This window comes from Thauera aromatica, assembly GCF_023093595.1.
Lineage (GTDB): Bacteria > Pseudomonadota > Gammaproteobacteria > Burkholderiales > Rhodocyclaceae > Thauera > Thauera aromatica_A.
In genome coordinates, this window is the sequence record NZ_JALLIK010000110.1 from 1 (window position 1) to 56,878 (window position 56,878).

48 protein-coding genes and 1 riboswitch (1 of these 49 cut by a window edge) are annotated in these 56,878 nt (G+C 67.4%); of the genes, 30 read left to right on the forward strand and 18 right to left on the reverse strand.

What is annotated here, in order from left to right; all coding sequences use genetic code 11:
- Nucleotides 1-147: 147 nt before the first annotated feature.
- From MXC99_RS15570 to MXC99_RS15585, 4 genes are all read right to left on the reverse strand, one after another.
- Nucleotides 148-444 carry a HigA family addiction module antitoxin gene (locus MXC99_RS15570; RefSeq protein ID WP_247726329.1) on the reverse strand — a complete coding sequence of 99 codons (297 nt, stop codon included), beginning with the start codon at nucleotides 442-444 and terminating at the stop codon, nucleotides 148-150.
- Between the two features lie 12 nt (nucleotides 445-456).
- Nucleotides 457-735: a type II toxin-antitoxin system RelE/ParE family toxin gene (locus MXC99_RS15575; protein WP_247726330.1), complete on the reverse strand. Its 279-nt coding sequence runs from the start codon at nucleotides 733-735 to the stop codon at nucleotides 457-459.
- A gap of 250 nt (nucleotides 736-985) precedes the next feature.
- Complete coding sequence (locus MXC99_RS15580) at nucleotides 986-1,216, reverse strand: DUF6447 family protein (protein ID WP_247726331.1); 231 nt, start codon at nucleotides 1,214-1,216, stop codon at nucleotides 986-988.
- Between the two features lie 105 nt (nucleotides 1,217-1,321).
- Nucleotides 1,322-5,554, reverse strand: a complete 4,233-nt coding sequence (locus tag MXC99_RS15585) for a DUF4214 domain-containing protein (RefSeq protein ID WP_247726332.1) — start codon at nucleotides 5,552-5,554, stop codon at nucleotides 1,322-1,324.
- 582 nt (nucleotides 5,555-6,136) lie between these two features.
- Here MXC99_RS15585 and MXC99_RS15590 point away from each other — a divergent pair.
- Genes MXC99_RS15590 through MXC99_RS15620 form a run of 7 tightly spaced genes read left to right on the forward strand, consistent with a single transcriptional unit; the run spans nucleotide 6,137 to nucleotide 16,341 of the window.
- Nucleotides 6,137-6,931 (forward strand): ABC transporter permease, encoded by a 795-nt coding sequence (locus MXC99_RS15590; RefSeq protein WP_247726333.1) that lies wholly within the window; start codon nucleotides 6,137-6,139, stop codon nucleotides 6,929-6,931.
- Nucleotides 6,928-8,178, forward strand: coding sequence for an ABC transporter ATP-binding protein (locus MXC99_RS15595; protein ID WP_247726334.1), 1,251 nt, complete (start codon nucleotides 6,928-6,930; stop codon nucleotides 8,176-8,178). Before MXC99_RS15590 ends, MXC99_RS15595 begins: the two co-directional genes overlap by 4 nt.
- Nucleotides 8,178-9,491, forward strand: a complete 1,314-nt coding sequence (locus MXC99_RS15600; protein ID WP_247726335.1) for a class I SAM-dependent methyltransferase — start codon at nucleotides 8,178-8,180, stop codon at nucleotides 9,489-9,491. The genes MXC99_RS15595 and MXC99_RS15600 overlap by 1 nt, the downstream gene beginning before the upstream one ends.
- Nucleotides 9,488-10,570: a glycosyltransferase family 4 protein gene (locus MXC99_RS15605; RefSeq protein WP_247726336.1), complete on the forward strand. Its 1,083-nt coding sequence runs from the start codon at nucleotides 9,488-9,490 to the stop codon at nucleotides 10,568-10,570. Before MXC99_RS15600 ends, MXC99_RS15605 begins: the two co-directional genes overlap by 4 nt.
- Nucleotides 10,567-13,929 carry a glycosyltransferase family 4 protein gene (locus MXC99_RS15610; protein ID WP_247726337.1) on the forward strand — a complete coding sequence of 1,121 codons (3,363 nt, stop codon included), beginning with the start codon at nucleotides 10,567-10,569 and terminating at the stop codon, nucleotides 13,927-13,929. The genes MXC99_RS15605 and MXC99_RS15610 overlap by 4 nt, the downstream gene beginning before the upstream one ends.
- 3 nt (nucleotides 13,930-13,932) lie before the next feature.
- On the forward strand, nucleotides 13,933-15,339 hold the full coding sequence (locus MXC99_RS15615; RefSeq protein WP_247726338.1) for an MBOAT family O-acyltransferase: 1,407 nt from the start codon (nucleotides 13,933-13,935) through the stop codon (nucleotides 15,337-15,339).
- 9 nt (nucleotides 15,340-15,348) lie between these two features.
- Nucleotides 15,349-16,341, forward strand: a complete 993-nt coding sequence (locus tag MXC99_RS15620) for a hypothetical protein (protein ID WP_247726339.1) — start codon at nucleotides 15,349-15,351, stop codon at nucleotides 16,339-16,341.
- A 60-nt stretch (nucleotides 16,342-16,401) separates the two neighbouring features.
- On the opposite strand, the gene MXC99_RS15625 is transcribed toward MXC99_RS15620, so the two are convergent.
- From MXC99_RS15625 to MXC99_RS15645, 5 genes are all read right to left on the reverse strand, one after another.
- Nucleotides 16,402-17,772: a TolC family outer membrane protein gene (locus MXC99_RS15625; RefSeq protein ID WP_247726340.1), complete on the reverse strand. Its 1,371-nt coding sequence runs from the start codon at nucleotides 17,770-17,772 to the stop codon at nucleotides 16,402-16,404.
- A 2-nt stretch (nucleotides 17,773-17,774) separates the two neighbouring features.
- Nucleotides 17,775-19,118, reverse strand: a complete 1,344-nt coding sequence (locus MXC99_RS15630) for an HlyD family type I secretion periplasmic adaptor subunit (protein ID WP_247726341.1) — start codon at nucleotides 19,116-19,118, stop codon at nucleotides 17,775-17,777.
- Nucleotides 19,119-19,189: 71 nt separating this feature from the next.
- Nucleotides 19,190-20,935, reverse strand: a complete 1,746-nt coding sequence (locus tag MXC99_RS15635) for a type I secretion system permease/ATPase (protein WP_247726342.1) — start codon at nucleotides 20,933-20,935, stop codon at nucleotides 19,190-19,192.
- Between the two features lie 34 nt (nucleotides 20,936-20,969).
- Nucleotides 20,970-22,733, reverse strand: a complete 1,764-nt coding sequence (locus tag MXC99_RS15640) for a type I secretion system permease/ATPase (RefSeq protein WP_247726343.1) — start codon at nucleotides 22,731-22,733, stop codon at nucleotides 20,970-20,972.
- Nucleotides 22,730-23,332: a hypothetical protein gene (locus MXC99_RS15645; protein ID WP_247726344.1), complete on the reverse strand. Its 603-nt coding sequence runs from the start codon at nucleotides 23,330-23,332 to the stop codon at nucleotides 22,730-22,732. Before MXC99_RS15645 ends, MXC99_RS15640 begins: the two co-directional genes overlap by 4 nt.
- A gap of 202 nt (nucleotides 23,333-23,534) precedes the next feature.
- On the opposite strand from MXC99_RS15645, the gene gmd reads away from it, so the two are divergent.
- From gmd to waaA, 5 genes are all read left to right on the forward strand, one after another.
- The gene (gene gmd / locus MXC99_RS15650; RefSeq protein ID WP_247726345.1) at nucleotides 23,535-24,572 is read left to right on the forward strand and encodes a GDP-mannose 4,6-dehydratase; all 1,038 of its coding nucleotides are present in this window, start codon (nucleotides 23,535-23,537) and stop codon (nucleotides 24,570-24,572) included.
- Between the two features lie 9 nt (nucleotides 24,573-24,581).
- Nucleotides 24,582-25,466 carry a GDP-mannose 4,6-dehydratase gene (locus MXC99_RS15655; RefSeq protein ID WP_247726346.1) on the forward strand — a complete coding sequence of 295 codons (885 nt, stop codon included), beginning with the start codon at nucleotides 24,582-24,584 and terminating at the stop codon, nucleotides 25,464-25,466.
- A 1-nt stretch (nucleotide 25,467) separates the two neighbouring features.
- Nucleotides 25,468-26,628 (forward strand): glycosyltransferase family 4 protein, encoded by a 1,161-nt coding sequence (locus MXC99_RS15660; protein ID WP_247726347.1) that lies wholly within the window; start codon nucleotides 25,468-25,470, stop codon nucleotides 26,626-26,628.
- Nucleotides 26,629-26,631: 3 nt separating this feature from the next.
- The gene (locus tag MXC99_RS15665; protein WP_247726348.1) at nucleotides 26,632-27,777 is read left to right on the forward strand and encodes a glycosyltransferase; all 1,146 of its coding nucleotides are present in this window, start codon (nucleotides 26,632-26,634) and stop codon (nucleotides 27,775-27,777) included.
- A 62-nt stretch (nucleotides 27,778-27,839) separates the two neighbouring features.
- On the forward strand, nucleotides 27,840-29,141 hold the full coding sequence (waaA, locus tag MXC99_RS15670; RefSeq protein ID WP_247726349.1) for a lipid IV(A) 3-deoxy-D-manno-octulosonic acid transferase: 1,302 nt from the start codon (nucleotides 27,840-27,842) through the stop codon (nucleotides 29,139-29,141).
- A 34-nt stretch (nucleotides 29,142-29,175) separates the two neighbouring features.
- On the opposite strand, the gene MXC99_RS15675 is transcribed toward waaA, so the two are convergent.
- Genes MXC99_RS15675 through MXC99_RS15685 form a run of 3 tightly spaced genes read right to left on the reverse strand, consistent with a single transcriptional unit; the run spans nucleotide 29,176 to nucleotide 31,522 of the window.
- Nucleotides 29,176-30,501, reverse strand: a complete 1,326-nt coding sequence (locus MXC99_RS15675) for a TolC family outer membrane protein (protein WP_247726350.1) — start codon at nucleotides 30,499-30,501, stop codon at nucleotides 29,176-29,178.
- A 28-nt stretch (nucleotides 30,502-30,529) separates the two neighbouring features.
- On the reverse strand, nucleotides 30,530-30,853 hold the full coding sequence (locus MXC99_RS15680) for a rhodanese-like domain-containing protein (RefSeq protein WP_247726351.1): 324 nt from the start codon (nucleotides 30,851-30,853) through the stop codon (nucleotides 30,530-30,532).
- 15 nt (nucleotides 30,854-30,868) lie between these two features.
- Complete coding sequence (locus MXC99_RS15685) at nucleotides 30,869-31,522, reverse strand: protein-L-isoaspartate O-methyltransferase family protein (protein WP_247726352.1); 654 nt, start codon at nucleotides 31,520-31,522, stop codon at nucleotides 30,869-30,871.
- Nucleotides 31,523-31,671: 149 nt separating this feature from the next.
- Nucleotides 31,672-31,767, forward strand: a riboswitch (TPP riboswitch).
- On the opposite strand from MXC99_RS15685, the gene thiD reads away from it, so the two are divergent.
- The 3 genes from thiD to MXC99_RS15700 all read left to right on the forward strand — a co-directional run bounded on the left by thiD (nucleotide 31,760) and on the right by MXC99_RS15700 (nucleotide 37,929).
- Complete coding sequence (gene thiD, locus MXC99_RS15690; RefSeq protein ID WP_247726353.1) at nucleotides 31,760-32,650, forward strand: bifunctional hydroxymethylpyrimidine kinase/phosphomethylpyrimidine kinase; 891 nt, start codon at nucleotides 31,760-31,762, stop codon at nucleotides 32,648-32,650. (Overlaps the previous riboswitch by 8 nt.)
- Nucleotides 32,647-34,566, forward strand: a complete 1,920-nt coding sequence (gene thiC / locus MXC99_RS15695) for a phosphomethylpyrimidine synthase ThiC (RefSeq protein ID WP_247726354.1) — start codon at nucleotides 32,647-32,649, stop codon at nucleotides 34,564-34,566. The genes thiD and thiC overlap by 4 nt, the downstream gene beginning before the upstream one ends.
- Nucleotides 34,567-34,647: 81 nt before the next feature.
- Nucleotides 34,648-37,929, forward strand: coding sequence for a DEAD/DEAH box helicase (locus tag MXC99_RS15700; RefSeq protein ID WP_247726355.1), 3,282 nt, complete (start codon nucleotides 34,648-34,650; stop codon nucleotides 37,927-37,929).
- A gap of 81 nt (nucleotides 37,930-38,010) precedes the next feature.
- Here the strand turns inward: MXC99_RS15700 and MXC99_RS15705 are convergent, their stop codons facing one another.
- The 3 genes from MXC99_RS15705 to MXC99_RS15715 form a co-directional block, all read right to left on the reverse strand.
- Nucleotides 38,011-38,676 (reverse strand): OmpA family protein, encoded by a 666-nt coding sequence (locus MXC99_RS15705; protein ID WP_247726356.1) that lies wholly within the window; start codon nucleotides 38,674-38,676, stop codon nucleotides 38,011-38,013.
- Nucleotides 38,677-38,812: 136 nt separating this feature from the next.
- Entirely contained in the window at nucleotides 38,813-39,196 is a 384-nt protein-coding gene (gene crcB / locus MXC99_RS15710; RefSeq protein WP_247726357.1) for a fluoride efflux transporter CrcB, read from the reverse strand.
- Entirely contained in the window at nucleotides 39,193-40,329 is a 1,137-nt protein-coding gene (locus MXC99_RS15715) for a mechanosensitive ion channel family protein (RefSeq protein WP_247726358.1), read from the reverse strand. The genes crcB and MXC99_RS15715 overlap by 4 nt, the downstream gene beginning before the upstream one ends.
- A gap of 178 nt (nucleotides 40,330-40,507) precedes the next feature.
- Here MXC99_RS15715 and MXC99_RS15720 point away from each other — a divergent pair, with 178 nt between their 5' ends.
- The 15 genes from MXC99_RS15720 to mnhG all read left to right on the forward strand — a co-directional run bounded on the left by MXC99_RS15720 (nucleotide 40,508) and on the right by mnhG (nucleotide 54,955).
- A complete protein-coding gene (locus MXC99_RS15720; RefSeq protein ID WP_247726359.1) occupies nucleotides 40,508-42,250 on the forward strand; it encodes a glutamine--tRNA ligase/YqeY domain fusion protein in 1,743 nt (580 codons plus the stop codon).
- Between the two features lie 24 nt (nucleotides 42,251-42,274).
- Nucleotides 42,275-42,607, forward strand: a complete 333-nt coding sequence (locus MXC99_RS15725; RefSeq protein WP_247726360.1) for a nucleotidyltransferase domain-containing protein — start codon at nucleotides 42,275-42,277, stop codon at nucleotides 42,605-42,607.
- Entirely contained in the window at nucleotides 42,591-43,010 is a 420-nt protein-coding gene (locus tag MXC99_RS15730) for a HEPN domain-containing protein (protein WP_247726361.1), read from the forward strand. Before MXC99_RS15725 ends, MXC99_RS15730 begins: the two co-directional genes overlap by 17 nt.
- Nucleotides 43,007-43,906: a restriction endonuclease gene (locus MXC99_RS15735; RefSeq protein WP_247726362.1), complete on the forward strand. Its 900-nt coding sequence runs from the start codon at nucleotides 43,007-43,009 to the stop codon at nucleotides 43,904-43,906. Before MXC99_RS15730 ends, MXC99_RS15735 begins: the two co-directional genes overlap by 4 nt.
- Before the next feature lie 13 nt (nucleotides 43,907-43,919).
- The gene (locus MXC99_RS15740; RefSeq protein WP_247726363.1) at nucleotides 43,920-45,071 is read left to right on the forward strand and encodes an efflux RND transporter periplasmic adaptor subunit; all 1,152 of its coding nucleotides are present in this window, start codon (nucleotides 43,920-43,922) and stop codon (nucleotides 45,069-45,071) included.
- Nucleotides 45,072-45,104: 33 nt separating this feature from the next.
- Nucleotides 45,105-45,797, forward strand: coding sequence for an ABC transporter ATP-binding protein (locus MXC99_RS15745; protein ID WP_247726364.1), 693 nt, complete (start codon nucleotides 45,105-45,107; stop codon nucleotides 45,795-45,797).
- A 31-nt stretch (nucleotides 45,798-45,828) separates the two neighbouring features.
- On the forward strand, nucleotides 45,829-47,037 hold the full coding sequence (locus MXC99_RS15750; RefSeq protein ID WP_247726365.1) for an ABC transporter permease: 1,209 nt from the start codon (nucleotides 45,829-45,831) through the stop codon (nucleotides 47,035-47,037).
- Between the two features lie 5 nt (nucleotides 47,038-47,042).
- Nucleotides 47,043-48,242, forward strand: coding sequence for an ABC transporter permease (locus tag MXC99_RS15755; protein WP_247726366.1), 1,200 nt, complete (start codon nucleotides 47,043-47,045; stop codon nucleotides 48,240-48,242).
- Between the two features lie 155 nt (nucleotides 48,243-48,397).
- Entirely contained in the window at nucleotides 48,398-48,613 is a 216-nt protein-coding gene (locus MXC99_RS15760) for a hypothetical protein (RefSeq protein ID WP_247726367.1), read from the forward strand.
- Nucleotides 48,614-48,752: 139 nt separating this feature from the next.
- Complete coding sequence (mbhE, locus tag MXC99_RS15765) at nucleotides 48,753-51,527, forward strand: hydrogen gas-evolving membrane-bound hydrogenase subunit E (RefSeq protein ID WP_247726368.1); 2,775 nt, start codon at nucleotides 48,753-48,755, stop codon at nucleotides 51,525-51,527.
- 150 nt (nucleotides 51,528-51,677) lie between these two features.
- On the forward strand, nucleotides 51,678-52,154 hold the full coding sequence (locus MXC99_RS15770) for a sodium:proton antiporter (protein ID WP_247726369.1): 477 nt from the start codon (nucleotides 51,678-51,680) through the stop codon (nucleotides 52,152-52,154).
- Nucleotides 52,151-53,644, forward strand: coding sequence for a proton-conducting transporter membrane subunit (locus MXC99_RS15775; protein ID WP_247726370.1), 1,494 nt, complete (start codon nucleotides 52,151-52,153; stop codon nucleotides 53,642-53,644). Before MXC99_RS15770 ends, MXC99_RS15775 begins: the two co-directional genes overlap by 4 nt.
- Before the next feature lie 2 nt (nucleotides 53,645-53,646).
- Nucleotides 53,647-54,174 (forward strand): Na+/H+ antiporter subunit E, encoded by a 528-nt coding sequence (locus MXC99_RS15780; RefSeq protein ID WP_247726371.1) that lies wholly within the window; start codon nucleotides 53,647-53,649, stop codon nucleotides 54,172-54,174.
- Nucleotides 54,171-54,590 (forward strand): monovalent cation/H+ antiporter complex subunit F, encoded by a 420-nt coding sequence (locus MXC99_RS15785; RefSeq protein ID WP_247726372.1) that lies wholly within the window; start codon nucleotides 54,171-54,173, stop codon nucleotides 54,588-54,590. The genes MXC99_RS15780 and MXC99_RS15785 overlap by 4 nt, the downstream gene beginning before the upstream one ends.
- Nucleotides 54,587-54,955, forward strand: coding sequence for a monovalent cation/H(+) antiporter subunit G (mnhG, locus tag MXC99_RS15790; protein WP_247726373.1), 369 nt, complete (start codon nucleotides 54,587-54,589; stop codon nucleotides 54,953-54,955). The genes MXC99_RS15785 and mnhG overlap by 4 nt, the downstream gene beginning before the upstream one ends.
- Before the next feature lie 88 nt (nucleotides 54,956-55,043).
- Here mnhG and MXC99_RS15795 read toward each other — a convergent pair whose 3' ends face one another.
- From MXC99_RS15795 to MXC99_RS15805, 3 genes are all read right to left on the reverse strand, one after another.
- A complete protein-coding gene (locus MXC99_RS15795) occupies nucleotides 55,044-56,231 on the reverse strand; it encodes a pseudouridine synthase (RefSeq protein WP_247726374.1) in 1,188 nt (395 codons plus the stop codon).
- A gap of 217 nt (nucleotides 56,232-56,448) precedes the next feature.
- On the reverse strand, nucleotides 56,449-56,850 hold the full coding sequence (locus MXC99_RS15800) for a Na+/H+ antiporter subunit G (protein WP_247726375.1): 402 nt from the start codon (nucleotides 56,848-56,850) through the stop codon (nucleotides 56,449-56,451).
- A 7-nt stretch (nucleotides 56,851-56,857) separates the two neighbouring features.
- On the reverse strand, nucleotides 56,858-56,878 hold the end of the coding sequence (locus MXC99_RS15805) for a K+/H+ antiporter subunit F (RefSeq protein ID WP_247726376.1). 249 nt of this gene lie beyond the right edge of the window; the window shows 21 of its 270 coding nt (coding positions 250-270); the start codon falls outside the window, past its right edge; it ends in the stop codon at nucleotides 56,858-56,860.

The following is a 56,878-nucleotide window of genomic DNA, read 5'->3' on the forward strand; positions in this document are numbered from 1 at the left end:
GGATATCTGTCGCCGACCACGTTCCTGCAGAACTGGATCGCACGACAGGATCAGCAAGAAATGGCAGCATGAAGACGACCGGTTGGAAGACGGAAAACGTAGGGCACCTCATTGGAGCCCGGGTGATTATTTCGCGCAATTTGACAGTCAAGCCGTCGCCGCGTGGCGAACAGCGACCTTCGTTTGCCCCCGCAGCCCGGCCTGCCACAGATCATATGCAATCTGCCCCTTCAGCCAGCTTTCCGCGCTCGGACCGTCGAGCCACGCCTCCAAGCGCAACGCGAGATCGACGCTGATGCCCGCCTTGCCGTTCACCACCCGCGAAAGCGTTACGCGGTTGATGCCGAGTTCCTGTGCCGCCTGGGTCACCGTCAATCCCAGTGTCGGCAGAACATCCTCGCGCAAGGTTTCGCCGGGGTGCGGCGGATTGTGCATTCTGGCCATATGAGCTCCTTCTCAGTGGTAATCCCGGTAATCGACCAAGATGGCATCTTCGCCTTCGAACACAAAAGTCATCCGCCAGTTGCCATTGACCGTCACCGACCAATGCCCGGCCAGATCGCCGGAAAGCGGGTGCAAGCGCCAGCCGGGCATATTCATCTCGCGCGGACTCGCGGCATCGTTCAATTGCCGCAGTTGCCGTGCCAGGCGGGGGGCATGATCCGGCCGGATGCCCGATTTGTTCCCTGTTTCGAAGAACGACTCAAGGCCCTTGTGCTTGAAGTGCTTGATCATTTGTTTACTGTAGCGTCACGCGCTACATTCAGCAACTGCAGAAAACCCCACGCCCATGAAAGTCGGCGCTGGCGAGACTGCGCCGTAGACCGAAAAACCCCCGCAGCCTTTTGAGCAACGGGGGTTCGGGTTGCTGCGCCCTCGGTAGATTAAGGGTCAGGGGATGGGCCAGTAAACCGTGGTCTGTCCCCGATTATTCTCAGCAAGGCACAGCGCGGTGCGCTGCGCACCTGCCCAACAGGCCGAGGCCTTACTTCTGCTTGCCCTTTTGCGGGGCGCCCGACTGAAGCTCTGCGGCTAAAGCCTGGGCATAGGCGGCACGCGCCGTCTGGGCGATGGCCAACTGGGTCTGCAGGCGGGCAATCTCCTGGTCGGTCACCCGCAGATTGACGATCTGGGAGCGCGCGGCGGCACTCAGGTCATCCAATGCAAACTGCTTGCCGTCGATGGTAATGGAGGACTTCTTCGCTTCCTTGGTCATTGAACAATCCTTAACGATATTGAAAAAAACCCCGCCCCCTTGCAGGGGCGGGGTCGTAGCTTATAACCTCGAGGGAGCTGGGCTCCCACGAGACCTCAGCCGCCTTTAGGCGATCTCGATCAGGCCCGCAGTACCGCCCGTCACAGCCTCGACACCGTTGTACACACCGACCAGTTCGACCACCGTATCGGCAGCGCCGTCCTGGAACACGAAGGTGTTGTCATTGACACCGTCGCCGTCGGCATCGTAGTTGAACGCCACGGTGGCGCTGAAGCCGTTGAAGTTGGTTGCCAGGTAGCTCAGCACGTTCGCGAGCGAGAGCTGACCCGCCCCCGTTCCCACGAGCACCGGAGCGGCATACGCATCTACGTCGTCGAAGGTCACGAGGTTGCCGGCTGCGACGCTGTGCGAGCGCACGTTTCCAACGTTGGCACCATCGACAGCACCAGCGCCGACCGCTGCGAAAGCAGAGGCGAGGTCCAGCACGTCGTCACCCGCCGTCGTGGAGCCGGCCACTACACCGGCCGCACCCGCAGCACCGGCTGCTTCGAAGCCCACGATCACGTCCCAACCAGCGGCAGTAGAGTCGCCGTCGGCGATGACGATGGTGTCGACCATAGTATCCACCGCTGCCACGTCCTGCAGCACGAACTTGTCTGCACCCATGCCACCCGCGAAGGTATCGTTATCGATGGTACCCACAGCAGCGTCGTTACCCGCACCGCCGTTGAAGATGAGGCCATCGCCAGCGGCCGACCCCGTCCACATGGCCACGTCGTTGCCGTTGCCAGCATTGACGGTCTTCACGCCGGTGGAAGCACCGGCAAGCCCCGTGCTTTGCAGCGTCGAGCCCGCGCCAGCAATGATGCTGAGGTTGGCGTTTGCATCGCCCGTAATAGTCGCAGCAAGGGCTACGTTCTCTACCACTGCCAGTCGACCATCCAGCACTGCCGACGCGTCGAGCAGCGTTGCACCGGTCCAGCTCAGGGTCAGGTCGGAACCTTCGCCCACAGCCAACATCTGGTCAATGTCACCAGCGCCAGCACCGTTACCGGCAACGTCAATGAACAGCGTGGTCACACCGCCACTCATGGACACCGTGTTGGTCGCCAAGGTGGCATTGATGCCGGTACCGAGGTTGTCGGTCACGGTGTCGATACCCGTGCCCACGTCGAACGTATCGTTACCGTCCTTCGCGGTCACGGTGTCGTTGCCCGCGCCCGTGCTGATGACGTTGTCACCCCGGTCGCCAGCCACCACGTCCCAACCAGAGCCGGTGTTGATGTTGTCCTTCTGAGCCGAGCCAGTGATGGTGTTGTCACCATTGCCAGCATTGATGGTGATGTTCGTACCGGCCGAACCCAGCGCCGAGAACACGTTGTCGCCGTCAGCCAGGGTCACGGTGGCGTTGTTGCCCAGCGAGATCACGGTGGCCGTCAGGTCACCGCCGACAGCGGAGGCGTCGAAGGTGGTCAGCGAGTTGTTGAGCGCTGCGCCCGACACGGTGTTCAGGTTGACATCGTCGGCCGCCGAAACGGTCAGCGAGGTCATGGTCTTCGACCAGATGTTGTTGATCGTGGTCACGGCGTTTGCAGCACCGGCGGTGACATCTTCGTCGGTGACGACGATGTTCATCGAGGTGATGCCGTGGGCGGTCAGCTGACCCAGGTTGTAAGCCGTTGCACCGTAGATGACGTCATCCAGGTTGGCATTGATGTTGACCGTCAGCGCGGTGGCCGCGTTGTTGGCCAGGGTCACGCCGTTGAAGTTGCCAACGGTGCTTTCGTCGCTGATAACAGCCTTATAGGCCGCATCGCCTGCAGCGCTGGTACCGATACCGTTCCACGCCGCATCAGCACCACGCGCTGCCGCTTCGGCGAGGACGCGGTTCGCAGCGGTGTTGTCGTCGTCGGTATCCAGGTCGGCGCTGAAGTTCAGCTCGGTCAGGTTGGTGTCGTTCAGGGTGATGATGTCGGCAGTCGTCACGCCGGCAACGTTGAACGGCTCCGCGGTCAGAGGCGAAGCGTCAGCACCACCGTCGGCGGCGTTGGCCGCCAGGATCACCAGGTTCTCGACGTCGGCATTGGCCATACCCAGCGTGACGTTTTCGTTGGCGATGATGTGCAGGTCTTCGATACCGGTCAGCGTCAGGTTCGCGTTCTGGCTGAATGCGGCGCGGACGGTGTCATTGCCGCCAGCGTCGGTGATGCTGTCGGTGGTGTCGAAGTCGTTGATATTGACGAAGGTCAGGATGTCGTCGCCTGCACCCAGACGGATGTCCTGGGTGATGGTGGTGATCGGGGCAACGGTATCACCCACGGACAAACGCAGGTTGCTCAGTTGCGCCGAGGCTTCGATCACGCTGGCGTTGAGCGCGGAGACCACGGTGTAGTCATCGCCCGCACGACCGCCGGACAGGGTCACGGTGCCGGTGTGCTCTTGCGCAGCGGTCAGAACAACGTTGTTGTCTTCGGTGTCGGCGTCGACGATGGTTACGTTTTCGATCGCACCCACGCCATTGGCTTGGCCGTCGAAGTTCAGCGTGTAGTTGAACTGGGTTTCGGTGTTGCGCTCGTTTTCGACGCGGATGGCGACGGTGTCGTTGGTGCCCGAAGCATCAGCCAGACGAACGCGGACCGTCGCATTGTTCGCGATCACTGCACCTTCGGTCACCGAGTGCTGCAGCACCAGGCCATCAGCAGCCAATGCCGCACCGACGTCGTTCAGGAGGAACGTGCCGCCAGCGCCGTTGCTGTTCTCATCACGCATAACAACCGAAGTCAGCTCTGCGTCATCAAACGCATCGAAGTCCACTGTCTGAGCACCAGCCTGCTGACGCAGCTCCAGAGTCTGGATGTTGGTGATCGAGGCGTTACCCACGATGTTGCTGGTGGTCTTCAGGGTGTTCACGCCTTCGCCGCCATTGATGACGTCGCGGTTGGTTGCCGAGGTCGCAGCCACTGCAGCGCTGGTCCAGAAGGTGTCGTCGCCCAGGCCACCAGTCACGGTGCCATGCACGGTCTGACCGGAGTTGGCCGGATCGGCAAAGCCACCCAGGGAGTTGGTGATGTCGAGCGTCAGGTCACCTTCGAAGGCAGAGGCATCCAGCGTCAGCAGGCCAACGGCACCCAGGTTGGCAATGCCGGGGGCGCCCAGCGCATCAAACTCGGGCGTCGTCACGATAGCGGTCGGGGTCAGCGTAGCAATCTTGAGCGCACCGCTACCGGTGATGACCAGCGACTCCATCTCGTTGACCGAGAAGTTAGCGAGATCAACGCCGTTCAGCGCATTCAGGTTGACCGCTTCGAAACCCTCGATACCAGCGCCGGCACCACGGGCGTTTTGAGTAACCGAGTTGGCGAGAACGTCATTCAGCTCAAGCGACAACGTTTCATCGCCGGTCAGCACACCCTGCTTGAAGCGGAACAGTGCGATCACGTTGTCCGACGCGGTGTTGGCCACGCGGAAGTCGGCTGCGGGGGTGCCAATGTTGTCGACCGTCACTGTGGTCGCGTCACTGGTCACGCGCTGAACATTCACAGCTTCGGTGGCGTCGGCGTTACGCAGATCAAGCGTGGTGGTGTTACCGGTCCAGTCGATGTTAACGTTCTGGATGTTGTTCAGGTAAGGCGTCGTGGTTACGGTCGTACCTTCATTCGCGTTGATGTTGCCCATCGTCACGTTCAGGGTGTTGTCCGTACGACCCGCAGTACCGGTCAGCACGTCTTCATCTTGCAGCGACAAAATGCGGTCATCACCGTTCGGCGTGAACACCATCGGGGCGTTGAACACGTTGGCAGTGGCAACGTCGGTACCATTGGTGAGCGTGAAGGTCTCACCCGTCGCCAGATTCCCCGCATCAATGGCGTCGATCGCATCCTCGACCGAATCACGGGTGCCATCCACATCATCAACCACAGCGGTCGCCGCTTCAGCCGTGTAATCGTCACCGGCCGCCGCGGTATAGTACTCGGCCACTTCGGTCTTGTTGTCCAGAACAAGCTGGTCGGCAGCCGAAGCGCCGTTGATCAGCGCCAGCACGAGTTGGTCGATGTTCACGCCGGCACCGTCGCCATTGACCCAGTATTCCAGGCCGTCGGCTTCCGGGGCGCGGTTGAACAGATTCTGGTACAGATCGGCAACCGCCTGGGCGCGCGTCATGCTGCCCTGCCCGGCGGCGTATTCCGGCTGTTCGTTCACGATGTTGGCACGCAGCTGTTCGATCGTCAGAACGCCACCATCGATTTCGGCCGTCCAGTAGTCCAGGCCGGCCTGGTCAGCGGCGCGGCCCAGCAGGCCGATGTAGATCTGCTGAATTTGTTCAGAAACGGTTGCCATATAAAACTCTCCAGTGATAAGTCGAATCGACACTCAGACCGTTCCGTACAGGCTGAGGGCCCGTCAGCCCCCGGTCTGTTGCCATACCCCACTGTGGGGCATGGCCCCCAAACATGGGTCTTTTGACGCAGCGGCGACCTTCGCCGACGACAGTCATAGAGACTATCATACACAATCGTGCTGCTTTACAACAACAAAGCTCCCCGAACACCCTGCAGGCACATGCCATCGGGGCAGGCTCGTCGGTCGGCGGCCCGCATATGGGATACCGAGGCCGCCCACACCGAGCCGCCTGCCCCACCCGCACGGCTTACACCCGACACACGGCGCGCCGCGAACATCCCACGCCAGAGCCTTGTATGCCGAGGAATTTTTGACAATCGTCGCAACCTCAAGCTTGACAGACACGCCCCAAACGCATGTTGGCGGCCCCCGATCTCCTGCGTCAATCGGGCACACATCACCGGCCAGCCCGCCGTTGCAGGCATGCAACACCTGCCCGCTGTTTCATGCGGACATCACGGGTTTGACGCTTGCCAGGCCGCCCCATACACTCGCGCACTCTTTCGGGCTGGCACATATATGAAAGGCTTTTTAATCAACGCTTGGCGCTACCGGCAGTTCATCCTGTCGTCCATCCGGAATGACTTGCACGCCCGTTTTGCACGCAACGCGCTGGGGGGCGTCTGGATGGTGCTGCATCCGCTGGCGCAGGTGGCGGTGTTTGCGCTGGTGCTGTCCGGGGTGTTTGCCGCACGCCTGGGCGGGCTGGAAGGCCCGTTCGCCTACGCGATCTACCTGACGGCCGGAACCATGGCCTGGACCTTGTTTGCCGAGCTGGTGACACGCGGGCAGATGCTGTTCATCGATAACGGCAACCTGCTGAAGAAGATCGCCTTTCCCAAGATTTGCCTGCCGCTGATCCTGACCGGCTCCGCACTGGTTAACAATAGTGCGCTGGCGCTGGTGGCCCTGGCATTTTACGCTCTGGTGGGGCATTGGCCGGGCTGGCTGGTGTTGTGGCTGGTGCCACTGTATGCGGTGGTGGTGGCCTTCGGGCTGGGGCTGGGGCTGCTGCTGGGGGTGCTGAACGTGTTCATCCGCGACATTGGGCAAATGACGCCGATCGTCCTGCAGTTCTGGTTCTGGTTCACCCCGATTATTTATATGGCATCGATCCTGCCGGCCGGGGCGCAGCCCTGGATGCGATTCAACCCGATGTTCCATGTGGTGGATGGCTTTCAGGCGGTGCTGGTGTTCAAGACTGCGCCGGCGATGGGCGGGCTGGTGCTGGTGGCGGGGTTGGCACTGGGGCTGATGGCACTGGCCCTGTGGTGCCTGCGCGCAGCGGGGCAAGAAATGGCGGACGTATTATGAACGCCCTGCTGGTGGTGAATGGACTGAGCAAGGCGTACCGGCAATATTCGTCCGAATGGCGGCGGGTACTGGGCTGGCTTGGGCTGCGGCGCAAGCCGGCGACCGAGCATTGGGTGATCAACGATGTGAATTTTGTCCTGGCGCCGGGCGAAGTGGTGGGCATCATCGGCCACAACGGCGCGGGCAAAAGCACGCTGCTGAAGATGATTACCGGGACACTGCAGCCCTCAGCGGGCGAAGTGCACCGGCGCGGACGCGTCGGCGCCATTCTGGAGCTGGGGCTGGGCTTTCACCCGGAACTGACGGGGCGCGCCAATGCGCGTCATGCACTGGGGCTGATGGGGTTTAGCGGAGACGAGATCGCGCAGGCCTTGCCGCAGGTAGAGGCGTTTGCCGAGGTCGGCGAATACTTCGAGCAGCCTGTGCGGGTGTACTCCAGCGGCATGCAGATGCGACTGGCCTTTGCGGTGGTGACGGCCTTTCGCCCCGACCTGCTGATCGTGGACGAAGCGCTGTCGGTGGGCGACGCGTACTTTCAACAGAAATGCTTCGAGCGCATCCGCGCGTTTCGCAAGGCGGGCAGTGGCTTGCTATTCGTTTCGCACGACTTGAATGCCGTCAAGCTACTGTGCGACCGCGTGCTGGTGATGGACCACGGGCATTGTGTGTTCCAGGGCGAGGCCGAGCCGGCGGCGGTATTCTACAACCAGTTGATCGCCCGCCTGAGCGAAGAAGCCGCCCTGGCCATGACGCCGGAGACCGGCTTTGGCACCGGCGAGGCGCGCATCGTGCGCGGCTGGCTGGAAGGCAAGCAGGGCAACCCCGGCCCCTTTGCGGCGGGCGAACGGGTGGACGCCTGCCTGGAACTGCAGTGCGACACGCCTGTGCCCATGCAAACCACCGTGGGCATCCTGGTGCGCGACCGCTTTGGTCAGGACATTTATGGTGTAAATACCGAATACCTGGGCAGTACGCTGACCCTGCAGCCCGGACAGCGGCAAACCGTGCGCTTTGCGCTGGAGCTGAACCTGGGGCCCGGAAAATACACCCTGACCGCAGCCCTGCACAGCCAGGAGCACCACCTGGAAGCCTGCTACCACTGGGCCGACGCGCTCCTGAGCTTTGAAGTGGCGGGTTTCCGGGGGGCACGGTTTGTGGGGCTGGCCGGGCTGGGGGCACACTTTTCCATCGACGCGACGACTGAGCCGGCTGCGTCGGTCACCTATGCAGAGCGGACCGAAAGCTGATGTTTCTCGAGCAGAACCCCCATATCGACTATGCAGCGCTGAAGGCGGCGGTCGAAGCCGAACTGCAGCGCCCACCCGGGCGTGTGCCGCCACCGGCGCCGCTGCGCACGCCACTGGCAAACACCTCGCCCGCACCAGGACTGCCCCAGTCCACCGTGGCCAGCAGCATTGGCGCCCGCCTGCAGCGCTGGCCGCGGGTGTATGGCCTTGCACGCAAGGGGTGGCACGGCTTGCGGGCGGCGATGGTGGCGATACGCAAGCGACCGGTGCTGCATTACTGCGTACGCTGGGCACGCTGGCAGGTGAGCCTGCCCAAGCTGGCCGACCTGCTTGCTGCACAGGCGGCGCAGGCGGACCAGCAACGCGCCGTTTTGCTGCGGCTGGAACACACGCTGACCCAGCGGCAGAACGTGCTACAGGCCGAAATCGAACGAATGGAACACCGCCTGGGCACGCACCTGAGTGCAAATACTGCAGAGCACGCCCGCATCGAGGGACAAGCGGTGTTGTTGCGCGAGTCATTGGACAACCTGCAACAAGTCTGGCAACGCTTCAAGTCAGAAGCAGCGCAGGTGCGTACCGCGGGCACGCAGGCAAAGACAAGCACTTCGGTGAGTTCTGCTGCCGGGGCCCCGCTCTCGACGGTGATGGATAAGTTCTACCAGGACTTCGAAGACGCCTGGCGCGGCCCGCAGGCGGTAATCCGTGAACGGGTGGCACATTACTTGCCGCGGGTAACCGCTGCAGGCGCCGGCACCCCCGACGCCCCGCTGACAGACCTGGGCTGTGGCCGGGGTGAATGGCTGGCGGTGCTGACCGAGGCCGGGCTGACCGCCTTTGGCGTGGACAGCAATGCCACGGCCATTGCCCGTACTCAGGCTCAGGGGCTGACCGCCTTCGAAGCCGACGTGGGCGAATGGATGAGCGCCCGTGCCTCCGAATCCCTGGGAGCCGTCAGCGCGCTGCATGTGGTGGAACACCTGCCTTTCGAAGTGCTGGTCCGCACCCTGGATGAAGCGCTGCGGGTGCTGCGCCCGGGCGGCCTGCTGATTCTGGAAACGCCGGACCCGGCCAACATCATGGTGGCGACGAGCAGCTTCTGGCTGGACCCCAGCCATTTGCGGCCGATTCCGGCCGATTTGCTGGCCTTTACCGTGCGCTCGCGCGGCTTTGAGGCGGTCGAGATCGAGCGCCTGCACCCGGTCGATGAAACCCTGTGGTTTACGGCCGGACACGAGGTGGGTGACCGCCTGAACAGCCTGCTGTACGGCCCGCAGGACTACGCCATCATCGCCCGGAAGCCGCAGGCATGAGGCCGCTGAACGTGCGTGCGGTGCATCAGCTGACCCCGGCCATCAGCAAGGACGACGGGGTGTCGAATGGGATATTCTTTACGCGTACCTTGCTGCGCGAAATGGGCTATGAATCGGAGATCTATTCATTCACCACGCCACCGTCGCTGAGTGGCGAGGTGCACTTCCCGACCAGTTGTCCGGATGACGAGGACCAGGTGCTGCTGGTGCACCACGCACTGGGGCACGAGTTCGGCGACTGGATCGAGGCGCGCAAGGCGCGGCGGGTGATGGTGTATCACAACATTACGCCCGCGCATTTCTTTCCGCTCGAACACCCGGTGCATGGGTTGTCCCTGAAAGGCCGCAATATGCTGGCGCGGTGGCAGGCGCAGGGCACCTTTGCCACCTGCATTGGCGATTCGGACTACAACAGCGCCGAGCTGATCGAGTTGGGCTATCCGCTGGTGCGAACCATCCCCTTGCTGGTGGATGTGGACGACTGCCTGGCCAAACCCTGGAACGAAAAGATCGTCGCGGACCACGCCGACCGGTTCACGATTCTGTTCGTGGGGCGACTGACGCCCAACAAGTGCCAGCACGATTTGCTGCGGATGATGCAAGTATTGCTGCCACACCTGGACCATCCGGCCGAGTTGCTGCTGGTGGGCGGTAGCGCCAGCGACAGCTATGAAGCCCGCTTGCGCGACGACATTGCCCACCTGGGGCTGCAAGGTTACGCGCACCTGATGGGCAAGGTCGATGAGGCAACTTTGTATGGTCTTTATCGCGCGGCGGATGTCTTCGTATGCCTGAGCGAGCACGAGGGGTTTGGCATGCCACTGATCGAAGCGATGCTGTTCGATACACCGGTGATCGCAGCCGATTTCGCCAGCGTGGCCGACACGATGGGCTGCGGCGGCCTGGTGGTGCGGGACAAATCCCCCGAGCCACTGGCCGCCACCCTCGCCTGCCTGGCGCGCGACCCCAGCCTGCGCGACGCGATGCTGGCCGGGCAGCGCGAACGTATGAGCCGCTTCGCCCGCGACCGCCTGAAGCAGGACCTGGCCGGCTGCCTGCGTGAGATCGGTGTGTCATGAGCCCGCCCCGCCCCCTTGCCGTGCATCAGTTCAGCCCCGCTGTGCTCGCAGCCGACGGGGCATCGAACGGCATGTTCTTGACCCAGCGCATGCTGCGCGAGCTGGGCTTCGTGTCCGAGATCTACGCTTCCATGATCGACCCCGCGCTGGCGGACGACGTGCGGCCGGCCGAGGACTATGAGGACGCGGCCGACACGCTGCTGCTGGTGCACCACACGCTCGGGCACGACTACGGAGACTGGGTAAGCAGCCGCCGTGCGCGGAAGGTGCTGGTGTATCACAACATCACGCCAGCGCATTTCTTTGCGCCGGATCACCCGGTGCACGGCTTGTCCTTGCGTGGCCGGGCGATGCTGGCCGGCTGGCACGCCCAACGGACCTTCGATGCCTGCATCGGCATGTCGGACTACAACACCGACGAACTGAAGGCGCTGGGTTACGACACGGTGCGCACCCTGCCGCTGCTGGTGGATGTGGAGCAGTGCCTGGACGCCCCGTGGGACGCAACGCTGGCGGCACGCCATGAGGACCGCTTCACGGTGCTGTTCGTCGGGCGGATTGCGCCCAACAAATGCCAGCACGATTTGCTGGAAATGATGGCCGCCCTGCTGCCGCGCATGACGCAGCCGGTGGAACTGATCCTGGTGGGCGGCACCTCCGATGCCGAATACGAGGCGCAGTTGCGGGCCGACATCCGCCACCGGGGGCTGACGGGCTATGTGCACCTGACCGGCAAGGTGGACGCCGCCGAATTGTTTGCCTGGTATCGCGCCGCCAACGTGTTTGTATGCCTGAGCGAGCATGAAGGCTTTGGCATGCCTTTGCTGGAGGCGATGCTGTTCGATGTGCCGGTGATCGCCTGGGACAGCAGCAACGTGGCGGCCACGCTGGGCACGGGTGGGCTGGTGTGTCGCGAAAAATCGCCCGCGGCGCTGGCGGCGCTGGTCGCGCTGCTATCGCGCGAGCCTGGCCTGCGGCGGCACATGATCGAAGGCCAGCGTGAAAACCTGCGTCAGTACGACTACGCTCGCCTCAAGACCGGACTGGCGCGCTTCCTGGCCGAGTTGGGCATTGTGGCCCCATATTCCCCCGCCGCTGCCGACGATTTTGTGATGCGGCGGCAGATGGACTGGCGAATCGAGGGGCCCTTCGACCGCCACTACAGCCTGGCCCTGGTCAATCGCGAATTTGCCCGCGGCTTGATGGCAGCGGGCGATTCGGTGAGCCTGCACAGCACCGAAGGGGGGGGCGACTTTGCGCCGGATGTGGGTTTTCTGGCGGCCAATCCGGACCTGGCCGAGGCGTGGGCGCGCGGGCAAGCCAGCGGTTTTGCCGACGTTGCCACCCGTAACTGCTACCCGCCGCGCGTGACCGCCCTGCGCGGGCGCGACCGTTGGCTGCTGAGCTACGGTTGGGAGGAAAGCGGTTTTCCGGCCGCCTGGGTGGATGCGTTCAACGACCACCTAACGGGCATTACGGTGATGTCGTCGTTCGTGCAGCGTGTGTTGCAGGACAACGGGGTGTGCGTGCCCATCGAGGTAGTGGGTCTGGGGGCCGACCATGTGCTGCGCGCCGAATCCACGCCGACCGCCCTGCCGCTGACGCGGCGCGCAGGCTGCTTCACCTTCGTCCATATTTCGTCGGGTTTTCCGCGCAAGGGGCTGGATGTGTTGATGCGCGCCTGGGCCGCACGCTTCACATCTCGAGACCCGGTGCGCCTGGTGGTGAAGACTTTCGCCAACCCCCACAACACCTTCGTAACCGACCTGGCCACCTGGCGCCAGGCGCACCCGGATGCCGCCGAAGTGGAACACATCGACGGCGACCTCAGCCCCGGCGCACTGCGGGCCTTGTACGAACTGGCGGATGCCTTCGTTGGCGTGGCACGGGGCGAGGGTTTCGGCCTGCCGCTGGCCGAAGCGATGTTGTTCGGCGTGCCGGTGGTGGCCAGTGCGCATGGTGGGCAGCGCGATTTCTGTACGCCCGAAACGGCGTGGCTGGTGGATTACCGCTATGCGCGGGCGCAGTCGCACTTCGGGCTGTTCAATTCGGTATGGGCCGAACCGGACGAGGCCGACCTGGGGGCGCAGTTGCGTGCGGTGTTCGAAGCCCCGGCTGCGGTGCGCGATGGACGTTGTGCCGCAGCGCGCGCCTTGGTCGAGTCGCGCTTTACCTGGGCGGCGGCCGTGCACAACCTGCGCATGGCGCGCCAGACCTTGGCGCCCACGACGGTACGGCGCACGCCGGGCCGGGTTGCGCTGGTGTCGAGTTGGAACGCGCGCTGCGGCATTGCGGACTATGCGCACGCGCAAGTGCAGGCGTTTTCGCCCGCCGTGCTGCGCGTTTTTGCCAATGAAGACGAACATGCGTGGGACGACACCGCGGTGGCCGTCGAGCGCTGCTGGATCAGCGGCGCGCGCGACACGCTGGATCGGCTGCGCGACGCCTTGCTGGCGTGGGCACCGGACGCGGTGTTGCTGCAGTTCAACTTCGCCTTTTTCGATCTTCCTGCGCTTGACATGCTGCTGCAGACCCTGACCGAGCGTGGCATTGCCTGCCACGTCGTGCTTCATGCGACGCGTGACGTAATGTGGGGCGACATCGAAAAGTCGCTCCGCCATGCCCGAACAGGTTTGTCGCGCTGCACACGGTTGATGGTGCATTCGATCGACGATCTGAACCGCCTGAAAGACATGGGACTGGATCACAACGCCATGCTGATACCGCACGGCATTCCGGCCTACACCGTGGATGTGGATCGGCGCAGCGCACTACGTGCGGCCACCGGCTTCAACCCTGAGGACGTGGTGCTGGGGTGCGGCGGCTTTCTGCTGCCGAACAAGGGCTATCTTGAGCTGGTGGAGGCCTTCGATCAGCTCCGTCCGAGCCAGCCAAACCTGCGGCTGCTGCTGCAGACACCCGAATACCCGGGCGAAGCATCTCGCAGCTACCGCGAGTTACTGATGAAGCGGATCACCGCATCGCCCTGGCGGGGTGACATCGTGCTGGAGACGAGCTTCCTGACTGAAACGGAGACGCTGGACCGGCTCGCGATGGCGGACCGACTGGTATACCCGACCGGCGCCACCGGAGAGTCGTCGAGCGCATCGGTGCGCTGGGGGCTAGCCGTAGCGGCCCCCGTGGCGGTGACAACCTCGCCGATTTTTGCCGATGTACGCGAGGTGACCTATACCCTGCCCGGCCACCAGACAGGCGAGATCGTCGAGGGCTTGAAGCACTGGTTGTCACACCCGGACCCCTACGGAAACGAACGGGAGCGCTGGGCGGCCGACCATCGCTGGCCTGCGGTGTCGAAGCGGCTGTGGAACATCGTGTGCGCAAGCTGCCAGCCTGGCTGAGCCGTGATTTTCAGCAGCTATCCGTTTTTGTTGGTGTTCCTGCCGGTGATGCTGCTGGTGTTTGCGGTGTGCCGCAGACTGGGCCGCCCGGAGTGGGCCATTGCCGGTCTGCTATTGGGCTCGGTAGTGTTTTACCTGGCGTGGAGTTGGCGGGACGGTGCGGTATTGCTGGGCTCGATCCTGTTCAATTACGCCGTCGGCCAGCGCCAGGCGCCCACGCCGAGCAAGCGCTGGCTGAGCGTCGCGGTGACTGGAAACCTGGCGGTGCTGCTGTATTTCAAGTACGCCGCGTTCCTGCTGGCCTTTTTGCCCGATACACAGGCTTTGCAGTTCGTGCTGCCGCTGGGCATTTCGTTTTTCACCTTCCAGCAGATTGCCTGGCAGGTCGATCTGTACCAGCGGCGCATTACCGCCGATAGCGGTATCGCACGCTATGCCTTGTTCGTGTCGTTTTTCCCCCAGTTGATCGCCGGGCCGATCGTGCACGCGCGCACGATCATCCCCAAGCTCACGCGGGCATGGCTGGCGCGCCCCCTACCCTGGACGCTGGGGATGAGCCTGCTGTGCGTGGGGCTGGCGAAAAAGGTGTTGCTGGCGGATTCACTGGCGCCGGGCGTCGATGCGCTTTTCAGCGCGGCCGCCGGCGGGCAGGCACTGGATGCGCTGCAGGTGGCGACGGCAGCATTCGGTTATGGGCTGCAGCTGTATTTCGATTTTTCCGGGTACGCGGACATGGCCATCGGACTGGGCCTGCTGTTCGGCCTGCGTTTTCCGACCAATTTCCGCACACCTTATCGCAGTGTGTCCGTGGTGGAGTTCTGGCGACGCTGGCACATCACGCTGTCGCATTTCCTGCGCGATTATTTGTACGCGCCGCTGGGTGGAAACCAGGTTGGGCCGGTGCGCAGATCGTTCAACTTGGCAGTGACGATGCTGCTGGGTGGATTGTGGCATGGCGCGGGCTGGCAGTTCGTCGTGTGGGGCGGCCTTCACGGATTGATGCTTGCGGTGGCCCATGCCTGGCGACGCGGGGGCGGGCTGCGCATCCCGTCGTGGCTGGCCTGGAGCCTGACGCTGTGCGCGGTGATGCTGGCCTGGGTGCCGTTTCGTGCGGCCTCGCTGGAGGTTGCGCTGGCCATGTATGGCGGTCTGCTGACACTCCCGAGCGCCTTCACCCTTCCCACATTCGAACTGCTGCTGACGGAGTTGGTGCAGCAGCAGGTCATCGGCGGACTGATCTGGGTAATTCCCCCGCTGCTTGTCCTCGCCACACTGGGGCGAAACAGTCTTCAGTGCTGCCTGAGCCTTGGCGATCGCGCCCGCGGGGCGGTATGTGTTGCGCTGATGCTGATGGTATTGAAAGCGCTGGCGGAACGCCCGGATCGGGCATTTTTGTATTTCAATTTCTGAACCAGGGCGATGAAACAGGCCCGCTCACTGCACTTCATCCTCAGCGCCATCATCACGCTGCTAACACTCGCCGCGCTCTGGCTGGTTGTGGTGGCGAGCCTTGCAGGCCGCCCTCACGCGTATAACCAATGGGTGGAGCAGGCTTATGCGTACAAAATTGCCGCAGCCAATACGATTGAGGGCCCGAGGGTGGTGATCGTGGCGGGGTCGAGCGCCATGTTCGGGATCGACTCGGGTTTGCTCAGCCGCGCGCTAGGCCGGCCGACGGTCAATCTGGGTGTCAATGCCGGGGTGCTGGCGCCATTCATCATCGATCGAGCACGACAGATCCTACGCCCGGGCGACTGGGTGATTCTGCCGCTGGAATACCCGCTGTATCACGACGAAGGGGTGATCAACCGGCAGTTCATCGACTTTTACGCCACTCATCCTCTACCGATCAGCGAAATCGGTTGGTGGCGCTGGTTGCAACTGATTTGGCAGTTACCGCTTGAGCGCGTGCTGGAGGGATATCGAGGCTTACCGCCAGGCTTTCATGTTGCGGGGCTGTATGGCCCACAAAACCTGGATGCCAGGGGGGATCAGATCAATAGCGAAACGGCACACCGCACCGATGCAATGAAAGCCGCCGTAGAGCAATCGACACCAGAGCAGTATGGTGCGCGTGCCCTGCGGGGCGGCGCAAGCTGGGCACGGTGGCGGGCATTGGCGCGGCACATTGAAACGATGGGCGGGTGTGCGATTTTCGTGCCGCCTGCCATGCTTTATCGCCCAAGTTATCGGAACAATGCAATCGAACGTGATTACTACGAGACGCTGCCCGAAGTGGCGCGCTCAAATGGATTGAGCTACGCGGGAGAACCGTTCGATTTTATGTACGAAGAAGAAGCCTTCTTCGATACGAATTTTCATCTGACGGCGGAAAGGCGCGTGGAGCACACCAACAGACTTGCGACAACGGTTTCGGACGCAATCGGCCAATCTTGCATGCGGAATGACTGAGATCAGTCATAAGCTGCTGACTGTGAACGATTTTTCATGCTTCGGCCCTCCCGGGCACCCTCACCCCCGCCCCAGCCACCCATTCACCTCCTCGATGCTCCGCGCCCGGTCCATTCCCACCAGTGCGCGCAGCCGCACCCGCGACACCAGATACAGGTAGCGCGCTTCGGCCAGGTCGCGCAGCGTGGTCTGCAGCTGCTGTTCGGCGTTGAGCACATCCACCATCGTCCGACTGCCGGCCTCGAACGAGCGTTTGCTGGAGGCGACCAGCTGTTGCGCCGAGCGCACCGCCTGCTCCAGCGCCCTGACCCTGAGCACCCCCTCGGTGACGCCGCGGTGTTCGCGATGCACGCGCACGGCGAGGTCGCGGCGGGTGGCTTCGAGGTTTTCTTCAGCGCGCACCTGCTCGGCGATGGCCTGGCGGGTGGTGGAACTGACGTAGCCGCCGGCGAACAGCGGGATGTTCACCTGTACGCCGATCATGTGGTTGGTGTAGCTCGAACTCGGCGAAGTGACGTTTTCGCTGCCGCTCTTGGAGATCTGCGCCACCGCGTCGACGGTCGGGTAGTGGCCGCCGCGGGCCTTGGCGATCTCGGCTCGGGCGGCTTCGACCCGGGCCTCGAGAGCGCGCACTTCGGGGCTGCTTTCTTCGGCGAGGCGGACCCATTCGCTCACATCGGCGGGCTCGGGCGGCAGCAGCGGCAGGCGCTGGGCGTCGACCGGGAGCAGGGTGTCGACCGGCCGGTCGATCAGGATTTCGAGCTGGCGGCGGGTGAAGTCCACGTGCTGGCGCGCGCTCAGCTCGTCGGCGGTGTTCATGTCGAGCCGCGCCTGGGCTTCGTCGATGTCGGTGCGGGTGCCGTAGCCGGCCTCGAGCGACTTGCGCGCGGCATCGAGCTGGGTGGTGGTGACGGTCTTCTGCTTGAGCACCAGTTCGAGCGCATCCTGCGCCAGCAGGGCTTCCATGTAGGCGCCGGTGACGCGTGCGCCGAGGTCCTGCAGCTCGCGTTCCAGTGTCGCTTCGGCGTCATCGACGACGAAGCCGGCCTGGCGCAGGCCGGCGAACAAGGGCATGCGGAACAGCGGCTGGCGTAGCTGGAGGGTCTGGTTGTAGCTGAAATACTCCTCGCCGAACTCGACGTCGCGCCCCAGCGCGTTTTCCTGGGTGCGGTCGATGTCGTTCTTGTTGCGGCCGAGGTTGATCGCGATGTTCGGCATCAGCTGGGCCTGCGCCTGCGGCAGGCGCTCGACCGCCGAATCGCGCGCGGCGCGCGCAGCGCGGACGCGGGCATCTTCGGCGAGTGCGGCCTGGTAGGCCTGCATCAGGTCCAGGCTCCAGGCCGGAGCGTTGAGCACGCCGAGCAGGCCGGCCACCGCCAGGCGGCGCATCCACTGGCGAGGCTGCCGGCGGCGGGAGGCGTCGTCGCGCATGCTCACTCCTCCTTCATCGACGCCGCGAGGCGTTTGGTCAGCGGGTTGAGCAGGTAGGTCAGCATCGAGCGTTCGCCGGTCTTGATGATCACTTCGGCGGGCATTCCAGGCTGCATGCGGCGCTTGCCGAGCACTTCCATCCCTTCGGGGGTGACCTTGACGCGGGCGAGGTAGTAGGCGATCTGGCCGTTGCCAACCTGCTCGGTGAGCAGATCGCTCGACAGCGAGACGATCTCGCCCTCGACGACCAGTTGCGGCGAATGCGCGAAGGCGTTGAAGCGAATGTCTGTCTTCAGCCCGGTGCGCACCTTGTCGATGAGGTGGGGTTCGATCTTCGCTTCGAGCAGCAGCGGTTCGTCCTCGGGCACGATGTCCATCAGCTTCTGCCCGGCCTGGATCACGCCGCCCACCGTCTGTACGGCGAGGCCGATGGCCTGGCCCGAGGCCGGTGCGCGGATTTCGGTGCGTTCGAGGTCGGCGTGCACGGCGATGAGCTTTTCGGCATCGGACTGGACTTCGCGCAGCACGTTGCCGAGTTCGGTTTCGACTTCCTTGCGGTATTCCTGCTGGCGGGCGATGGCCTGCTGGCGCAGCTCGGCGATCGCGCGCCGGGCGCGCAGGGTGTTGCCGGTCAGTTCGGCGATGGTGGCCTCGGCTTCGGCCACCTGGCGTTCGAGTTCGAGCTGGCGGTTGCGCGGGGCATAGCCTTCGGCGACCAGGCCGCGAGTGTGCTCGAGTTCCTCCTGCAACAGGGCGAGCTGGCTGCGACGCGGGCCGAGCATGCCGTCGTAGGTCTGGAGCAGCGCTTCCTGGCCGTGGATGCTTTCCTCGATGCCTTGCAGCGCGGCGTGCAGGGCGGCGCGGCGCGACTGGAACAGCTGGCGCTGGGTTTCCATCTGCACCCGGATCAACGGGTCGGAGGCGGCTTCGAGCAGATCGGGGTGGAAGGCGACCGCCTCGGCATCGGCCTGCTCGGCGGTCAGGCGGCCCTGCATCGCACGCAGGCCGAGGTAGCGCTGGCGCACGGATTCGTAGTTGGCGCGGGCGGTGGCGGCGTCGAGTTCGATCAGCGCCTGGCCTTCGTGCACGAGCTCGCCTTCGCGCACCAGCACCGCTTTGATGATGCCGCCGGAGAGGTGCTGCACGGCCTTGCGCTTGGTGTCGACCATGACCGTGCCCTGGGCGGGCACGCCTTCGTCGAGCGGGGCAAAGGCGGCCCACAGCAGAAAGCCGCCGAAACCCAGGCCCAGCGCCCACAGGCCGACGCGCGCGGCACGGCCGGTGTCGGCGGGCGGAGCGCCGTTCTTGGGGGCAACCGGGGAGAGGTTGAAGTCGGAAGTAGCCATGTCGGTATCCAGCAGAAATCGGTTCGAAAGTCGGTCGGTGCCTCGGGGCGCGGGCGGGAATCAGGCGGAAGTCAGGCGGGGACGGCGGCCGGCGGGGCGGCGGGGGGCGTGGTGACCGAAGGCGCGGCCGGACGTGCTGCCTGCAGCTGGGCGAGCACCGCGTCGCGCGCGCCCTGCACCTGCACCCGGCCATCGCGCAGCACCACCAGTTGGTCGGCCACCGCCACCGCCCCCGGGCGGTGGGTGATCAGGAACACCGTGCGACCCTTGGCTTTGAGTTCGCGCACGGCCTGCATCAGCGCGGCCTCGCCGACGTCGTCGAGGTTGGCGTTGGGTTCATCGAGCACGATCAGCGCCGGGTCGCCGTAGATCGCGCGCGCCAGGCCGACGCGTTGGCGCTGGCCGCCCGACAGCAGGCCGCCGGCCTCACCCATCGGCGTGTCGTAGCCCTTCGGGAAGCGCAGGATCATGTCGTGGAGGCCGGCACTGCGCGCGGCGGCGATGACCTTGTCCGAGTCGATCTCGGCAAAGCGGGCGATGTTCTCGGCGATGGTGCCGTCGAACAGTTCGATGTCCTGCGGCAGATAGCCCAGGTAGGGGCCGAGTTCGGCACGGCTCCAGCCGGCGAGCGGCTGGCCGGCGAGCAGCACCTCGCCGGCGACGTCGGGCCAGATGCCCATCAGGACCCGCGCCAGGGTGGATTTGCCCGAGCCCGAGGGGCCCAGTACCACGGTGACGGTGCCCGGCGTGGCCTCGAGGCTGAGCCCCTTGAGGATGGGCTCGGCCCGGCCCGGCGCGCTGGCGAGCACGTCGCGCAGCACCACGGCGCCGGTCGGCGGCACACGGCTCAAGGCCGGGTCGCGCTCGGGATGAGCCTGCAGCAGTTGTTCCAGGCGGAGGAAGGCGCTGCGGGCACCGATGAAGCTGCGCCAGGTGTTCACCATCTGGTCGATCGGCGCCAGGGCACGGGTCATCAGCACGTTGGCGGCGATCATGCCGCCGGCGGTGAGCTGGCCGTCGATCACCAGCAAGGCTCCCGCCCCCAGCGCGAAGGATTGCTGGCAGTAGCGCACCCATTTGCTGATCGCGGTGATGCGATGGCTGAGCGCCTGCGTGGCGCCTTGGCGCTCCATGTAGGCGGCATGGCGTTGCGCCCAGCGCTGGCGCAGGCCAGCCAGCATGCCCATCGATTCGACCACTTCGGCGTTGCGCAGCTTGCTTTGCAGGTACAGATTGACCTCGAGCGCGGCCTTGGAGGCTTCTTCCGCCGGGGCAATCGTGCGCCGGTGGCCGAACCAGGCGAGCGCCGCCTGCACCAGCGCGAAGCCGATCGAGACCCAGCCGAGGAAGGGGTGGAGGAAGAACAGCACGCCGATGTAGATCGGCGCCCAGGGCGCATCGAAGAAGGCGAAGATGCCGTTGCCGGTGAGGAACTGGCGCACTTCGGTCAGGTCGTTGAAGGCGCGCTGCGCCGGGGCGCCGGACTGGCTGAGGTTGGCCTCGAAGCTGGCGTTGAACACGCGCGTGCTGAGCACCGCGTCGAGCCGCACTCCGGCGCGCACCAGCAGCCGCGAGCGCGACCATTCGGCGAAGGCCATCACCGCGAAGAAGAACAGCGTGATCAGCGACACCACCAGCAGGGTCAGCTCGCTGCGGCTGACCAGCACCCGGTCGTAGACCTGCAGCATGTAGAGGGTGGGCGCCAGCATCAGCACGTTGGCCACCATGCTGAACAGGCCCACGATGAGGAATTCGCGCCTGAACGCGTACAAGGTGGCGGCAAGCTCGCTGCGCGCGAAGAAACCGGTGGATGCCATGGTTGTTCCGATCAGATCATGGGTGAGGCGGCGTTCAGCGCGCCGCGGCCACGGCCGGCGCGGCGCCGGTCGCGGGCGGGCGGGCGCCCTGTGCCTGTTGTGCGGCTTGCTGGGAGGCCTGGTTGAGCGCGGCCAGCACCTGGTCGCGCGGGCCGAAAGCCTGTTGCGCGCCATCGCGCAACACCAGCATCTTGTCGGCCACCGCCAGCACGCTGGTGCGGTGGGTCATCACCACGAAGGTGGTGCCGCGCGCCTTCAACCGGGCGATGGCCTGCGCCAGCGCGGCGTCGCCGGCGTCGTCGAGGCTGGAGTTGGGTTCGTCGAGCACCACGAACACCGGCTCGCCGTACAGCGCGCGCGCCAAGGCGACGCGCTGGCGCTGGCCGCCGGACAGGATGGCGCCGTCGCGTCCCACCGGGCTGTCGTAACCCTGCGGCAGCGACAGGATGAATTCGTGCAGGCCGACTGCGCGTGCCGCCGCATGCACCTTGTCGAGATCGACCTCGCCGAAGCGGGCGATGTTCTCGGCCAGGGTGCCGTCGAGCAGTTCCACGCCCTGCGGCAGATAACCGAGATGAGGACCGAGCTCGAGCTTGTCCCAAGCGAAGACGTCGGCACCGTCGAGGCGCACCTTGCCGCTGTTGGTGGGCCACAGCCCTACCAACAGCCGCGCCAGCGTGGTCTTGCCGGAAGCCGACGGTCCGACCACCGCGAGCACTTCACCCGGCTGCAGACCGAAAGCGACGCCGCGCAGGATGGGGGCGTTGCTGCCGGGCGCGGCGGCGATGAGATTGTCGACGCTGACGATGCCGCGCGGCGCCGGCAGCGCCATCGCCGGCGGGCGTGGCTGGATCTGCGCCAGCAGCTTGTCCAGCCGGCGCCAGGCGTCGCGCACGTTCACCACCGCGCGCCACTGGCTCACCATCTGCACCAGCGGCGCCAGCATGCGCCCGCCCAGCACCGAAGCGACGATCATCATCCCCGGGCCGCCGGCGAGCGCGTCTTCCAGAATCAGCCAGCCGCCCAGACCGAGCAGCAGCGAGCCGATCGTGGTCTGGACGAACTTGCTCCCGGCCTGGAAGGCGCCCGCCTTGTCCGAGGCCTCGGCCTGCAGGCCGAGGAATTCATGCTGCTTTTCCATCCAGCGCCGGTGGATGTGATGCAGCATGCCCATCGCCTCGATCACCTCGGCGTTGCGCAGCGAGCCGTCGGCATATTGCTGGGCGCCGATGGCCGCGCGGTTGGCCTCGATCAGCGGCGGATTGGTGCTGCGTTCGTTGAGCCAGGCAAGGACGACCTGCACCACCGCGCCGGCGACCGCCGTCCACCCCAGCACGGGGCTGGCGAGGAACAGGATCACCATGAACACCAGCGAAATCGGCGACTCCATCACCGCGCCCAGCACCGGATGGGGCAGAAAGTCGCGCACCGTGCGAAAGTCGTTCATCGGCTGCACGGTGGGCGCCCCCGAGCGGCGCAGGTTGGATTCGTACAGCGCCTGAAAGATGCGCGGCGCCATCCGCTGGTCGAGCAGCTGTCCGGCCTCGCGCATCGTCTCGGAGCGCGCCCAATCCAGCACTTCCATGACGATGAAGGCGAGCACCACCAGCAGGGTCAGCATCGCCAGGGTGATATGGCTGCGGCTATCCACCACGCGGCCGTACACTTCGAACATGTAGGCGGTCGGCGCCAGCACCAGCAAGGCGCCGATGAGGGCGAAGCGGAACGCGCGCCAGTAATGGGGCTTGAAGGCCAGCACGGCCTCGCGCAGTTCGGACGGGGTCTTGTCGGGATTCATGCGGTGGCTTCAACCATGAGGTATTCGGGAATTTCGTCGGCGGTTTCGGTGGGCGCGGCAGCAGTGTCGGGGTCGGCCTCGGCAAACCAGAACGCCAGTTCGAAACCGCCGTCGGCCCGCCGCGACAGCACGATTTCGCGCAGCTTCTGCTCGTGGAAGGCCTGCTCATCCTCGGGACGCAGCGCAAGCTGGAAGCGCATCCGCCCGTCGAGCGTATACATCGACACTTGCCCGGCCTTGAGGCTCAGGGTGTGGCGGTCGAAATACACCGGGCAGTTGTCGGCGAAACGCAGCAGGGGCAAGGGGCGCTCGCCCAGGCGGGCGACGTTGAACGGGCTCTTCGGGTGCTGATACACCAGCCGGCTGGTGCGGCACACCGAGTAGATCGCGTTGCACACCATCTGCGAGCCGATCTCCGGGAACTGCTCGCGCAGGCTCTTGTAAGTCATGTGGTGCAGCGCCACCCGGTTCCAGCAGCGGGTGGTGCGCACCACCGGCGCCAGCGCGTTGCACAGCCGCGCGAACACAGCCTGCAGGGCGAGCAGGCGGGCTTTCTGGTCGGGCGAGGTGTCGAGCCGGAGGCGGAGCTGGGTAGGCATGTGGGGCGCGATTGTACAGCAAGTCCTATATGAAATTTTAAAAGAGATTTACACCTTGCTCAAACCCGCACCGTGCAAGCGCTCCACCCGGGATGAGTGGATGCCGCATTGCACCATGGGCATCGACTTCGCCCGCCGTGATGCGATAATCCGGCGCTAATTTCCTGCAATCGAACGGGGATGACCCGAAACGAGGTTTTGTGTGAGCACGTCTGCAATCGTCACCGGCATCACCGGACAGGATGGTGCCTATCTGGCCGAACTACTGCTGGACAAGGGGTACACGGTGTTCGGCACCTACCGTCGCACCAGCTCGGTCAATTTCTGGCGCCTCGAAGAGTTGGGCATTGCCAGCCATCCGAACCTGAAGCTGGTGGAATACGACCTGACCGACCTCTCTGCCAGCATCCGCCTGCTACAGACGACGGGCGCGACCGAGGTGTATAACCTGGCGGCACAGAGCTTCGTGGGCGTCTCGTTCGACCAGCCCATCACCACGGGCGAAATCACCGGCCTGGGGGTAGTCAACCTGCTCGAAGCGATCCGCATCGTCAATCCGCAGGTGCGCTTCTATCAGGCGTCGACATCCGAAATGTTCGGCAAGGTGCAGCGCATTCCGCAGACCGAAGACACGCCCTTCTATCCGCGCAGCCCCTACGGCGTCGCCAAGCTGTACGCGCACTGGATGACGATCAACTATCGGGAAAGCTACGGCATCTTTGCCACGAGCGGCATCCTGTTCAACCACGAGTCGCCGCTGCGCGGCCGCGAGTTTCTGACCCGCAAGGTGACCGACAGCCTGGCCAGGATCAGGCTGGGCAAGCTGGATGTGGTCGAACTGGGCAACCTCGATGCCAGACGAGACTGGGGCTATGCCAGAGAATATGTCGAGGGGATGTGGCGGATGGTGCAGGCCGACAACCCTGACACCTACGTGCTGGCCACCAAGCGCACCGAGACGGTGCGCGATTTCGTCACCCTGGCGGGCAAGGCCGTCGGCTACGACCTGCAATGGGAAGGCCGCGAAGACAAGGAAGTCGGCATCGACCGCCTGTCGGGCCGGACGCTGGTGCGGGTGAATCCCAAGTTCTACCGCCCGGCCGAAGTCGACCTGCTGATCGGCGACCCGGAAAAGGCGAAGCGCGAGCTAGGCTGGGCGCCGCAGACCACGCTGGAGCAGCTCTGCCAGATGATGGTGGAGGCGGACATCCGCCGTAATGAACACGGCTTCTCGTTCTGACGCGCGACGATGAAGCGCGCGCTGATCACCGGGATCAAGGGTTTCACCGGCCGCTACCTCGCCGCCGAGCTTGAACGGTGCGGCTGGGAGGTGTGGGGCATCGGTTTCCATGCAGAGACAGGTGATACCCGGTATCGGTGTGTGGACCTCGCAGACGCGGCGGGGCTCGAAGCGGCGGTTGCGGAAATCCAACCCGATGCAGTGGTACACCTTGCCGCCATTGCCTTTGTCGGCCACGGCGAGCCGGAAGCCTTCTACCAGGTCAATCTGATCGGCACACGCACGCTGCTGGCCGCGCTGGCCGCATGCGACAAGACCCCCGAATGCGTGCTGCTGGCCAGCAGCGCCAACGTGTACGGCAACACGACCGGAGGCGTCCTCAACGAGTCGACTCCGCCCAACCCGGCCAACGACTATGCAGTGAGCAAGCTGGCGATGGAATACATGGCCCGGCTGTGGATGGACAAGCTGCCGATCGTGATTGCGCGGCCGTTCAACTACACCGGCGCGGGGCAGGCGGAGTCCTTCTTGCTGCCGAAGATCGTGGCGCATTTCCGCCGCCAGACAAAGGTGATCGAACTGGGCAACCTGGATATCTGGCGCGATTTTTCAGACGTGCGCGCTGTAGCTATGGCTTATCGCCGCCTGCTGGAAACACGGCCGGCGGGTGAGACAGTGAATGTGTGCTCGGGCCAGACGCATTCCCTACGCGAGGTGATCGCAATGGCAGAAGATATCAGCGGGCGCAGTATTCAGGTGCAGGTGAACCCCGCTTTTGTCCGTGCCAGCGAAGTGAAGACCCTGTGCGGCGATGCATCGAAGTTGCGTGCCCTCGTCGGCGAGTGGCATACGCCTCCACTCGAAGAGACGCTGCGGTGGATGCTGGAGAAATGACTTGAAGGTCATCCTGTCGATCGATGCCGTGCGCTTCCCACTGACGGGGATCGGTCGCTACACCTACGAACTGGCACGTCAGCTGCCGGATGAAGTGCCCGGGCTCGATCTGCAGTTCATGGCAGGGCACCGTTTCGTGCCGCGGTTACCCACCGAGAAGGCGTTCTCGAATCCAGCGCAGGGCCGATCGCTTGCCGTTCGCGTGCGGCAACGCTTGCAGAACAGCCCTGCCATCGTTTCGGCGCATCGCGTATGGCTGTCGCGGCGACAATCGCATAGCCTAAAAGAGCACAACGAGGCGATCTTCCACGGCCCGCAGTTTTATCTGCCGCGGTTTGACGGCAAAAGCGTGGTGACGATTCACGATTTGTCGGTATTTACCTGGGCACACTGCCACCCCGGCGGGCGGGCGCGGATGATGCGGCAAGAGATCGTCAAGTCGGTGAGTCGGGCATCGATGGTGCTGACGGATTCTGAGTTCACACGACAGGAACTGGTCGCATTCTTTTCGCTGCCGCCCGAACGCGTGCGCGCCATCCCGCTGGCCAGTGCAGCGTGCTTCAGACCCCGCCTCCCCACCGAACTCGATGCGGTACTGCCCCGATTGGGCTTGCGTCCAGGGAATTATTGCCTCTACTCCGGCACAATCGAACCGCGCAAGAATCTCGGGGCATTGCTCGATGCCTACCAACGCCTACCCACCTCACTACGGCACCGCCTTCCTTTGGTTCTATGTGGCTATCAGGGCTGGCAGAGCGCCGATCTGCATGCGCGTATACAGAAGGCGGCCGGCGAAGGCTGGGTCCGCTATCTCGGTTATGTCTCCGGCGCGGAACTGCCCCATGTGTTCGCGGGCGCCCGCCTTTTCGCTTTTCCTTCCGTGTACGAAGGGTTTGGGCTGCCTGTCCTCGAAGCCATGGCATCGGGCGTACCGGTCGTGTGCTCGAACAGTTCTTCCCTACCCGAAGTCGCCGGCGATGCGGCACTGATGTGCGCTCCACATAACGTCGATACGCTCACCGATCTGCTACGCCAGGGCCTGGAGGACGAAGGGTGGCGCAGCGAGGCGCAGCGTAAAGGATTGGCCCAGGCGGCACGTTTCAGTTGGGCGCAGTGCGCCCGGAAAACGGGCGCGGCCTATCGCGCTGTTCGGAGCGACTGAAAGATGGCACCAGCCACGCTGCGTGTCCTGCACGTCTATCGCACCTATTTCCCCGACCCACCCGGCGGGCTACAGGAAGCCATCCGCCAGATCTGTCTCGCGACCCAAGCATTCGGCATCGAGAACACGATTTTCACCCTGTCTCCGGCGCCTGCGCCGGCAACCCTGCAATGCCCGGAGGCGCGGGTGGTACGAAGCCGCTCATGGGCGGCGCCCGCCTCCTGCGATCTTGGCGGCATGGACGCCTTTACACAGTTCAAAAAGCTGGCCCGGACGGCCGACGTCATCCATTACCTGTTCCCGTGGCCGTTTGCGGACATACTGCACCAGTGCGTGCGCCCGCGCACGCCTGCGGTACTGACCTACATTTCGGACATCGTGCGCCAGAAATGGCTGGGGGCGGCCTATGCCCCCTTGATGCGGCGCACACTGAAAGGCATGCAGGCGATCGTCGCCAACGCACCGGCCTACGCGCAGACCAGTCCGATCCTGTCCGACCCATCCATCAGCCATAAGCTGCGAGTGATTCCGCTGGGCATCAATGAGCACTCCTACCCCGAAAAGGGGGACGGGCGCATCCTGCAGCGCCTCGATCTGCAGCACGGAGTGCCCTTCGTCCTGTTCATCGGCGTGCTGCGCTATTACAAGGGGCTGCACAACCTGATCCGCGCCGCGCGCTTGCTGGGCACCCGCATCGTGATTGCCGGAACGGGGCCAGAGGGAGAAACACTGCGCCGACTTGCCGCCGACATCGAAGCACGCAACGTGGTATTCGCGGGCCAGGTTAGCGACGAGGAGAAGGTCGCACTGCTCGGGCAGTGCCGGGCTCTGGTACTGCCCTCGCACCTGCGCTCGGAAGCCTTCGGCATGGTGCTGGTGGAAGCCGCCATGTTCGGCAAGCCAATGATCTCGTGCGAGATCGGCACGGGCACCTCGTTTGTCAATGCCGATGGCGAAACGGGCTTCGTGATCGAGCCCGATGACCCGAATGCGCTAGCGATGGCGATCGATCGACTGCTGCGGGACGAGAGGCTGGCGAGCCGGATGGGAATAGCCGCACGGGCGCGTTATGAGCGACTGTTCTCGGGTGAAGCGTTGGGCTGCAAGTATGCAGCGCTGTACCGCGAAGTCGCCGAGCGCGGTGCCTGAGCGTTTCCGCCGGGGTGCCGGCTAGCGCGTATACTGCGCGCTTCGCCCCGCCTCCGTGGTCCATGCTCACCCGCCTGCCCTACACCCTGCTGTGGATCGTCGCCCTGCCCGTCGTGCTGCTGCGCCTGCTGTGGCGGGCGCGGCGCCAGCCGGCCTACCTGAAGCACCTCGGCGAGCGTTTCGGGCGCTACCGGGTGCGGGCGCCGGCGGCGGTGATCTGGGTGCATGCGGTGTCGGTGGGCGAGACGCGGGCGGCCGAACCGCTGGTGCGCGCACTGCTGCAGCGCTGGCCGGACCACAGCGTGGTGCTGACCCACATGACGCCGACCGGGCGCGACACCGCGAAGGCGCTGTTCAAGGGCGAGTCGCGCGTGCTGCGCACCTACCTGCCCTACGACTTGGGCTGCTTCGCGCATGCCTTCCTGCGCCGTTTCCGCCCGGTCTTCGGGGTGGTGATGGAAACCGAGCTGTGGCCGAACCTGCTTGCCGCCTGCCGCCGCCGCGACATTCCGGTGCTGCTCGCCAATGCCCGCCTGTCCGAGCGCTCGGCACGCCGCTATGCGCGCCTGCCCGCGCTCACCGCGCTGACGATGAAGGCGCTCAGTGCGATCGGGGCGCAGACCGCGGCCGATGCCGCGCGCCTGACCCAGCTCGGCGCGCGCCGGGTCACCGTGACCGGCAACATCAAGTTCGACATCACGCCGCCGGACGCCGCGCTGGCGCTGGCCGAGGCCTTCCGCACCCGCATCGGCGCGCGCCCGGTGCTGTTGGCGGCGAGCACCCGCGAAGGCGAAGAGGCCCTGCTGCTGGCGGCCTTCGCCCGCCATGCCGGCACCGACGCCTTGCTCCTGCTGGTGCCGCGCCACCCGCAGCGCTTCGATGAAGTCGCCGCGCTCGTCGCCGCGCGGGGGCTGAAGCTGCAGCGGCGCAGCGCCGAAGCACCGGTCGACGCCGATACCCGGGTGCTGCTGGGGGATTCGATGGGGGAGATGTTCGCCTATTACGCGGTCGCCGACGCTGCCCTGATCGGCGGCAGCTGGCTGCCTTTCGGCGGCCAGAACCTGATCGAGGCCTGCGCGGTCGGCACCCCGGTGGTGCTCGGGCCGCACACCTTCAACTTCAAGGCGGTGGCCGAGGATGCGGTGCGCGCCGGCGCCGCCCTGCGTGCCGCCGATGCCGATGCCGGCCTGCGCGCGGCCGTCGCGCTGCTCGCCGAACCCGTGCGGCGGGCGCAGATCGCCGCCGCCGGGCGCGCCTTCGCCACCACCCACCAGGGCGCCACCGCGCGCACGGTGGCCCTGCTCGAAGGCCTGCACCCGAGCGGACGGGTTTCGCCGCCGGGGCCGGCGCAAAAACCGGCATAGGAGCCGGCGCAGGGTTCAGGGGCCGGAGCGGCGCTCAGGGGGCGAGCAGGGCGTTGATCGCGGCCACGTCGTCCTCGCCCAGGGTGCCCGCAGCAGCCTTCAGGCGCAGCTGGGCGAGCAGGGTGTCGTAGCGGGCGCGGGAGAGCCGCTGCAAGGTGTCGGCGAGCTGGGTCTGGGCGTTGAGGACGTCGATGTTGATCCGCACCCCGACTTCGTAGCCGAGCTTGTTGGCTTCGAGCGCCGAGGCGGAGGAGACGCGCGCGGCCTCGAGCGCCTTCACCTGCGCCATGCCGCTGGTCAGCCCCAGCCACGATTCGCGGGCCGCGAGCGCGGCGCTGCGGCGGGCGTCCTCGAGTTCGGCGTCGGCCTTGACGCGCAGCGCGGCGGCTTCGCGGGAGAGCGAAGACACGCGCCCGCCGGCATACAGCGGGAGGTTGAGCTGGAGCCCGACGGTGGTGGCTTCGGAACGCTCGATCGAAGCCTGCGGGCGGTTGCTCACGCCGTGGGTGGCGAGCAGGTCCAGCGTCGGCAGATGGCCGGCGCGGGCGCGCTCGACTTCGCGCGCGGCGATCTCGCGCGCGAGCTGCTGGGCCTGCACGCCGAGGCTGCCGGTCTCGGCGGCAGCGACCCAGTCGACGATGCGGTCGGGCTGCGGGCGCTGGAGGTGGACGCCTTCGCGCAAACCGGCGAGCGCCTCGGGGTCCTTGCCGATGATCTGCGCCAAGCTGTGGCGGGCAACTTCGAGCTGGTTCTGCGCGGCGATTTCCTGCGCCGAAGCCAGGTCGAAGCGCGACTGCGCCTCATGCACGTCGGTGATGGTGACCGTGCCGACTTCGAAGCTGGTCTTCGCCAGTTCGAGCTGCTCGGCGGCGGCCGTGCGCAACTGGCCGACCGCGGCGAGCGTATCCTGGGCGTTGAGGACCTCGAAGTAGGCCTCGGCCACGCGCAGGACGAGCTCCTGGCGCGCCGTGCCGAAGCGGGTCTCGGCCAGCGCGCTCTGCAGTTCACCCTGCTTGAACTGGACCCAGTTCTGCCAGCGCAGCAGCGGCTGGGTCAGCTGCACCCGGTAGCCGTTGCTGTTGTAGCTGCGCGCGGGCAGCGGCGCGGCCGTCGCGGAGCGGGTTTCGGCGTCGTTCCAGGTCGTGTCCGCGGCAAGCCCAATCTGCGGCAGCAGGCCGGAGCGCCCCTGCACCGATTTTTCCCGCCCGGCGTCGAATTCGGCGCGTGCCGCGGAGAATTTCGCATCGTTGGCGAGCGCATCGCGATAGACCTCGATCAGGTCGGCGGCCGCTGCGCCATTCGGAAACGGGCCTGCGATGCAGGCCGAGGCACAGACCGAAACGGCCAGGATTCGCTTCATCGCACTCTCCACGGTTTTGGGGCCGCCTTCAGTAGCGCGCCATCGTCGGATCGACCTGTGCCGCCCAGCCGGCGACGCCGCCGGCCAGATTGATCACATCGGTGAAGCCCTGGTGGGCGAGGAACAGGCATACCTGCGCGCTGCGCGCGCCGTGATGGCAGACGACCACGGTTTCGCGCGTGCGCTCGAGCTCCCCGAACCGCGCCGGCACGCTGCCCATCGGCATCGGCACCGAGTCCGCGATGCGGCAGATCTCGAACTCCCACGGCTCGCGCACGTCCAGCAGCAAGGGCTTGGGCTGCCGGGGGTCGCTCAGGCGCTGGGCAAGCTCGGCAGGACTGATCTGGCGCATGGCGGCGGGGCTGTCTCAGAAACGGAAAGGGTCCTGGCGCGGCGCGTTCTTGAGCATCGGCACCACGGTCTCGAAGATGTCTTCGGTGCGGAAACGGCCTTCGGCCTCGCAGGTGATCAGCCGCGCCTTCATCACCGGCGCTTCGCCGACGAAGGCGAACAGGCGGCCGCCGACCTTGAGCTGTTCGAGCAGGGCCTGGGGCACGAAGGGCAGGCCGCCCGACACCACGATGACGTCATAGGGGGCGCGTTCGGCCCAGCCATCGACGCCGTCGCCGTGCACCACGACCACGTTGTCGACGCCGTTGCGGGCGAGGTTCTCGCTCGCCAGCTTGACCAGCGCGCACTCGATTTCGACCGCGCGCACCCACTCGGCACGCGCCGCCAGCAGCGCGGCGAAGTAGCCCGAGCCGGCGCCGATTTCCAGCACCAAGTCGGTTTTTTCGACCCGCAGGGCCTGCATGATCTTGCCTTCGATCACCGGCTTCAGCATCACCTGGCCGCAGCCGATCGGGATTTCGACCTCGGCGAAGGCCAGTTCGCGGTGGCTGGCGGGGACGAATTCCTCGCGCCGGACCGTCATCAGGAGGTCGAGCACGTTTTGATCCAGCACCTCCCAGGGGCGGATCTGCTGCTCGACCATGTTGAAGCGCGCTTTCTCGAAGTTCATCAGGGGCTCCTGGCGAAATATTAGCACACGCTAATTTATAGCGTCATCCGGAATGGCAAAACCGCGTCATTCTAGCGCAGATGCTGCACTGCGATCGGCGGAGTTCACGGCGATGCCTTGCGAGCACGGGGTGCATGAAGTATCTTCAGCGGTCTCGTTGGGGGTGCCCGCGCCGCACGGGCTGAGAAACACCCTTGGAACCTGATCCGGCTCGGACCGGCGTAGGGAAACGTCGTGATGAATACTTCCGCAGCCTCCGCTTCCGCCCCCGCCGGGCGCATTCCGAACGTGGTCTCGATCGCCGGCGTCGATCCCGGCGGCGGCGCCGGAGTGTTCGCCGACCTGAAGACCTTCTCCGCGCTCGGCGCCTACGGCTGCGGCGTGATCGCCGCCCTCACCGCGCAGAACACCCGCGCCGTGGCCGGCGTGCACGTGCCGCCGACCGACTTCCTGCGCCTGCAGATCGACACCTTGTTCGCCGACGTGGCGCTGGCCGCGACCAAGATCGGCATGCTCGGCAGCGCCGAAGTCACCGCCACCGTCGCCGACCGCCTCGCCCACTGGCAGGCGGCCAACGTCGTCCTCGACCCGGTGATGGTGGCCAAGAGCGGCGACAGCCTGCTGGCGAAAAGCGCGCTCGCGATGATGCGCGAGGCGCTCTTTCCCCGGGCCTTCATGATCACCCCCAACCTGCCCGAGGCCGGCGTGCTGCTCGAACAGCGCGCACCCGAATCGGTGAAGGAGATGTACCGCGCCGCCGAGCGCCTGCGCGAACTGCTGCCGCTGTCTTCCGAGCGCTGGGTGCTGCTGAAGGGCGGCCACCTGCCCGGCAGCGAGCTGGTCGACCTGCTGTTCGATGGCGACCGCATGGTCGAGCTGCCGGCGCCGCGCATCGACACCCGGAACACCCACGGCACCGGCTGCACGCTGAGCTCGGCGGTCGCCGCGCTGCTGCCGCAGACCGCCGGCGGCCTGCGCCCGGTCGAAGCCGCGGTGCGCCACGCACGCCAGTGGCTGCTGGGCGCGATCGCCCGCGCCGGCGAACTGACGGTCGGCCACGGCCACGGCCCCGTCCATCATTTTCATGCGCTATGGCGCAGACAAGAACCCCCGAAGGAGAGCCCATGAACGCCCACGACAAATTCATCGCCGCCACCGCCCACGTGGACGCCGCCGCGATCGCGCCGCTGCCCAACTCGCGCAAGATCTACGTCGAAGGCAGCCGCCCCGACATCCGCGTGCCGATGCGCGAGATCTCGCAGTCCGACACCCCGGCCTCCTTCGGCGCCGAGCAGAACCCGCCGATCTTCGTCTACGACTGTTCCGGCCCCTATTCCGACCCGCAAGCCAAGATCGACATCCGCTCCGGCCTGCCCGCGCTGCGCCAGCAGTGGATCGAGGAACGCGGCGACACCGCGCTGCTGCCCGACCTGTCCTCCGAATACGGCCGCGCCCGCGCCGCCGACCCGGCCCTGGACGAGCTGCGCTTCCCCGGCCTGCACCGCACCCCGCGCCGCGCGCGCGCAGGCCGCAACGTCAGCCAGATGCACTACGCGCGCCGCGGCATCATCACCCCCGAGATGGAATACGTCGCCATCCGCGAGAACCTCAACCGCGAGCAGTACATCGCCTCGCTGCGCGCCAGCGGCGGCCTCAAGGGCCAGAAGATGGCCGACATGATGCTGCGCCAGCACCCGGGCCAGAACTTCGGCGCCAGCCTGCCGGCGACGATCACCCCCGAGTTCGTGCGCGACGAGATCGCCCGCGGCCGCGCCATCATCCCCAACAACATCAACCACCCCGAGTCCGAGCCGATGATCATCGGCCGCAACTTCCTGGTGAAGATCAACGCCAACATCGGCAACTCCGCGGTCACTTCCAGCATCGCCGAGGAAGTCGACAAGATGACCTGGTCGATCCGCTGGGGCGGCGACACGGTGATGGACCTGTCCACCGGCAAGAACATCCACGAGACGCGCGAGTGGATCATCCGCAACAGCCCGGTGCCGATCGGCACCGTGCCGATCTACCAGGCGCTGGAAAAAGTCGACGGCAAGGCCGAGGAACTGACCTGGGAGATCTTCCGCGACACCCTGATCGAGCAGGCCGAGCAGGGCGTGGACTACTTCACCATCCACGCCGGGGTGCTGCTGCGCTACGTGCCGCTGACCGCCAACCGCATGACCGGGATCGTCTCGCGCGGCGGCTCGATCATGGCCAAGTGGTGCCTCGCCCACCACCAGGAGAGCTTCCTGTACACGCACTTCGAAGACATCTGCGAGATCATGAAGGCCTACGACGTCGCCTTCAGCCTGGGCGACGGCCTGCGTCCGGGCTCGATCTACGATGCCAACGACGAGGCGCAGCTGGGTGAATTGAAGACCCTCGGCGAGCTCACCGACATCGCCTGGAAGCACGACGTGCAGACCATCATCGAAGGTCCGGGCCACGTGCCGCTGCACCTCATCAAGGAGAACATGGACCTCCAGCTCGCGCACTGCAAGGAAGCCCCGTTCTACACCCTCGGGCCGCTGACCACCGACATCGCCCCCGGCTACGACCACATCACCAGCGGCATCGGCGCAGCCACCATCGGCTGGTACGGCACCGCGATGCTGTGCTACGTGACGCCGAAGGAGCACCTCGGCCTGCCCAACAAGCAGGACGTCAAGGAAGGCATCATCACCTACAAGCTCGCCGCGCATGCCGCCGACCTCGCCAAGGGCCACCCGGGCGCGCAGATCCGCGACAACGCGCTGTCCAAGGCGCGCTTCGAGTTCCGCTGGGAAGACCAGTTCAACCTCGGCCTCGACCCGGACAAGGCGAAGGACTTCCACGACGAGACCCTGCCCAAGGACTCGGCCAAGGTGGCGCATTTCTGCTCGATGTGCGGGCCGCACTTCTGTTCGATGAAGATCACCCAGGACGTGCGCGACTTCGCCGCCGCCCAGGGCATCGGCGAAGCCGAGGCGCTGCAAAAGGGCATGGCAGTGAAGGCGGTGGAGTTCGTCGAGAGCGGCGCCGAGGTGTATCGCAACGTCTAAGCCCGCGCCCGGCTCGACGAGCCCGCCCGCTGGCACAGGCCGCATCCGCGGCCTGTGCCTCGTTCACCGTCCCCCGCACTCATGACGACTCCCCTCGACCGCTTCACCCAGGATGACCTGATCGCCGCGCTCGGCTACCCGACCGTCGCCAAAGGCCTCGGCTATCTCAGCCGGGTCAGCACCCTGTCGAGCGACAGCGAAACGGTGTCGGCCCTGGTGAAGGGCCGCCAGCGCACCCCCTACGACGTTTTCGCCGAAATCCGCGAGCAGAGCGGCCGCCGCCTGCTGCACAGCGAATGCACCTGCCCGATGGGCTACGACTGCAAGCACGTCGCGGCGATGATGCTGATGTGGCTGCACCAGCGCCGCAGCCCCGACCGTCCGCGCGAGCAGGTGATGGCATGGGTGGAAGGCTTCCGCCATGCCGCCGCGGCGCTGGCGCCCGGCGCCCGGCCGAAGCGCAAGGCCGGTGCCGGCACGCACGCGCTGCGCTACCTGATCGAACAACACGCCTACGGCAGCGACTACCTGCTCAGCTGCCACAAGGTCCGCCTCGACCAGGGCGGGCACATCCGCCATCGGGAAAGCTGGAGCAACATCGAACGCGCCCTGCAGGCGCCGCCCGCCTTCGTCGATGAGACCGATCTCGAAATCCTGCGCCTGCTGTGGGCCCACCGCCCGCGCGGACGCACCCACCCCGCCAGCCTGCCGCTCGAGGGGCGCAACAGCGAAGCCCTGATGGCGCGGCTGCTCGACAGCGGCCGGCTGCACTTTCCCACCCTCGACACACCGGCGCTGGAGGCCGGCGGCCCCCGTCCCGGGCGGGCGGACTGGCGCCTCACCGAAGACGGCCTGCGCGCGCCCACGGTCTGCGTCGACCCGCCGGCCGAGCTCGTATTGCCGCTGCTGCCGCCGTGGTACGTCGACGCCGCCGCCGCACAGGCCGGGCCGGTCGCCCTCGACGTGCCCGCCGAGCTGGTCCATCGCCTGCTGTGGCTGCCTCCGCTGACCCAGTCCGAAGCCGAACTCGTCGCCGAGACTCTGGCCGAAGTCGCTCCCGCGCTGCCCGTCCCCACCTTGCGCGGCGAGCCGCCGGTCGAACTGGGCGGGGTCCCGGTGCCGCTGCTGCGCCTCGCGACCCGGCCGGTCGATCACGCCCGCTTCCGCAATTACCCGCCCTACGGCACCTACGTCTTCGACTTCGCCACGCTCGCCTTCCGCTACGGCCCGCTGACCGTCGACGCCCACGACGCGCGCACCTTCCATCCGCTGCCCGACGGCCGCAGCGCCCGCCTCGCGCGCGACGAAGCCGCCGAACGCGGCGCCACCCAGAAACTCGCCGCTGCCGGCTTCACCCGCATCCCGCCCGGCGCGGTGCAGGTCACCTGCGGCAGCCTGCCGGCCGACGCCCTCGGCCTGGCGAACGAAGCCGCCTGGCCGGCGTTCATGGCCGACAGCCTCCCCGCCCTGCGTGCCGAGGGCTGGGACATCGAGCTGCCGGTCGATTTCCGCCACCACGCGATCGACATCGACGCCCTGATCCTCGACGTCGACGAAGGCGAGGACGGTTGGCTGGGCCTGTCGCCCGGGATCGAGATCGACGGCCGCCGCCTGCCGCTCGCCCCGCTGCTCGCCGGCCTGTTCGCCGAAGACCCGCGCTGGCTGTCCGGCCGCCTCGACGACATCGACGACCACGAAGCCCTGATTCTGGAAGACCCCGCGCTCGGCCGCCTGCGCATCGGCGCCGGTCGGCTGAAACCGCTGGTGCGGGCGCTGGTCGACCTGTTCGATCGCCCCGACGGCGACTGGCGCCTGTCCCGGCTCGATGCCGTCCGTCTCGCCGAGCTCGATCTGCCCGGCCGCGGCGGCGAGCTCGTCGCCGGCCTCGCCGCCCGCCTGCGCGCGGCCGAGGGCATCGCCGCCGTTGCCGCCCCGGAGGGCTTTCGTGCCGAACTGCGCCCCTATCAGCTCGAAGGGCTGGCCTGGCTGCAGCACCTGGTGCGCCACGACCTCGCCGGCATCCTCGCCGACGACATGGGCCTGGGCAAGACCGCCCAGGCGCTCGCCCACCTGCTCACCGAAAAACACGCCGGCCGCCTCGGGCAGCCGGCGCTGGTGATCCTGCCGACCTCGCTGGTGTTCAACTGGCAGGCCGAAGCCGAACGCTTCGCGCCCGCGCTCAAGGTACTCAACCTGCACGGCGCCGACCGCCACGCCCGCTTCGAGGAGCTCGACGGCGTGGATGTGGCGCTGACCACCTATCCGCTGCTGTGGCGCGATGCCGAAGCCTTGCAGGCGCGCGAATGGAGCCTGCTGATCCTGGACGAGGCGCAGACGGTGAAGAACGCCGCAAGCAAGGGCGCGCAGGTGATCCGTCAGTTGCAGGCCCGCCACCGCCTCGGCCTGACCGGCACGCCGCTGGAAAACCACCTCGGCGAGCTATGGGCGCAGTTCGACTTCCTGCTGCCGGGCTTTCTCGGCAGCCACAAGCAGTTCACCGCGACCTGGCGCACGCCGATCGAAAAACACGGCGATACCGTGCGCCGCGACCTCCTCGCCGCCCGCCTCAAGCCTTTCATCCTGCGCCGACGCAAGGAAGACGTCGCCACCGAGCTGCCGCCGAAAACCGTGATCGTGCGCAGCGTCGACCTGGGAGGCGGCCAGCGCGACCTCTACGAGGCGGTGCGCGCAGCGATGGACGAGAAGGTGCGCGCCGAAATCGCCGGCAAAGGCTTCGCCCGCAGCCAGATCGTGATCCTCGACGCGCTCCTCAAGCTGCGCCAGGTGTGCTGCGACCCGCGCCTGCTGAAGTCGCCCGCCGCCGCGCGGGTGAAGGAACGCGCCAAGCTCGACCTGCTGATGGACATGCTCCCCGAGCTGATCGCCGAGGGCCGGCGCATCCTGCTGTTCTCGCAGTTCACCACCATGCTCGGGCTGATCGCGGCCGAGCTGGACAAGGCGAAGATCGGCTGGGTGGCGCTCACCGGCGACACCCGCGACCGCCGCGTCCCGGTGGAAGACTTCCAGAAGGGGCGCGTGCCGGTGTTCCTGATCAGCCTGAAGGCGGGCGGCGTGGGGCTGAATCTGACCGCTGCCGACACCGTGATCCACTACGACCCGTGGTGGAACCCCGCGGCCGAGAACCAGGCCACCGACCGCGCCCACCGCATCGGCCAGGACAAGCCGGTGTTCGTGTTCAAGCTGATCTGCGCCGGCAGCATCGAGGAGAAGATCCTCGCCCTGCAGGAAAAGAAAGCCGCGCTGGCCGAAGGGGTGCTGTCCGAAGATGCGAACGCGCTGGCGAAATTCGGCGAGGCCGACATCTCCGCCCTGCTCGCGCCGCTGCCCGCCCCCGCGCGCTGATCGCGGCCGGCGAAGCACGCAGACACACAAACGCCCGGCCGGGCGAATCCGGGCCGGGCGTTGTTGCGACGCGCGCGATTTTCAGCGCGCCGGTTCGGCAATGAAGATTTCCACCCGCCGGTTCATCGCCCGGCCGCTGGCGGTCGCGTTGTCGGCGATCGGCTGGCGCGAGCCGCGGCCGTCAATCGCGATGCGCTGCGCCGCCACCCCGCGCATCACCAGATAGTCGCGGGTCGCGGCGGCGCGATTGACCGACAGCGGATCGTTGATCGCATCCGAGCCGGTGCTGTCGGTGTGGCCGATGATCGTCACCGTGGTGACCGGGTGCTGGTTCAGGCTGGTGGCGAGGCGGTCGAGCACCGGGCGCATGTTGGGCTTGATGTCGTAGCGCCCGGTATCGAAGGAAATGTCGCTCGGGATGTCGACCTTGAGCTGGTTGTCGGCGGTCTGGCTGACGCCAACGCCGGTGCCGGCGGTCGCCTGCTCCATCGCCGCCTTCTGCTCCTGCATGCGCTGCGACCACAGGTAGCCGCCCGCCGCGCCGATCGCGGCGCCGACCGCGGCCCCGGTCGCGGTGCTCTTGGACTTGTCGCCGCCGGCGGTGGCGCGACCGATGATCGCCCCGGTCACCGCGCCGATCCCCGCACCGATGCCGGTGTCGCGCTGGGTCTCGCTCATGTTGGCGCAGCCGGACAGGCCACCGATCGCCAGAGTGAGGGCGGAAAGGGAAAGGACGAGCTTGTTCATGTTGTTTGCCTCCGTTGGATTGCGGGTTCGGGAATTATCGCCGGGTGGCGCTTCCACTCTAGCCCACCGGAGTGCAACAGGACATGACAACGGCGGACGGCGGCGACTCGCCGGACGCGGCCGCGCTTGGCTGCACTCAACCGCGCAGGGCGTGGAACAGCGCGTAGCCGGCCCAGGTCATCAGCACCGAACCGGCGACATGGATCAGCAGATGGAGGCCGAACCAGCCGAGGGCGCCGCGCTGCAGGAGGTGAAAAGCCTCCGCGGAGAAGGTCGAAAAAGTCGTCAACCCGCCCAGCAGGCCGGTCGTCAGCAGCAGCCTCAGGGCCGGCGCCATGGTCGGCCATGCCTGCACCGCCCCCAGGGCAAAACCCATCAGCAGCCCGCCCACCAGATTCGCCGCCAGTGTGCCGAGCGGGACGAGGGCAAAGGCCGGGTTGAGCCAGACGCCCAGACCCCAGCGCAGCCACGCGCCGCAGGCCGCACCCAGGCCCACGGCGGCAAATGCTGCGACATTCATCGTTCTGCTCCCGCCATCTGTTCCGCTCCACCTTCACCTCCGACCAGGTGAAGGGTCCGCGTCGGGAACGCGATCTCGGCCCCGTGCGCAGCCACGATACCGGCCACCTTCAACATGACGTCCTGCTTGATCTGGTGGAAGCGCACCCATGCGGTCGTCCGGGTGAAGGTGTAGATCATGATGTCGAGCGAGGAAGGGCCGAACTGGTTGAGATTGACGATCAGGGTCTGGCTCTGATCGATTTCTTCATGGCTGCGCAGCATCGCCCGGATGTCCTCGACGATCGCCGCCACCTTTCCGGCGTCATCGTAGCGCACGCCGACGACTTCGTTGATGCGTCGGTTGGTCATGCGCGAAGGGTTCTCCACGGTGATCTGGGTGAACACCGAGTTGGGCACGTACAGCGGGCGCTTGTCGAAGGTACGGATGCGCGTCAGCCGCCAGCCGATCTCCTCCACCGTGCCCTCGATCTGCTTGTCGGGGGAGCGCACCCAGTCGCCGACGGCAAAAGGGCGATCGAGATACACCATCAGCCCGCCGAAAAAGTTGGCGAGCAGATCCTTTGCTGCGAAGCCGACCGCGATGCCGCCGATGCCGCCGAAGGCGAGCACGCCGGAAATCGAAAAACCCAGGCTTTGCAGCGCGACCAGCACCGCGGTAATGATCACCGACACCCGCAGCAGCTTGCCGATCGCGTCGACCGTAGTGCGGTCGATCGATTCGCCCCGGCGCTGCCGCTGAATCATCACCGCATCCTCGACATTGCCGATGAAGCGCACCAGGAACCACGCCATGCAGGCGATCACGCCCACGGTGCGGAGCGGATCGATCGCCTCGAACAGGGCAGCTTCGGTCTCCGTCTGCACGATACGCGCGGCGAATGCGAGGCCAATGACCCACGCCACCACGGTGAGCGGCTTGCGCGCAGCCGAAACCAGCGCGAAGTCCCACGGGGTCGGAGTGTTGCGGGTACGTGCTTCGAGTTTTGCCAGCATGCGGCGCAAGAAAAAGTTGGCGACGACGACCGCCAGTACGACGAGGAAGAGCTGCAGGATCAGCGTCAACGTGTGGTCGCCGCCGGTCAGGCGGGAAAGCGGCCGTTCGAGCCAGGCAAAAGCTTCGGTCTCGGGCATTGGAACCCTTGTGGAGTCGGACAAGCCTCGATTCTAGCGGCCGACGCCCCGGGGCCGCTCATGGATTGCCCGTACCCTGGGCGTCACCTGCGGCACGCAAGATGCATCGTCGGGATCGGCTACAATCGGATCCATCGAAAACCGGTCGCTACCCGGCCCCCTCCCTTATCCCCAGCCGATGAAACCCGCAAAGAACTCCGCCGCCCCGCTCGTCGACGCCCCCGTCGTCTCCAACTTCATCCGCAACCTCATCGACGAAGACAATCGCACCGGCAAATGGGGCGGCCGCGTCGAGACGCGCTTTCCGCCCGAGCCCAACGGCTACCTGCACTACGGCCACGCCAAGTCGATCTGCCTGAACTTCAGCCTGGCCCAGGCCTACGGCGGCGTCTGCCACCTGCGCTTCGACGACACCAACCCGGAGAAGGAAGAGCAGGAATACGTCGATGCGATCGTCGAGGCGGTGCACTGGCTCGGCTTCGAGTGGGGGGCGCATCTGTACTTCGCCTCCGACTACTTCGACACCATGTACGCCTGCGCGCAGAGCCTGATCGAGGCCGGCAAGGCCTATGTCGATTCGCAGTCGGCCGAAGAGATGCGCGCCAACCGCGGCACCCTCACCGAGCCGGGCAAGGACAGCCCGTACCGCAACCGCAGCGTGGCCGAGAACCTCGACCTGTTCGCGCGCATGCGCGCCGGCGAGTTCGCCGAAGGCACGCACATCCTGCGCGCCAGGATCGACATGGCGAGCGCCAACATCAACCTGCGCGACCCGGCGATCTACCGCATCCGCCACGCCACCCACCACCGCACCGGCGACGCCTGGCACATCTACCCGATGTACACCTTCGCCCACCCGATCGAGGACGCGATCGAGAACATCACCCATTCCATCTGCACGCTCGAGTTCGAGGACCAGCGCCCGTTCTACGACTGGCTGCTCGATGCGCTCGCCAGCGCCGGCCGCTTCCCGCGCCCGCTGCCGCAGCAGATCGAGTTCGCCCGGCTGAACCTCACCTACGTCGTGCTCTCCAAGCGCAAGCTGATCCAGCTGGTGAACGACGGCCACGTCGACGGCTGGGACGACCCGCGCCTGCCGACGCTCGCCGGCGCGCGCCGGCGCGGCTTCACGCCGGCGGGTTTCCGCCGCTTCGCCGAGCGCATCGGCGTCTCCAAGGCGGATTCGTGGATCGACATGAGCGTGCTCGAAGAATGCATGCGCGACGACCTCAACGAGGCCGCCGAGCGCCGCGTCGCCGTGCTCGATCCGTTGAAGCTCGTCCTCACCAACTACACCGAAGGCGCCTCCGAACTGTGCCAGGCGCCCAACCACCCGCTCAAGCCCGAGCTCGGCAAGCGCGACATGCCCTTCGCGCGCGAGCTGTGGATCGAGCGCGAGGATTTCATGGAAGCGCCGGTCAAGGGCTTCCACCGCCTCTACCCGGGCAACCGGGTGCGCCTGCGCTACGGCTTCGTGGTCGAATGCACCGGCTGCGAGAAGGATGCCGCCGGCAACATCACCGCGGTGCTCGCCGAATACCTGCCCGATTCCAAATCCGGCACTCCCGGCGCCGACAACTACAAGGTCAAGGGCAACCTGCACTGGGTCTCGGCCGCGCACGCCTACCAGGCCAAAGTGCGCCTCTACGACCGCCTCTTCGCCCACCCCCACCCCGGCCAGCGCCGCGAGGGCGACGCACCGGACGCCGAGCGCGACTTCATCGACGACCTCAACCCGGACAGCAAGCGCGTGATCACCGCCTACCTCGAACCGGCACTGAAGGATGCGCAGGCCGAGGACCACTTCCAGTTCGAACGCCACGGCTACTTCGTCGCCGACCGCGCCGACTCACGCCCCGGCGCCCCGGTGTTCAACCGCACCGTGACGCTGAAGGATTCGTGGGCGAAGGGCGGGAAGTGACACCACGCTGACAGGAGAGCGAGCATGGCCAGTGCCGACCGTACAACCGACCCGATCGTCGCCTCGCTCGCCTGCCTGCGCGGCCGTCTGCCTCCGGGTAGCCGGGTAATCGTGTTCGGCTCGCAAGCGCGCGGAGACGCCCGCGCAGACAGCGATCTCGACCTCCTGGTGATCGAGCCCGAAGTACGCAACCGCTTCGATGAAATGGCCCGCCTCGGTGCCCTGCTCGGCCGCCAATTGATTCCTGCCGATGTCGTCGTGATGAGCGACGAAGCGTTCGAGCAGGAACGCGCTCAACCGAACACGCTCGCCTGGCGGGCCGTTCACGAGGGCCGGATCCATGAGTTCCCCCGCTGAGTTCGCGCTCGGGCTACTGCGCAGGGCCCGCGACGATGCCTACGTGGTTGTTCAACTCGTGCCCGACCATGCCGCACCGGACTGGGTCATCGGATTCCACGCCCAGCAAGCCGCCGAGAAGGCCCTCAAGGCCGTTCTCGCCAGCGCCAATGTCGTATTCCCAAGAACGCACAACATCGCGATGCTTCTCGCCCTGCTCCGGCAGAATGGAATCCAGCCGCCGAAGCAGAGCACCCTCCTCGAAAGGCTGACTCCCTTCGGTGTTGCAGCCCGATACGACAGCGAACTGGACCAGAGCTTTACCCTCGATCGAGCGCTCACACAGACAGAAATCATCGCAGTACTCGAGTGGAGTGAAGCCGTACTGACGGGCGTAAGCAAACCTGAAGCGGAGTCGCCATGAGTGTTCCCAAGTACCACGAACTGATGCGCCCCCTGCTCGACCTGATCGCCGATGGGCGTGCGCGCAATCTGCGCGAAGCATCGCAAGAGCTTGCGGAACGGCTGGCGCTGACCGACGAGGACCTCGCAGAAATCCTTCCCAGCGGACACTCCAGATATTTGAACAGGGTTGGCTGGGCAAAGAGCGACCTCAACAAGACCGGACTCATCGAAAGCTGTGGCCGTGGACTGTTCCGGATCTCGGAAAAAGGCTGCGCAGCCCTACCTGACCTGCCCTTCCAGCTCGATCGGAAGTATTTCGAGACTCGCGGCATGGGCAGCTGGAAAGCCGTCGCCTCTCCCGATCCCGATGCACCAGGAATCTCCCTCGGGGCCGAACCCGACGAAACCTTGACTCCCGAAGAGCAGATCGACGAAACCCTGGCGGAAATCCAGGAAGCACTGGAGCAGGAAGTCCTCACCCAGCTTCGGTCGATCAACCCAGCGAGCTTCGAGCGCTTCGTCGTGCGTCTTCTCGCCGCAATGGGTTACGGCGTCGGCGAAGTGACCGGGCGCTCCGGCGACGGAGGCATCGACGGCGTGATCTACGAGGATCGTCTCAAGCTCGATCGGATCTATCTGCAGGCAAAACGTTGGGCGGACGCCCCGGTAGGCGGCCCGGACATCAACGGGTTCCTCGGTGCGCTGGCGAAGCACGGTGCAAACCGTGGAGTCTTCGTGACGACCAGTCGATTCACCCAGGATGCGAGGCGCGCGGTCGAGTTGCCGCACTTGCGACTGGTTCTGATCGATGGCGAAGAGCTTGCCCGACTCGCGGTCGAGCATAACGTCGGCGTCTCGCTCAAGCGCAGGATCGAGCTGAAGCGTCTGGACAGCGACTTCTTCGACGATCTTTAAGCTCATCCTCGTGATGAAGACGCTGCCCCGCATTCTCCTTCTCGCCCTGCTTGCCGGACTGATCGCCACCGGCATCTGGTGGTTTACCCGGCCCCAACCGGTCGAAGTGGTGGTGCACGAAGTCGCGCGCGGCACGGTCGAGGCGACGCTGACCAATACCCGGGCGGGCGAGGTGGAAGCCTGCCAGCGGGCGAAGATGGCGACCATCGCCGGTGGGCGGATCGATTACCTGGGGGTCAGGGAAGGCGACCGGGTCGAGGCCGGGCAGGTGCTGATGCGACTGTGGCATGGCGATCTCGACGCCCGTCTGGCGGTGAACCGGGCGCAGCTCGCCACCGCACAGCAGCGCGCACGGGAAGCGTGCACCGTGGCCGACAACGCCGAGCGCGAAGCGGCACGCCAGACGGCGCTGGCCGGGCGCGGCTTCGTCTCCACCAGCGCCGAGGAAAAGGCCCGCACCGAGGCGCACGCGCGCCGCACCGCCTGCGACACCGCGCGCGCCGACACCGACACCGCCGCGGCGCAGCTCGCCGCCACCACCACCGAGCGCCAGCGCCTGGTGCTGGTGGCGCCCTTCGCCGGCACGGTGGCGCAGATTTCCGGCGAGCTGGGCGAGATCTCCACGCCCTCCCCGCCCGGCGTGCCGACGCCGCCGGCGATCGACCTCATCGACGACGCCTGCCTGTACGTAAAGGCGCCGATGGACGAGATCGACGCGCCCAGGATCGAACCCGGCCTGCCGGTGCGGATCACGCTCGAGGCGATCCCCGGCAAGGTCTTCGAAGGCCGCGTGCGGCGCGTCGCGCCCTACATCACCGCGGTCGAAAAGCAGGCGCGCACGGTCGCGGTGGATGTGGACTTCGCCGACCCGGCCGCAGCGCGCGGTCTGCTCGTCGGCTACAGCACCGACGTCGAGATCGTGCTCGCGACCCGCACCGACACCTTGCGCATTCCCACCGCCGCGCTGCGCGAAGGCAGCACCGTGCTGGTCGCGGAGGGCGGCATCCTCACCGAACGCCGCCTCAAGACCGGCATCGCCAACTGGGAATACACCGAGGTGCTCGAGGGCCTCGTCGCCGGCGAACGCATCGTCACTTCGCTGGAGCGCGAAGGCGTGGTCGCGGGAGCCGCGGTGACGGTGCGGCAGGACCCGGCGGCGCCCTGAACCCGGACGCGCCGGCGCGCTGCGGAAAACCTCATGGCCCAGATCGAACTCGACGGCATCGACCGCAGCTTCCAGCTCGGCGACAGCGAAGTGCACGCCCTGCGCGAGGTCTCGTTGCGCATCGACGCCGGCGAATACGCCGCGGTGATGGGGCCGTCGGGCTCGGGCAAGTCCACCCTGCTCAACCTGCTCGGCCTGCTCGACCGCCCCAACCGCGGCCATTACCGCCTCGAAGGTCGCGACGTCACCACCTTGTCGGCCGACGAGCAGGCGGCGGTGCGGCGCGCGCGCATCGGTTTCGTGTTCCAGAGCTTTCACCTCGTGCCGCGCCTGACCGCAGCCGAGAATATCGGCTTGCCGCTGATGCTGGCCGGCGTCCCCGCGGCCGCGCGGGCGCCGCGCGTGGCGCAGGCACTGCGCGACTTCGGCCTCGAAGAGCGCGCCGGCCACCGCCCCGAAGAGCTCTCCGGCGGCCAGCGCCAGCGCGTCGCGATCGCCCGCGCCACCATCATGCGCCCGGCGATGCTGCTCGCCGACGAGCCGACCGGCAACCTCGACCGTGCCACCGGCCAGGAAGTGACCGCCCTGCTCGAGGCGCTCAACGCCGCCGGTACCACGCTGATCGTCGTCACCCACGACCCGGTGATGGGCGCGCGCGCGCGGCGCCGGATCCTGATGGAGGACGGCGCCATCGCGCAGGATCTGCGTACGGAGGGGGGTGCGTGACCGCGTCCGCCGGCCGGCTCCAAGGCGCCCCATGAGCCCGGCCGACACGCTGCGCTTCGCCACCCGCGCCGCCACCGCCTACCCGCTGCGCACCGCGCTGATGATGCTGGCGATGTCGATCGGGGTCGCCGCGGTGGTGGTGCTGACCGCGCTCGGCGACGGCGCACGGCGCTACGTCGTCAACGAGTTCGCCGCGCTCGGCGCCAACCTGCTGATCGTGCTGCCCGGGCGCACCGAGACCGGCGGCGTCAATCCCGGCAGTTTCGTCGCCAGTACGCCGCGCGAGCTCACCAACGACGACGCCGCCGCCCTCCTGCGCCTGGCGCTGGTGCAGCGGGTGGCGCCGCTGGCGGTCGGCAACAGCGAAGTGGCCGCCGCCGGACGACTGCGCGAAGTGATGGTGGTGGGCACCAGCGCAGACTTCCTCGTGCTGCGCGGCCTGCGCATCAGCCAGGGCAGCTTCCTGCCGCGCGAGGACTTCGGCCGCGCCTCGGCGGTCGCGGTGATCGGCGACACCATCCGCCGCGAACTGTTCGGCAACCAGGGCGCGCTCGGGCGCATGATCCGCATCGGCGACCACCGCCTGCGCGTGGTCGGCGTGCTCGCCCCGGCCGGGCGCGGGCTGGGGATGACGACCGACGAGCTGGTCCTGGTGCCGGTCGCCACCGCACAGGCGATGTTCGACACCAACAGTCTGTTCCGCATCTTCGTCGAGGCCCGCAGCCGCGACGCCCTGCCCGCCGCCCAGCGTCAGATCGAGGAACTGCTGCGCGCCCGCCGCGAAGGCGAGCTCGACATCACCGTCATCACCCAGGACGCGGTGCTCGGCACCTTCGACCGCATCCTCGGCGCCCTGACCCTGGCGGTGGCGGGCATCGCCGCGATCAGCCTGGCGGTGGCCGGGATCCTGGTGATGAACGTGATGCTGGTCGCCGTCACCCAGCGCACCACCGAGATCGGCCTGATGAAAGCGCTCGGCGCGGGCACGGCGACGATCCGCGCCGCCTTCCTGGCCGAGGCCGCGCTGCTGTCGCTGGCCGGTGCGCTCACCGGCTTCGCCCTCGGTCACGCCGGCGCCTGGGGGGTGCGCCTGGCGTGGCCGGTGCTGCCCGCCTGGCCGCCGGATTGGGCGGTGCTCGCCGCGCTCGCCACCGCGCTCGGCACCGGCATCCTGTTCGGCACCCTGCCCGCGCGCCGCGCCGCCCGCCTCGACCCGGTGCAGGCCTTGTCCAGGCGTTGACCTCGATGCGCTGGCAAGACACCCTCCACCTCGCCCTGCGCGCACTGAGCGCACACCGGCTGCGCAGCTTCCTGACCCTGCTCGGGATTGCGGTCGGGATCGCCGCGGTGATCCTGCTGACTTCGATCGGCGAGGGCCTGCACCGCTTCGTGCTCGCCGAATTCAGCCAGTTCGGCACCAACGTCATCAGCCTCACGCCGGGCCGCCAGGGCGCGCGCGGCGGCCCGCCGGGGCTACCCTCGACCGCACGCGAGCTGACCCTGGACGATGCCGCGGCGCTCGCCCGCCTGCCCCGGGTGCGCCACCTCAGCGCCTCGGTCAGCGGCAACGCCGAAGTCCGCGCCCGCGGCCGCGTGCGCCGCACCACGGTGCTCGGGGTCGGCCCGCAGATGCAGCAGGTCTACGCCATCCACGTCGTCGTCGGCCAGTTCCTGCCGCCCGACGACGACGCCCATGCCCGCCCCTTCGTGGTCCTCGGCGCCAAGCTCAAGCGCGAGCTGTTCGGTGCCGGCAATGCGCTCGGCGAGCGCGTGCAGATCGGTGCCGAGCGCTTCCGCGTGATCGGCATCATGGAAGAAAAAGGCCAGTTCCTCGGCGTCGACCTCGACGACGCCGCCTACATTCCGGTGGCGCGCGGCCTGGCGCTGTTCAAGCGCGACGGGGTGATGGAGATCGCTCTCACCTACGACGAGGGGCTGGCCGCGGCCGCAGTCGCCGACGACGTCCGGGCGCTGATGAGCGCGCGCCACGGGCGCGAGGACTTCACCCTGATCACCCAGGAGGACATGCTCGCCACCCTATCCAACATCCTCGGCATCCTCACCGCCGCGGTCGGTGCGCTGGGTGGGATCTCGCTGCTCGTGGGTGCGGTCGGGATCGTCACCATCATGACAATCGCGGTGTCCGAGCGCACCAACGAGATCGGCCTGCTGGTCGCTCTCGGTGCGCGCCGGCGCACCATCCTCGTGTTGTTCCTGGGCGAGGCGGTGGTGCTCGCGGCGGCCGGCGGCATCCTCGGCCTGGTGCTCGGCGCCGGCCTGGCGCAGGCCGCCGCGCTGCTGCTGCCGGCGCTGCCAGTCGCCACACCGTGGCATTTCGTCGCCGCCGCCGAACTGCTCGCGGTGCTGATCGGACTGGCCGCGGGGGTCCTGCCGGCGCGCAGGGCCGCGCGGCTGAACGCAGTGGAGGCGTTGCGCGCCGAGTGAGCGCCGCCGCAGGACGCGGAGCCCGGGAGAACATTGATTTCAATCAATCCCGGCTCCGATCCCGCGGCAGGAAACCTGCCCGAGTCTAGACTTGAAAAAAGGTTGTGGCATCGCTCACGATCCAGCGCACTGCATCACCGTTCAAGGAGATCATCATGAGCATTTTCGACGCCCCGATCGGCCGCTGTGAAGTCATCCACGAAATGGTGCTGCTCGATGAAACCCGCCGCGAATGCGCCTGCGAACACGGCTGCCCGCCCGGGCAGGCCTGCCCGCTCGCGCACTGCTTTGCCCGGCGCAGCGGTTTGTACGAGCCGCATCCCGAGTTCAAGGCCCTGATCCACCGGCACGCGCCGCACGCCGTGCACTGAACGCGAAGGCGCTTCCGGCCAGGGCGCCCTCGGAACCTCGAAGCGAGGGGGGCGGTCTGTTTTCCACGATCAGAATAACAAGCGCCCGCTGCGCACCGTTCGGGGAGATCGCTTGCATGCAGCACACGAAGGCGGTGCCATGTTCGCGAGCCTAGGCCTCATCGCCTGCGCGATGCTGCTCGCGCCGCTGCTCGCGCGCGCCTTCGACGAGCGCGCCGGATGGTTGCTGGCCCTGGCGCCGCTGGCGGTGTTCGGCCATTTCCTCTCCCTCGTGCCCGAAATCGCCCACGGCGGTGCCCTCACCGAAACCCTGGCCTGGGTGCCCGCGCTCGAGATCGGGCTCGCCTTCCGCCTCGACGGCCTGTCCCTGCTCTTCGCGCTGCTGATCAGCGGCATCGGCACCCTCATCGTGCTGTACACCGGCGCCTACCTGTCCGACCACCACCACCTCGGGCGCTTCTACGCCTATCTGCTCGGCTTCATGGCGGCGATGCTCGGCCTGGTGCTGGCCGACGACCTGATCGCGATGTTCGTGTTCTGGGAGCTGACCAGCGTCACTTCCTTCCTGCTCATCGCCTTCCAGCACGACCAGGCGGCGTCGCGCCGCGCGGCGCTGCAGGCGCTGCTGATCACCGGCGGCGGCGGCCTGGCCCTGCTCACCGGGCTGATCCTGCTCGGCAGCGCGGGCGGCAGCTGGCAGTTCTCGGGGCTGGCAGCCGGGGCCATCGCCGATCATGCGCTCTACCCGGCGATCCTCACCCTGGTGCTGATCGGCGCGTTCACCAAGTCGGCGCAGCTGCCCTTCCACCTCTGGCTGCCGAACGCGATGGCGGCGCCGACGCCGGTGTCGGCCTATCTGCACTCGGCGACGATGGTGAAGGCCGGCGTGTATCTGCTCGCCCGCCTCAACCCCGCGCTCGGCGGCTCGGCGAGCTGGAGCACGATCCTGATCACCGTCGGTGCCGCCACCGCGCTCGTCGGCGCGGTGCTGGCGCTCCGCCAGACCGACCTCAAGCGCGTGCTCGCCTACACCACGGTGACCGTGCTCGGCCAGCTCACCATGCTGCTCGGCACCAACACCCACTACGGCCTGCAGGCCTTCGCCATCTACCTGGTGGCGCACGCCTTCTACAAGGCGGCGCTGTTCATGGCGGTGGGCGCCATCGACCATGCCACCGGCACGCGCCAGATCGCCCTGCTCGGCGGGCTGATCCGGCACATGCCGCTGACCGGCTTCGCGGTGGCGCTGGCGGCGTTCTCCAACGCCGGGCTGCCGCCCTTCTTCGGCTTCATCGCCAAGGAGTTCACCTACGCCGGCCTGATCGAGCTCGGACCCGCAGGCTGGATCACCACCGCGGTGATGATCGTGACCAACGCCCTGCTGCTGACCGCCGCGGGTCTCGTCTTCGTGCGCAGCTTCCTCGGCAGGGAGGGGCGCTACCCGCACGAGCCGCACGAGGTGAGCGTGCCGATGTGGATCGGGCCGATGCTGCTGGCGGTCGGCGGCTTCGTGTTCGGCGCCTTCAACAATCTGGCCGAAGTGTGGCTGATCGATGCCGCGGTGCAGGCGGTGTCGCGCACCACGGTACCGGTGAATCTCTACCTGTGGAGCGGCTTCACCCCGGCCCTGCTCGCCAGCCTGCTCACGGTGGCGCTCGGGGTCTTGTTCTACCTCCAGCGCACCCGGCTGCGGCGCCGCCTGGCGCGGTGGCGGGTGCGGTGGCGGGTGAGCGGCGACAGGATCTGGGACCGCCTGCTCAAGCGCGTGTTCGCGTTCGCCACGCAGGTGGCCGACCGTTTCCAGCACGGCTCGCTGCGCCAGCACATCAGCGCGCTGGTGCTGGCGATCACCGGCTTCGCGCTGATCGGGCTGGTGGCCTCGAGCGCAGACGACCTGCTGTGGCCGGAGGTGGCCAGTCCGGTGAACGTCGCCGCCCTGCTCGGCTGTGTGCTCGCGGTGGCGGGTGCCGCCGCCGCCGCGACGATGCCCGGTCGGGTCGCGCTGGTCGCCACCCTGGGGGCGAGCGGCCTCGGCCTGGCGCTGGTCTTTCTCGCCGCGCGCGCCCCGGACGTGGCGATCACCCAGCTGATGGTCGAGACGCTCACCGTGGTCTTCCTCGCCCAGGTACTGCGCCGGCTGCCGCCGACGCGCCAGGTGGGCTCGCGCAAGCCGGCGGCGCGGCGCTTCCACGCCCTCGTCGCCATCGTCATCGGCACCGTGGTCACCGCGATGATGCTGATCACGGTGAGCCAGCCGCTGCCCGGCAACATCGCCCAGTGGTACCTCGACCACAGCCTGGCCGCGGGCCAGGGCGCAAATGTGGTGAACGTGATCCTGGTGGACTTCCGCGCCCTCGACACCCTGGGCGAGATCCTCGTCGTCGCCCTTGCCGGGCTGGCCGCCGCCCCCCTGCTTGGCGGCGGCAGGCGACACCGGCACGCCGCCAAGCGCATCGGAAACGGCCCCCGCGACGAGCACCCCGGGGGCGCGGGCGAAGGCAGCGCCGATTTCGCTTCGGTGCTGCTGCGCCAGGGCATCCTGCCGCTGTCCGCCCTGCTCGCCCTGATCGCGCTGGTGCGGCTGTGGCGCGGCCACAACCTGCCCGGCGGCGGCTTCATCGGCGCTCTGGTGGCGGCCTGCGCGGCGGTGCTGCTGGCGCTGGCCTTCGGCGTCGATCGGGCACGCGCGGCGCTGCGCCTGCCGCCGCTGGCGCTGCTGGCGATCGGGCTGGCAGTGGCCGTCGGCGCGGGCCTGATCGGCCTGCTGCAGGGCCAGGCCTTCCTTGCCGGGCGGTGGATCTTCCCCGCCGGGCTGGCGCTCGGCACGCCGCTGCTGTTCGACCTCGGGGTGTTCCTCACCGTGCTCGGCGCGGTGCTGCACATGCTGTTCCGTCTGCTGGCGCGGGAAACCTGATGAAACTACCCCCACGCTCACTGCGTTCGCGGAGGGTCCGCTTTGCACAGCCGACCCGTTCGGCAGGCACGGCGCGGTGCGCCGCGAAATCCCTGCCTCACCCCCCCAAGGGGGTGTCAGTACGCTTGAGGCGGCTCGGCGCATACTGAAGTGGAAATCATCCTCTCCATCACCGTCGGCCTGCTGGTCGCGATCGGCACCTGGATGCTGCTCGACCGCGGGCTGCTGCGCGTGGTACTCGGCATCGTGGTGCTGGGCAACGGCGTGAATCTGGCGGTATTCACCGCCGGCCGCATCGACGGCCGCGCCGCCGCCTTCGTCACCGAGGCCGGCGCCCCGGCGCTCGCCGCCAACCCCCTGCCGCAGGCACTGGTGCTGACCGCGATCGTGATCGGTTTCGCCCTGTTCGTGTTCGCCCTCGCGGTGCTCAAGCGCAGCTGGGAGCTGCACGACCACCTCGAGACCGACCGCATCACCGCGGTGGCCGAGGAGCCGGCGCCGGATCGGCCTGCCGCCGCCCCTGCCCCCACTCCGGCCGCGGCGACCGCACGCCCGGCCGTACGCACTTGCGCATTGGCGCAGCCCGGCGCCGCGCGGGCGGGCAACACGGACGGGGGCCACGCATGAACACACTGATCGTCGCCCCGCTGCTGATCCCGCTTGCCACCCTGGTGCTGACCCTGCTCGCGCGCCGGTCGCCACGCGCGGTGAGCGCGCTCAGTCTCGCCGGCGCGCTCGCGCTTGCCGCGGCCGGGCTGGTGCTGGTCGGGCTCGCCGCGCAGGGGCAGATCCTCGCCACCCAGGCCGGCGGCTGGGCGGCGCCTTACGGCATCACCCTGGTCATCGACCGTCTGTCCGCAGTGATGGTCGCGATCACCGGCATCGTCGGCGCTGCGGTGATCGCCTTCGCCCTCGCCCGCGACGACGATCCGGCCCGCGGGCGCAATTTCCATCCGCTGGTGCACGGCCTGCTGGTGGGGGTGTGCGGCGCCTTCGTCACCGGCGACGTGTTCAACCTCTACGTCTGGTTCGAGGTGCTGCTGGCCGGCTCCTTCGCCCTGCTGGTGCTCGGCGGCGGCAAGCGCCGGCTGGCGGGGACGGTGGTGTATATGGTGCTGAACCTGGTGGCGACGCTGATGTTCCTACTCGCCGCCGGGATGCTCTACGGCGCCAGCGGCAGCCTCAACATGGCGCTGCTGGCGCAGGCCTTCGCCGCCGACGAGGTGCCGGCAAGCGCGCACGCCGCGGTAGTGCTGATGCTCACCGCGTTCTCGATCAAGGCCGCATTGTTCCCGGTGTTCGGCTGGCTGCCGGCGTCCTACCACGTCGCCTGGCCCCCGGTGTCGGCACTGTTCGCCGGGCTGCTGACCAAGGTCGGGGTGTATGCGCTGATCCGCAGCGTCACCCTGTTCTGGCCCGAACCGGGGATCGTCCACGAGGTGCTGCTGTGGGTGGCGTGCGCGACGATGCTGATCGGCGTGCTCGGCGCCGCGGCCCAGGTCGAGGTGCGGCGCATTCTGTCCTTCCACATCGTCAGCCAGGTCGGCTACATGATCCTCGGCCTCGCGCTGGCGACCCCGCTGGCGCTCGCCGGGGCGATCTTCTACCTGATCCACCACATCGTGGTGAAGGCCAACCTGTTTCTCATCGGCGGCATCGCCGCGCACCTCACCGGTTCAGAGCGGCTCGCGGCGATGGGCGGGCTGTATGCGCGCACGCCCGGGCTGGCGCTGCTGTTCGCGATTCCCGCGCTGTCGCTCGCCGGCATTCCGCCGCTGTCGGGCTTCTGGGCGAAGTTCGCGCTGGTCAGGGCCGCCCTCGACGCCGGCGCCTGGAGCGCGGCGGCGGTGGCGCTGGCGACCGGCCTCCTCACCCTGCTGTCGATGAGCAAGATCTGGAACGAGGCCTTCCTCAAGCCGCATCCGGCCGGGCACGAGGGCGAGCGCAGCGCGGACGGCCTCCGCCCGGCGCGATGGGTGGTCAGCGCGCTTGCGGCGATGACCGTGGCGATCGGTCTCGCTGCCGGGCCGGTGATGGACTACGCGGTGGCTGCGGCCGACCAGCTCGGCGCCCCCGCCGGCTACATCGCCGCGGCCACCGGCGACGGAGGACACTGAAGATGCTCGGAGTGCACATCCTGCTCGCGCTCGGCGTGGCCGCCTTTGCCGGTGCGTTGAGCCCGCTCGACGTGGTCGCCGCCTTCCTCGCCATCCACGTCGCACTGCGCCTCGCGGCCGAGCTGCTCGGCATCCGCCGCTACGTCCGCCGGCTCGAAATCGGTACCGCCTTCGGCCTGTGGTTCATCGCCGAGGTCTTCAAGGCCACCGTCCACGTCGCGCGCATCGTGCTCGGCCGCCGCGTCGCGCCCGCGCCGGCCGTCGTGCGCATGCGGCTCGCACGCGACGACGAGCGCATCGCCACCCTGCTGGGCTGCCTGCTGACCCTCACCCCGGGCACCCTCGCGCTCGACTACGCGCCGCAGTCGGGGCTGATGTACATCCACGTCCTCGACGCAGGCGACGCCGATGCGGTCGAAGACGGCGTGCGCGAGATCGAACGCCGGCTGTTGCGCTGGATCGACGCCGGCGAAGCCCCCCCACCGGCGCCTTCCCCACCGGCGCCCCGCGCCGGGGAGCACGCGCCATGATGAGCGAAATCGCCGGTGCGGCCTGGGTGCTGCCGCTCACCTTCGCCCTGCAGGGCGTCAGCGCGGCGCTGATCCTGATCCGCCTGATCCGCGGGCCGCACGCCACCGACCGCGTGGTGGCGATCGACGCCCTCACCATGATCGGCATCGGCGTCATCGCCCTGCTCGCGCTGGCCACCGCCCAGGCCGTGCTGCTCGACGCCGCGGTGGTGCTGGCGCTGGTGTCCTTCCTCGGCACCACCGCCTTCATCCCGATGTTCCGCCGCCGCGGCCGCGGCCCCGACGAGCGCGTGACCACGGCCGACACCCCCCTGCCGCCCGCCGCAGCCACCCCGGTGCCAGCCCGCGCGGGACGGAATCCGCCGGCGCTCGGGCGCACCACCGAAGACGCGCCTTCCGGGGAGGACACGCCATGAGCCACGGTCTGCTCGCCTGGCTGCCGTCGGCGCTGCTGCTGGGCGGCGCGCTCATCGGCCTGGTCGGCGCGATCGGCGTGCTGCGCCTCCCCGACAGCTACACCCGCATGCATTCGGCAAGCAAGGCGGGGGCCCTGGGGGCCGCCCTCGTGCTCGGCGGCGTGGCCGCCGCGAGCAGCGGCGCGAGCGCGCTCGGCGCCGTCTTCGCGCTCGTCATCGTGCTCGCCAGCGCGCCGCTGGCCGCGCATGCGGTGGCCCGCGCCGCCCATCGCAGCGGCATGACGCCGAAAACCGGTGCGCTGGGCGACGCCCTCGCGCGCGATCTGCAGGCAGAACGGCGGGCGGAGGAAGAACCGCCCCCCTGACCCCGCGGCGGCGGCGCAACGCCCGGCGCGGCGACCGCCTTACCGGCGGGCGAAGAAGCGGAAAAAGCCGTCGCCGGGGCGGCGCCGTTCAGAACTGCTCGTCGTCGCGCAGGAAGCGCCACTGGCCCAGCGGCAGGTCGCCGAGCTTGACTCCGCCGATGCGCACGCGCTTGAGGCCCACCACCGTCAGCCCGACCAGCTCGCACATCCGCCGGATCTGGCGCTTGCGCCCTTCGCGCAGGACGAAGCGCAGTTGGTCTTCGTTGAGCCACTCCACCTTGGCCGGGCGCAGCCTGCGGCCGTCGAGTTCGAGGCCGTGGTTGAGCAGCGCGAGGCCGTCGGCGGCGAGATCGCCTTCGACCCGGACCAGGTATTCCTTGTCGACTTCCGAATGTTCGCCGATCAGCTGGCGGGCGATGCGCCCGTCCTGGGTCAGCACCAGCAGGCCGGTGGAGTCGATGTCCAGCCTTCCGGCGGGGGCGAGGTTTTTCAGCTGGCTGGGGTGGAAGCGCTGTGCGCGGTCGCGATCGAACTGGTTGTCGGCGCCGATCAGGCTCACCGCCGGGGCGTAGCCGGGTTCGGGCTGGCCGGAGACGTAGCCGACCGGCTTGTGCAGCAGGATGGTGACGCGCTGCTGCTGGGTGCGCGTCGCCTCGGGGGCGAGCGTGATGCGCGCCTGCGGATCGATCCGCACCCCCAGCTCGGATACCCGCTTGCCATCGACGAAGACCCAGCCGCGCTCGATGAACTCGTCGGCCTCGCGGCGCGAGCAGATCCCGCGCTCGGCCATCACCTTGGACAGGCGCACGCCGTCCGGCGGCGGTGCTGCCGGCGGCAGCGGTGGCGCGGCCGGCGCCGGGCGGGAAGGCGCCGGCCCGGCGGCGCGTGCCCCGCGCTCGGGGCGCGGTCCGCGCTCCGCCGCAGCCGGTAGCGGGGGAAGCCGGTCACGGTCCCCGGCGCTGCGCCCCGGCTTGCCGCCGCCCGCCGGGCGCGGGCGCTCCGGAGCCTTGCCCGGATACTTGCCCGGCCCCTTGCCCGCGTCCTTGCTCTTGCCCGCGGAAGGCACGGGCGCCTTGCCTTTGCCCGCATCGGCACCGTGGGTACGGGGCGGACGCGCCTTCCCTTCGGGAGACGGACGCTTCCGTCCCGCGGGAAGCGCCTCCGGTGTCGGGCGGGCGGGCGGCTGGCCGTGCTCGTCTTCGCTCGTGGCGGATTGTTCTTCGCTTGCGCGGGGGCGCAGCTTGAGGGTGCCGCGGATGCGCGACGGAGCGGGCACGGGAGGCGTTCGGCGTACGGTATTCAAGACAAGAGGATTCCTGGACAAGCCGCATGCGGAGCGGGCCGGGGAAAGGAGGCGGGCCGTCGGGCCGTCGGCGCGGTCGCGCCGATGCTACCGGCAGCGCACCCGAAGCCTGCATTATCGCCCAAACCCCTGCGCAGGCCGCAGCGGTTTCAGTCGCCGAGCGCGGGCGGGCCGCCGCCGTGGCCGGCCTTCAGCGCGGCGGCGGTTCACTGTCGCGCTCGGCGTCGTCCGCTTCGGGCACGCCGTCGAACGTGCTCCAGCCCTGCGGGCGGCCGGTGGGCGGAAGCCGGTCGCGCAGGTCGACGTGCTCGTGGAGATGGGCCTTGGCGATGAAGTGGGCGGTGATCGGCGCAGTGAGGAACAGGAACACGCTGATCAGCAGCTCGTGGATCGATAGCCGGTCCTCGATGCCGAAGAAGAACAGCATCGACGCCGCCAGCGCGCCGCCGACGCCGAGCGTAGTGGCCTTGGTCGGGGCGTGCAGGCGGGTGAGCAGGTCGGGCAGCTTGACCAGGCCGACCGAACCGACCAGGGCGAACACGCCGCCGAGCACGATCAGCGCGGCGATCGCCAGTTCGAGGACGAAGTTCATCGCCGCCTCACTCGATGACGTCGCCGCG

What these genes read in the sequence shown, in the direction of transcription:
- MXC99_RS15570 (WP_247726329.1), bottom strand. Translation starts at nt 444, where the DNA reads ATGGCCAGAATGCACAATCCGCCGCACCCCGGCGAAACCTTGCGCGAG.
- MXC99_RS15575 (WP_247726330.1), bottom strand. Translation starts at nt 735, where the DNA reads ATGATCAAGCACTTCAAGCACAAGGGCCTTGAGTCGTTCTTCGAAACA.
- MXC99_RS15580 (WP_247726331.1), bottom strand. Translation starts at nt 1,216, where the DNA reads ATGACCAAGGAAGCGAAGAAGTCCTCCATTACCATCGACGGCAAGCAG.
- MXC99_RS15585 (WP_247726332.1), bottom strand. Translation starts at nt 5,554, where the DNA reads ATGGCAACCGTTTCTGAACAAATTCAGCAGATCTACATCGGCCTGCTG.
- MXC99_RS15590 (WP_247726333.1), top strand. Translation starts at nt 6,137, where the DNA reads ATGAAAGGCTTTTTAATCAACGCTTGGCGCTACCGGCAGTTCATCCTG.
- MXC99_RS15595 (WP_247726334.1), top strand. Translation starts at nt 6,928, where the DNA reads ATGAACGCCCTGCTGGTGGTGAATGGACTGAGCAAGGCGTACCGGCAA.
- MXC99_RS15600 (WP_247726335.1), top strand. Translation starts at nt 8,178, where the DNA reads ATGTTTCTCGAGCAGAACCCCCATATCGACTATGCAGCGCTGAAGGCG.
- MXC99_RS15605 (WP_247726336.1), top strand. Translation starts at nt 9,488, where the DNA reads ATGAGGCCGCTGAACGTGCGTGCGGTGCATCAGCTGACCCCGGCCATC.
- MXC99_RS15610 (WP_247726337.1), top strand. Translation starts at nt 10,567, where the DNA reads ATGAGCCCGCCCCGCCCCCTTGCCGTGCATCAGTTCAGCCCCGCTGTG.
- MXC99_RS15620 (WP_247726339.1), top strand. Translation starts at nt 15,349, where the DNA reads ATGAAACAGGCCCGCTCACTGCACTTCATCCTCAGCGCCATCATCACG.
- MXC99_RS15625 (WP_247726340.1), bottom strand. Translation starts at nt 17,772, where the DNA reads ATGCGCGACGACGCCTCCCGCCGCCGGCAGCCTCGCCAGTGGATGCGC.
- MXC99_RS15630 (WP_247726341.1), bottom strand. Translation starts at nt 19,118, where the DNA reads ATGGCTACTTCCGACTTCAACCTCTCCCCGGTTGCCCCCAAGAACGGC.
- MXC99_RS15635 (WP_247726342.1), bottom strand. Translation starts at nt 20,935, where the DNA reads ATGGCATCCACCGGTTTCTTCGCGCGCAGCGAGCTTGCCGCCACCTTG.
- MXC99_RS15640 (WP_247726343.1), bottom strand. Translation starts at nt 22,733, where the DNA reads ATGAATCCCGACAAGACCCCGTCCGAACTGCGCGAGGCCGTGCTGGCC.
- MXC99_RS15645 (WP_247726344.1), bottom strand. Translation starts at nt 23,332, where the DNA reads ATGCCTACCCAGCTCCGCCTCCGGCTCGACACCTCGCCCGACCAGAAA.
- MXC99_RS15655 (WP_247726346.1), top strand. Translation starts at nt 24,582, where the DNA reads ATGAAGCGCGCGCTGATCACCGGGATCAAGGGTTTCACCGGCCGCTAC.
- MXC99_RS15665 (WP_247726348.1), top strand. Translation starts at nt 26,632, where the DNA reads ATGGCACCAGCCACGCTGCGTGTCCTGCACGTCTATCGCACCTATTTC.
- waaA (WP_247726349.1), top strand. Translation starts at nt 27,840, where the DNA reads ATGCTCACCCGCCTGCCCTACACCCTGCTGTGGATCGTCGCCCTGCCC.
- MXC99_RS15675 (WP_247726350.1), bottom strand. Translation starts at nt 30,501, where the DNA reads ATGAAGCGAATCCTGGCCGTTTCGGTCTGTGCCTCGGCCTGCATCGCA.
- MXC99_RS15680 (WP_247726351.1), bottom strand. Translation starts at nt 30,853, where the DNA reads ATGCGCCAGATCAGTCCTGCCGAGCTTGCCCAGCGCCTGAGCGACCCC.
- MXC99_RS15685 (WP_247726352.1), bottom strand. Translation starts at nt 31,522, where the DNA reads ATGAACTTCGAGAAAGCGCGCTTCAACATGGTCGAGCAGCAGATCCGC.
- thiD (WP_247726353.1), top strand. Translation starts at nt 31,760, where the DNA reads ATGAATACTTCCGCAGCCTCCGCTTCCGCCCCCGCCGGGCGCATTCCG.
- thiC (WP_247726354.1), top strand. Translation starts at nt 32,647, where the DNA reads ATGAACGCCCACGACAAATTCATCGCCGCCACCGCCCACGTGGACGCC.
- MXC99_RS15700 (WP_247726355.1), top strand. Translation starts at nt 34,648, where the DNA reads ATGACGACTCCCCTCGACCGCTTCACCCAGGATGACCTGATCGCCGCG.
- MXC99_RS15705 (WP_247726356.1), bottom strand. Translation starts at nt 38,676, where the DNA reads ATGAACAAGCTCGTCCTTTCCCTTTCCGCCCTCACTCTGGCGATCGGT.
- crcB (WP_247726357.1), bottom strand. Translation starts at nt 39,196, where the DNA reads ATGAATGTCGCAGCATTTGCCGCCGTGGGCCTGGGTGCGGCCTGCGGC.
- MXC99_RS15715 (WP_247726358.1), bottom strand. Translation starts at nt 40,329, where the DNA reads ATGCCCGAGACCGAAGCTTTTGCCTGGCTCGAACGGCCGCTTTCCCGC.
- MXC99_RS15720 (WP_247726359.1), top strand. Translation starts at nt 40,508, where the DNA reads ATGAAACCCGCAAAGAACTCCGCCGCCCCGCTCGTCGACGCCCCCGTC.
- MXC99_RS15725 (WP_247726360.1), top strand. Translation starts at nt 42,275, where the DNA reads ATGGCCAGTGCCGACCGTACAACCGACCCGATCGTCGCCTCGCTCGCC.
- MXC99_RS15730 (WP_247726361.1), top strand. Translation starts at nt 42,591, where the DNA reads ATGAGTTCCCCCGCTGAGTTCGCGCTCGGGCTACTGCGCAGGGCCCGC.
- MXC99_RS15735 (WP_247726362.1), top strand. Translation starts at nt 43,007, where the DNA reads ATGAGTGTTCCCAAGTACCACGAACTGATGCGCCCCCTGCTCGACCTG.
- MXC99_RS15740 (WP_247726363.1), top strand. Translation starts at nt 43,920, where the DNA reads ATGAAGACGCTGCCCCGCATTCTCCTTCTCGCCCTGCTTGCCGGACTG.
- MXC99_RS15745 (WP_247726364.1), top strand. Translation starts at nt 45,105, where the DNA reads ATGGCCCAGATCGAACTCGACGGCATCGACCGCAGCTTCCAGCTCGGC.
- MXC99_RS15750 (WP_247726365.1), top strand. Translation starts at nt 45,829, where the DNA reads ATGAGCCCGGCCGACACGCTGCGCTTCGCCACCCGCGCCGCCACCGCC.
- MXC99_RS15755 (WP_247726366.1), top strand. Translation starts at nt 47,043, where the DNA reads ATGCGCTGGCAAGACACCCTCCACCTCGCCCTGCGCGCACTGAGCGCA.
- MXC99_RS15760 (WP_247726367.1), top strand. Translation starts at nt 48,398, where the DNA reads ATGAGCATTTTCGACGCCCCGATCGGCCGCTGTGAAGTCATCCACGAA.
- mbhE (WP_247726368.1), top strand. Translation starts at nt 48,753, where the DNA reads ATGTTCGCGAGCCTAGGCCTCATCGCCTGCGCGATGCTGCTCGCGCCG.
- MXC99_RS15775 (WP_247726370.1), top strand. Translation starts at nt 52,151, where the DNA reads ATGAACACACTGATCGTCGCCCCGCTGCTGATCCCGCTTGCCACCCTG.
- MXC99_RS15780 (WP_247726371.1), top strand. Translation starts at nt 53,647, where the DNA reads ATGCTCGGAGTGCACATCCTGCTCGCGCTCGGCGTGGCCGCCTTTGCC.
- MXC99_RS15785 (WP_247726372.1), top strand. Translation starts at nt 54,171, where the DNA reads ATGATGAGCGAAATCGCCGGTGCGGCCTGGGTGCTGCCGCTCACCTTC.
- mnhG (WP_247726373.1), top strand. Translation starts at nt 54,587, where the DNA reads ATGAGCCACGGTCTGCTCGCCTGGCTGCCGTCGGCGCTGCTGCTGGGC.
- MXC99_RS15800 (WP_247726375.1), bottom strand. Translation starts at nt 56,850, where the DNA reads ATGAACTTCGTCCTCGAACTGGCGATCGCCGCGCTGATCGTGCTCGGC.